The organism is Hymenobacter ginkgonis, from assembly GCF_009755225.1.
Classification (GTDB): Bacteria; Bacteroidota; Bacteroidia; order Cytophagales; family Hymenobacteraceae; genus Hymenobacter; species Hymenobacter ginkgonis.
Genome location: NZ_WQKZ01000007.1, coordinates 1 through 57,671, shown reverse-complemented (window position 1 = coordinate 57,671; position 57,671 = coordinate 1). Strand labels below are relative to the sequence as shown.

At 59.0% G+C, this 57,671-nt stretch carries 36 protein-coding genes (1 of these 36 running past the window's edge); 25 read left to right on the top strand and 11 right to left on the bottom strand.

Annotation, left to right across the window (positions count from 1 at the left end):
- The 3 genes in view from GO988_RS20935 to GO988_RS20925 are tightly spaced (at most 46 nt apart) and all read left to right on the top strand, a layout consistent with a single transcriptional unit that may run on beyond the window.
- A protein-coding gene (locus GO988_RS20935) for a PAS domain-containing protein (RefSeq protein WP_157569288.1) crosses the window boundary here: on the top strand, window positions 1–2,048 show its 3' portion. It extends 556 nt beyond the left edge of the window; the window shows 2,048 of its 2,604 coding nt (coding positions 557–2,604); its start codon lies beyond the left edge, outside the window; the stop codon is at window positions 2,046–2,048.
- 46 nt (window positions 2,049–2,094) lie between these two features.
- Entirely contained in the window at window positions 2,095–2,520 is a 426-nt protein-coding gene (locus GO988_RS20930) for a response regulator (protein ID WP_157569286.1), read from the top strand.
- 13 nt (window positions 2,521–2,533) lie between these two features.
- A complete protein-coding gene (locus tag GO988_RS20925) occupies window positions 2,534–4,240 on the top strand; it encodes a sensor histidine kinase (protein WP_157569284.1) in 1,707 nt (568 codons plus the stop codon).
- 212 nt (window positions 4,241–4,452) lie between these two features.
- On the opposite strand, the gene GO988_RS20920 is transcribed toward GO988_RS20925, so the two are convergent.
- Complete coding sequence (locus GO988_RS20920; protein ID WP_198172972.1) at window positions 4,453–5,502, bottom strand: S41 family peptidase; 1,050 nt, start codon at window positions 5,500–5,502, stop codon at window positions 4,453–4,455.
- A 767-nt stretch (window positions 5,503–6,269) separates the two neighbouring features.
- On the opposite strand from GO988_RS20920, the gene GO988_RS20915 reads away from it, so the two are divergent.
- The 12 genes from GO988_RS20915 (at window position 6,270) to GO988_RS20860 (ending at window position 23,134) form a co-directional block, all read left to right on the top strand.
- Window positions 6,270–7,517 (top strand): PAS domain-containing sensor histidine kinase, encoded by a 1,248-nt coding sequence (locus GO988_RS20915; RefSeq protein ID WP_157569280.1) that lies wholly within the window; start codon window positions 6,270–6,272, stop codon window positions 7,515–7,517.
- Between the two features lie 55 nt (window positions 7,518–7,572).
- On the top strand, window positions 7,573–7,797 hold the full coding sequence (locus GO988_RS20910) for an alpha/beta hydrolase (RefSeq protein ID WP_157569278.1): 225 nt from the start codon (window positions 7,573–7,575) through the stop codon (window positions 7,795–7,797).
- A 537-nt stretch (window positions 7,798–8,334) separates the two neighbouring features.
- Window positions 8,335–9,531 (top strand): MFS transporter, encoded by a 1,197-nt coding sequence (locus GO988_RS20905; protein ID WP_198172970.1) that lies wholly within the window; start codon window positions 8,335–8,337, stop codon window positions 9,529–9,531.
- A gap of 42 nt (window positions 9,532–9,573) precedes the next feature.
- The gene (locus GO988_RS20900) at window positions 9,574–10,311 is read left to right on the top strand and encodes an HAD family hydrolase (protein ID WP_157569276.1); all 738 of its coding nucleotides are present in this window, start codon (window positions 9,574–9,576) and stop codon (window positions 10,309–10,311) included.
- 357 nt (window positions 10,312–10,668) lie between these two features.
- Entirely contained in the window at window positions 10,669–11,712 is a 1,044-nt protein-coding gene (locus GO988_RS20895) for a chemotaxis protein CheB (RefSeq protein ID WP_157569274.1), read from the top strand.
- 23 nt (window positions 11,713–11,735) lie between these two features.
- Window positions 11,736–16,274, top strand: coding sequence for a CheR family methyltransferase (locus GO988_RS20890; RefSeq protein WP_157569272.1), 4,539 nt, complete (start codon window positions 11,736–11,738; stop codon window positions 16,272–16,274).
- 128 nt (window positions 16,275–16,402) lie between these two features.
- Window positions 16,403–17,056 (top strand): response regulator, encoded by a 654-nt coding sequence (locus GO988_RS20885; RefSeq protein ID WP_157569270.1) that lies wholly within the window; start codon window positions 16,403–16,405, stop codon window positions 17,054–17,056.
- A 344-nt stretch (window positions 17,057–17,400) separates the two neighbouring features.
- Window positions 17,401–17,697 (top strand): hypothetical protein, encoded by a 297-nt coding sequence (locus tag GO988_RS20880; protein WP_157569268.1) that lies wholly within the window; start codon window positions 17,401–17,403, stop codon window positions 17,695–17,697.
- Window positions 17,698–17,702: 5 nt separating this feature from the next.
- Window positions 17,703–18,755 carry a fatty acid desaturase family protein gene (locus tag GO988_RS20875; RefSeq protein ID WP_157569266.1) on the top strand — a complete coding sequence of 351 codons (1,053 nt, stop codon included), beginning with the start codon at window positions 17,703–17,705 and terminating at the stop codon, window positions 18,753–18,755.
- Window positions 18,756–18,843: 88 nt separating this feature from the next.
- Window positions 18,844–19,818 (top strand): PAS domain-containing protein, encoded by a 975-nt coding sequence (locus tag GO988_RS20870; protein WP_157569264.1) that lies wholly within the window; start codon window positions 18,844–18,846, stop codon window positions 19,816–19,818.
- Between the two features lie 128 nt (window positions 19,819–19,946).
- Window positions 19,947–20,402, top strand: coding sequence for a hypothetical protein (locus GO988_RS20865; protein ID WP_157569262.1), 456 nt, complete (start codon window positions 19,947–19,949; stop codon window positions 20,400–20,402).
- A gap of 2,339 nt (window positions 20,403–22,741) precedes the next feature.
- Window positions 22,742–23,134 (top strand): VOC family protein, encoded by a 393-nt coding sequence (locus GO988_RS20860; RefSeq protein ID WP_157569260.1) that lies wholly within the window; start codon window positions 22,742–22,744, stop codon window positions 23,132–23,134.
- Window positions 23,135–23,690: 556 nt separating this feature from the next.
- Here GO988_RS20860 and GO988_RS20855 read toward each other — a convergent pair.
- Window positions 23,691–28,001 (bottom strand): beta strand repeat-containing protein, encoded by a 4,311-nt coding sequence (locus GO988_RS20855; RefSeq protein WP_198172968.1) that lies wholly within the window; start codon window positions 27,999–28,001, stop codon window positions 23,691–23,693.
- 1,294 nt (window positions 28,002–29,295) lie between these two features.
- Here GO988_RS20855 and GO988_RS20850 point away from each other — a divergent pair.
- On the top strand, window positions 29,296–30,780 hold the full coding sequence (locus GO988_RS20850; RefSeq protein WP_157569256.1) for a serine hydrolase domain-containing protein: 1,485 nt from the start codon (window positions 29,296–29,298) through the stop codon (window positions 30,778–30,780).
- A gap of 178 nt (window positions 30,781–30,958) precedes the next feature.
- Here GO988_RS20850 and GO988_RS20845 read toward each other — a convergent pair whose 3' ends face one another.
- Window positions 30,959–32,434, bottom strand: a complete 1,476-nt coding sequence (locus tag GO988_RS20845; RefSeq protein WP_157569254.1) for an IS1182 family transposase — start codon at window positions 32,432–32,434, stop codon at window positions 30,959–30,961.
- Window positions 32,435–32,802: 368 nt separating this feature from the next.
- Between GO988_RS20845 and GO988_RS20840 the strand changes: the two genes are divergently transcribed.
- A complete protein-coding gene (locus GO988_RS20840) occupies window positions 32,803–33,189 on the top strand; it encodes an ester cyclase (RefSeq protein ID WP_198172966.1) in 387 nt (128 codons plus the stop codon).
- Between the two features lie 450 nt (window positions 33,190–33,639).
- On the opposite strand, the gene GO988_RS20835 is transcribed toward GO988_RS20840, so the two are convergent.
- The 4 genes from GO988_RS20835 to GO988_RS20820 all read right to left on the bottom strand — a co-directional run bounded on the left by GO988_RS20835 (window position 33,640) and on the right by GO988_RS20820 (window position 39,785).
- Window positions 33,640–34,725, bottom strand: coding sequence for an NHL repeat-containing protein (locus GO988_RS20835; RefSeq protein WP_198172964.1), 1,086 nt, complete (start codon window positions 34,723–34,725; stop codon window positions 33,640–33,642).
- Between the two features lie 407 nt (window positions 34,726–35,132).
- Window positions 35,133–35,600 (bottom strand): hypothetical protein, encoded by a 468-nt coding sequence (locus tag GO988_RS20830; RefSeq protein WP_157569248.1) that lies wholly within the window; start codon window positions 35,598–35,600, stop codon window positions 35,133–35,135.
- Window positions 35,601–35,722: 122 nt separating this feature from the next.
- A complete protein-coding gene (locus GO988_RS20825) occupies window positions 35,723–36,301 on the bottom strand; it encodes a hypothetical protein (protein ID WP_157569246.1) in 579 nt (192 codons plus the stop codon).
- A 346-nt stretch (window positions 36,302–36,647) separates the two neighbouring features.
- Window positions 36,648–39,785 (bottom strand): PAS domain S-box protein, encoded by a 3,138-nt coding sequence (locus GO988_RS20820; RefSeq protein WP_157569244.1) that lies wholly within the window; start codon window positions 39,783–39,785, stop codon window positions 36,648–36,650.
- A gap of 1,368 nt (window positions 39,786–41,153) precedes the next feature.
- Between GO988_RS20820 and GO988_RS20810 the strand changes: the two genes are divergently transcribed.
- A complete protein-coding gene (locus GO988_RS20810; protein ID WP_157569242.1) occupies window positions 41,154–41,303 on the top strand; it encodes a hypothetical protein in 150 nt (49 codons plus the stop codon).
- Window positions 41,260–41,781: a DUF6169 family protein gene (locus GO988_RS20805; protein ID WP_198172962.1), complete on the top strand. Its 522-nt coding sequence runs from the start codon at window positions 41,260–41,262 to the stop codon at window positions 41,779–41,781. Before GO988_RS20810 ends, GO988_RS20805 begins: the two co-directional genes overlap by 44 nt.
- A gap of 121 nt (window positions 41,782–41,902) precedes the next feature.
- Here the strand turns inward: GO988_RS20805 and GO988_RS20800 are convergent, their stop codons facing one another.
- On the bottom strand, window positions 41,903–43,258 hold the full coding sequence (locus GO988_RS20800; protein WP_157569239.1) for a sensor histidine kinase: 1,356 nt from the start codon (window positions 43,256–43,258) through the stop codon (window positions 41,903–41,905).
- The gene (locus GO988_RS20795) at window positions 43,248–44,630 is read right to left on the bottom strand and encodes a sigma-54-dependent transcriptional regulator (protein WP_157569237.1); all 1,383 of its coding nucleotides are present in this window, start codon (window positions 44,628–44,630) and stop codon (window positions 43,248–43,250) included. The genes GO988_RS20800 and GO988_RS20795 overlap by 11 nt, the downstream gene beginning before the upstream one ends.
- A 302-nt stretch (window positions 44,631–44,932) precedes the next feature.
- Between GO988_RS20795 and GO988_RS20790 the strand changes: the two genes are divergently transcribed.
- From GO988_RS20790 to GO988_RS20770, 5 genes are all read left to right on the top strand, one after another.
- Window positions 44,933–46,189, top strand: coding sequence for an efflux RND transporter periplasmic adaptor subunit (locus GO988_RS20790; protein ID WP_157569235.1), 1,257 nt, complete (start codon window positions 44,933–44,935; stop codon window positions 46,187–46,189).
- Window positions 46,190–46,305: 116 nt separating this feature from the next.
- The gene (locus GO988_RS20785) at window positions 46,306–47,001 is read left to right on the top strand and encodes an ABC transporter ATP-binding protein (protein WP_157569233.1); all 696 of its coding nucleotides are present in this window, start codon (window positions 46,306–46,308) and stop codon (window positions 46,999–47,001) included.
- Window positions 47,002–47,022: 21 nt separating this feature from the next.
- Window positions 47,023–49,380, top strand: coding sequence for an ABC transporter permease (locus GO988_RS20780; protein ID WP_157569231.1), 2,358 nt, complete (start codon window positions 47,023–47,025; stop codon window positions 49,378–49,380).
- A 586-nt stretch (window positions 49,381–49,966) separates the two neighbouring features.
- Window positions 49,967–51,775 (top strand): hypothetical protein, encoded by a 1,809-nt coding sequence (locus tag GO988_RS20775; protein ID WP_157569229.1) that lies wholly within the window; start codon window positions 49,967–49,969, stop codon window positions 51,773–51,775.
- An 806-nt stretch (window positions 51,776–52,581) separates the two neighbouring features.
- Window positions 52,582–54,726 (top strand): T9SS type B sorting domain-containing protein, encoded by a 2,145-nt coding sequence (locus tag GO988_RS20770; protein WP_157569227.1) that lies wholly within the window; start codon window positions 52,582–52,584, stop codon window positions 54,724–54,726.
- A 38-nt stretch (window positions 54,727–54,764) separates the two neighbouring features.
- Here GO988_RS20770 and GO988_RS20765 read toward each other — a convergent pair whose 3' ends face one another.
- Both GO988_RS20765 and GO988_RS20760 read right to left on the bottom strand, forming a co-directional pair.
- Entirely contained in the window at window positions 54,765–55,235 is a 471-nt protein-coding gene (locus GO988_RS20765) for a hypothetical protein (RefSeq protein WP_157569225.1), read from the bottom strand.
- Between the two features lie 323 nt (window positions 55,236–55,558).
- Window positions 55,559–55,999 (bottom strand): hypothetical protein, encoded by a 441-nt coding sequence (locus tag GO988_RS20760; RefSeq protein ID WP_157569223.1) that lies wholly within the window; start codon window positions 55,997–55,999, stop codon window positions 55,559–55,561.
- 1,023 nt (window positions 56,000–57,022) lie between these two features.
- On the opposite strand from GO988_RS20760, the gene GO988_RS24675 reads away from it, so the two are divergent.
- The gene (locus GO988_RS24675) at window positions 57,023–57,430 is read left to right on the top strand and encodes a DUF4288 domain-containing protein (protein ID WP_198172959.1); all 408 of its coding nucleotides are present in this window, start codon (window positions 57,023–57,025) and stop codon (window positions 57,428–57,430) included.
- Window positions 57,431–57,671 lie beyond the last annotated feature (241 nt).

Below are 57,671 nucleotides of genomic sequence, written 5' to 3'. Positions count from 1 at the left end.
TCGTGAACCCGCCCTACCAGGCCCTGGTGGGCGACCGGCCCCTGGTGGGCAAGCCTATTGCCGAGGCCATGCCCGAGCTGGCGGGCCAGCCCATTTTCGACCTGCTCGACGGGGTGTACCGCACGGGCGAAACCTTCCGGGCCAACGAGATGCTGGTGCAACTCGACCACAACAACGAGCAGCTAACCGAGCTGGAAAAGCGCTACTATAACTTTATTTACAAGGCCCGCCGTACGGTGGCCGGGGCCATCGACGGCATTTTTGTCTTTGCCTACGACGTGACGACCCAAGTGCTGGCCAGCCAGCAGGTGCAAACTCTCAACGAGGAGCTGGCCGCCAGCAACGAAGAACTGCGGGCCAGCAACGAGGAGTTTTTGACCAGCAACGTGGAGCTGACCCTGGCCCAACAGCAGTTAGGGCAGCTGAACCAGGAGCTGGAAGGCCGGGTAGCCGAGCGCACCCAGGAGGCGGAAACCGCCCGCGCCAGCGCCGAGCGGCAGCGGCGGCGGCTTGAAGACCTGTTTATGCGCGCCCCGTCGGCCATTTGCATCTTCGACGGGCCCGACTGGGTGTATCAGTTCGTGAATCCCGGCTACCAGCAAATGTTCCCCGGCCGCCAGCTCCTAGGCCGGCCGCTGTTCGAAGCCCTGCCCGAAGTGGCGGGCACGCCACTGGTTGACATTCTGCGGGCTGTTTATGACACAGGGGTGCCGTTTGAGGGCAAGGAAGTACTCGTGCCGATAGCTCGTGCGGAGGGGGCTCCCATTGAGGATATTTACTTCGACCTCACTTACCAGGCGCGCTACGACGAGCACGGCCGCATCGACGGCTTCGTCACCTACGCCAACGACGTGACCCAGCAGGTCTTGGCCCGCCGCGAGCGCGCCGCCCAGGACCAGCGCCTGGGGGAGGTGTTTGAGCAGGCCCCGGTGGCCATTGCCGTGTTTCGGGGCCCCGACTACGTGCTCGATGTCGTCAATCCAACAATGGGCCACATGTGGGGGCGGGCGCCTGAAGAGGTAGTCGGCCATCAACTCTTCACGGTGTTGCCCGAGCTGGAAGCCCAAGGCATGCGCAAGTTGCTCGATGAGGTACGGACGCAGGACCGGGCGTACGCGGCTAGCGAGCAAGCCGTCCAGCTGGCCCACCACCAGCCCGGCGAGGTAGGTTATTTCAGCTACGTGTACCAGCCCCTGCGCGCAGCCCCCGGCCAACCGGCGGCCATTGCGTGCGTAGCCATCGAGGTGACGGCGCAGGTGCTGGCCCGCCAGCAGGTGCAAACCCTCAACGAGGAGCTAGCCGCCATCAACGAGGAATTGCTGGCCAGCAACGAGGAGCTTAACGCTTCCAACCACCAGCTCACGCGCACCAACGTGGACCTGGACAACTTCATCTACACCGCCAGCCACGACCTCAAGCAGCCCATCGCCAACATCGAGGGCCTGCTGCTGGCCCTTACCTACCAGCTACCCGCCGAGGCCCAGCAAGACGAGCTGGTGGCCCCCATCCTGGAGCGCATGCAGGGCGCGGTCGACCGCTTTAAGCGCACCATCGCCGACCTCACGGAGGTCAGCAAGCTTCAGCAGGCCCACGCCCAGCCCGTGCAGACCGTGAACCTAGCCCAGCTGGTGGCCGAGGTGCAGCTCGACCTGGCCCCCGTGCTGCTCGAAGCCCAGGGCCAGCTGACGGTGGACGTGGCGGGTTGCCCGGCCGTCACGTTTTCCGAAAAGAACCTGCGCTCCGTCATCTACAACCTGCTCAGCAACGCCCTCAAGTACCGCGCCCCCGAGCGGCCCCTGCGCGTGCAGCTTACCTGTGCGCAGGTGGGCCAGCGGGTGCAGTTGCGGGTGCAAGACAATGGCCTGGGCCTCGATGAGCGCCAGCAAAGCCGGCTTTTTGGCCTGTTTCAGCGCCTACACACCCACGTCGAGGGCACGGGCATCGGCCTCTACATGGTGAAGAAAATGGTGGAGAACGTCGGGGGCAGCATCACGGTGCACAGCCAGCTGGGCGTGGGCTCTACTTTTACGGTTTCCTTACCGATTTAAGCACGTTGCGCGGCGCCTCCAAGCTGGCGGTTTTACGTTTAGTTCTATGTCCAAGCTTGCCAGCGTGCTCCTCGTCGATGACGACTCGACCACCAATTTCCTGAATAAAATTCTGTTCAAGCGCCTGGCTATTACCGAGCACTTGCTAGTAGCCGAGAACGGAGCCGAAGCGCTAGCCACCCTAGCGCAAGTGTGCACGGCGGCCGGGGGCAGTTGCCCGGACTTGATTTTACTGGACGTGAACATGCCGGTGATGAACGGGCTGGAATTTCTCACCGCCTACCAGCACCTACCGCTGGCGCAGCGCCAGGCCACGATTATCGTGCTGCTCACGACTTCCGTTAACCCCCGCGACCTGGACCTAGTGGGGCAGCTGCCCATTGCCGGCACCCTCACCAAGCCCCTGACCGAAGCCAAGCTGCGCGACGTGTTGCACCAGCATTTTCCGGCCCAGTTCCCCGCTAGCCACTAGCGCACAGGCCCTTATGGCACAGGTATTTTTTGAAGGCGGGGGCGAAATGGGCGAGCGCATCCGGCAGCTCGACTGGTCACAGACGTTGCTGGGGCCAGTCGATACCTGGCCGCAGAGCCTGCGCACGGCCGTGGGCATCATGCTCGGCTCGCGCTTCCCCATGATGGTACACTGGGGCCCCGAGCTGGTGCATTTCTACAACGACGGTTACGCCACCATCCTGCAAGGCAAGCACCCCGGCGCGCTGGGCCAGCCCGCCGAGCCGTGGTGGCGCGAGATGTGGCCCTTTCTGCTCGACATCTTCCGGCCCGTGCTGGCCGGCCAGACTACCTACTTCGAAAACAGCTTGGTGCTGCCCAACCGCCAGGGCTTCGTGGAAGAAGCCTACTTCACGTTTTCGCACAGCCCGATTTACGACGAATCCGGCGCGGTGGGCGGCATTTTCGTGACGGCCCTCGAAACGACCACCACCGTCTTGCAGCAGCGGCGCCTGGCGCTGCTCAGCCACCTCACCTCGCAAACGGCCCTGTCGGCCTTGCCGGCCGAAGCGGCCCAGCACCTCATCGCGGCCCTGGCCACCAACCCCGACGACATTCCCTTCGCCCTGCTCTACGCGCATGAGGCCGCCGCGCCCCAGGCGCAGCTGCGGGCCTGGTTTGGGCTGCCGGCCGGCGAGCCCACGGCCCCCGCCACCCTGCCCGCCGACCCGGCTACGCCCCTCCCCCACGGCTGGCCGCTGGCCGACGCCCTGCGCCGCGGCGAGCCGCTACTGGTCGAGCACCTGCCCGACCGCTTTGGGGGCTGGCCGCCCGGCGCGTGGCCCACGCCGCCCACGCGGGCGCTGCTGCTGCCCCTGCTCACGGCCCCGGCCAGCCGCACCGCCTACGTGCTGATAGTGGGCCTGAGCGCCCGCCGGCCCCTGGAGGAGGCGTACCACGCCTTCTTTGCCCTGGTGGCCGACTACGCCGGCCGGGCCCTGGCGCGGGCCTCCACCATCCACGAGGCGCAACGCCTCAACCAAGCCCTGCGCGAGGCCAATACGTCGCTCGATTCCTTCGTGCACATCGTGGCCCACGACCTGAAAGGGCCGGCCAACAACCTGGAGCGCCTACTGGAAGTGTACCAGGAAGAAGTCCCTGGCCCTAGCCGCGACTACCTCGTGTCGCTCGTGGCCAAGGAAGTGCAGCTGCTGACCGGCACCATTCAAGGCCTGCTGCAAGTGCTGCACACCCAGCACGGGGCCGCCGCCACGCCCGCCGAAACGGTGGCCCTGGCCGAGGTCTACGCCACGGTAGCGGCCGAAGTAGCGGTGCTGCTGCGCCAGCAGCAGGGCCAGCTCACGGCCGACTTCAGCGCGGCCCCTACCGCGCACTTCCCGCGGGTATACCTGGAAAGCATCCTGAAGAACCTGGTCAGCAACGCTCTCAAGTACCGGGCCCCGGAGCGGGCGCCTGCCATTCAGGTGCGCAGCCACCACCAGGGGGCGGCCGTGGTACTCACGGTGACCGACAACGGGCGCGGCATCGACCTGGCCCGCGACCGGGACCGGCTGTTCCAGCCCTTCACCCGCCTCACGGCCGACGGCGAGGGGGTAGGCCTGGGCCTGCACCTCATTCAGGCCATTGTACAGCAGCGGGGCGGCGCGCTGGACGTGAGCAGCACGCCCGGTCAGGGCACGACTTTTACTGTCGTGCTCCCTAAGCCCGGGCAGGTCCAGTAAGTTGTAGCGTACCCAGAAGCGACGGGCTGGATGCTGCTGAGAGTCATCCTCGTAAACGGGAAATAGCGCCCGAGAAGTTAGTCCGTCGGGTCGGGTTGCTTGTTTACGCTTTTAGGCTTGATTACTGAAAATGGCTTTTCATATTATTCGCCACAATTAGTGGATTAACAAGATAAAATAATCCAATAAAGGCCCGTTTGGCTAAATGCCTATTACTGTTTTGCGGCATGCAAAGTCCTAGGTGAAGGCCGCTTCTGCAACGCCGCCAATGCCCGCGTCACGACCGGGTCAACCCCACTTACTAAATCCTGCCGGGTATTTTTTACCAGCACGTCGACCGGCGTGCCAGTGCCTTCGTAGCACACCCTTTTCGCATCGTAGTAGCGCTGGTTCGATAAAGAAATCAGCCATTTGTTGGGCAGCGTGAAGCCGTACATATCGGAATAGATGCCCCGCGTGTTCTCGCCGATAAGCTGCGTGCAGGGCAGTTGCCGCATAATCAGGGCAAATACGTCACCGGCACTCACCGTCTTATCGTTGGTCAGCAACACTACTTGACCGGGATAGGGCGTTTTGCCGCGCGGCTCGATAACCCACGTTTCGGGCGCTTCTAACTCGTCGTAGCCGCCACCACGCTTGCGGGTTTGCTTGTACAGGGCCGTTACCTTTTGACTGGTGAAGCGGCCCGCTATCTCAAAGCCGAACTCGTCGTTGCCCCCGATGTTGTCGCGTACGTCAATCAACAGCGCCTGCGACTTAGCAAATTGGGGAAACAGCGTATCTAGCAACTGGCCGAGCGCTACGGCATCGACCTTATTATCGGCATCTTGGTCCACGAAGCAGCGGTTGAAGCGTAAGTAAGCTAACCGGGGCGACACGGCATAGCGAAACAAGGGCTGGCCATGAAAAGCTGGGCCCAGCGCTTGCAGCGGGCCAAAGCCGTTGCGGGCCAGCGTCTGGTCCACCATCGCCCAAAACTGAGCGCGCAGGTTATCGGTGGGAAACTCTTGCGCAAACCGCGAGGGCTTCACTGACTTGAACTGCTTTTCGCCGGGCACAATCACGTTGATGTGGTTGTCCTGAAATGGAGTCAGCATGGCCGAAAATACCGCGTAGAGTGAATCCGGGGTGGTAGTAGATTTTATGCGCGGCCGGTACTGCCGATAGGCTTGGTGCCAGTCAATGTGCCGCAGCTTAAAAAACGCGTAGTTATCCTCGAAGGTGTACCATAATACCTCAAAATTTAATTCCGGAGCGGACACTAACGTGTCTTTAGGATAGGAAACGGGATTTTGGGCCTGCACTGTTAGCAGGCAAAACCATGGTACTACTGCTAAAAATAAGGCTTTATTCATAGGGCTTTAGTGGTCAAGCCGCTTAGCGTTGGTTCACTCAGATTGTAAGCTACTTTTTGCTTAATTGAGAACGCATTTCTACCTAGAGAATAAGGCGGTACTATCGCATACCACTCCGTAGGCAATTCGTTACACTTAGGAAGCAGAAAGCCCGCTGTCCGCGAAAAATGCGCGAATTCTGCCAGGCCGGTATTTTCAAGCTTATTAGTCATCAGGCAGTTGACTGATGTACTCGACGAAGGGAAGCTACTGGCAGGTCCGGCTTGCTGGTCAGCCAAAACTGCGCGTTATCCTGTTACCCTTTAGCCTGGGCTCTCCTCAATTCTACCCGCTAGAAATCTTTCGCTATGCAAGTAGGGAACCGCTCCCTAACCCTACTTCTGACTTCAACTCGTAGCCCTGAACCTCTATGCTGTCCTGGCATACAATGCTTCTACAGTAGTGCTAGTGGAGGATATGGAGGAGCAACTCCTTGCTAGCGTCCCTATTGCCAGCCTGGCTAAGTTGCGGCCGGCAGTAGCATTAACGGATGAACAGGAATGCAGTATTCATTATACCATATTCTTGTTTCAAGAATCAGCCTCGGCTTCGTGGGTTTGTAGCGCTAGGGAGGTCCCTGCAAAAACCCGGCGTCTCACCCGAATTACTGGCTAGCCCGTAAGCACTCCTTGTTTGTGCCCGCCCTGATGCCCGACGCTACCCCCAACTCTCCCGAGCGCCCGGCCACTGCGCCGCAGGACCAAGCCCTACAGCAGGAAAACCGTGAACTGCTAGCCCACCAGGCCACGGCCGATGCGCACCAGCTGCACCAGCAACAGTACGAGCAAAGCCAGGTGCGCTTCCGCACCGTGTTTGAAAATTCGCCGTTGGGCCAGAAAATCATCACGCCCGACCTGATGATTCGCCAGGTGAATGCGGCCGTGGTGGCCATGCTCGGCTACACGAGCCCCGAGGAGCTGATTGGCCGGCGCATCCTAGAGTTTGCCCATCCGCAGTTTCGGGCCGACTGGCATCACTTGCAGGCCCAGCTCTGGGAACATAAGCTGCCGCATTTTAGCCTGGAAACCTGCCTGGTACGCGCCGATGGCTCCTCGTTCTGGTGCCAGGTAACCTCCGTGCTGTTTCCCGATGAAGACGCCGAGCTGGGCTATACCATTCTAGAAGACATATCGGAACGCAAGGGATTGGAGAAGCAGCTTAAGCGCCTCTACGACGCCCAGGAAACCATTCTGCATCTGGCTACCCACGACCTGAAGGGGCCAATTGGCCACATCGAGCTGCTGGCCGACCTGCTGCAACGCGAAGTAGCCGGCCGCGCGGGCACCGGCCCACCCGCGCCGGAAATGTTGCATTACTTAGCCCTGATTCAGAATGCTTGTGCCCACGCCACTACCCTGCTCGAAGACTTGCTCTACGTGGGTGACCTCGATGCCAATGAGCTGCATAAGCTGCCCACTGACCTAGGCACCTACTTGCCGGCCCGGCTGGAACTGCACCAACTCGCTGCCACTAAAAAAGGCGTGACGCTGGCTGTGGACTTGCCTGCTGCGGGGCTCTTTGCGCCGCTGCACCCCGACAAGTTTGGCCGGGTGCTCGACAATCTACTCAGCAATGCCCTCAAGTTTACCCCGGCTGGGGGCACCGTCACCATCGGCGGGCACGAGCACGAGGGCAAGGCCCGGCTCAGCGTGCGCGACACGGGCATTGGCATTCCAGGCAAGCTGCTCGGCAACTTGTTTGACAAGTTCAACCCTACACGTCGGGCGGGCTTGCAGGGCGAAACGACCACCGGGCTGGGCTTGTTCATTGCCAAGCAGATTGTGCAGCTGCACGGCGGCGATATCTGGGTAGAGAGCCGCGAGCGCGAAGGCACCTGCTTCTTTATCGAGCTGCCGGGCGGCCGCAGCCAACCGGCTGATTAGCAAAATATAGCGCCCCTACGAATGGGAGCTAACCGCCTTGTTTTTTACCTGACTTATGCGCACCAAAGGGTATCTTGCCGGCTTGTATTACACCCTATTCGAGCCAACCCAACTCGCCAAGGCGACCCTGTTTCTGCTGCACGGCATGGCGGAACACCACCAGCGGTACGCGGAGTTTGCCCAGTACCTAACGACGCAAGGGTTCGCGGTGCTGGCCTATGACCAGCTGGGCCATGGCCGTACCGCGCAAAACGACGCCGAGCGGGGCTTTTTCACTTGATGGGTACGGCGGCCCCTACGCCGGGGGCGGGCCTCGGGCGAGCGCTCCTAGGTGGGTTAAACAAGCTGGTACTCTGGCATCGCACGAAATTGCTGAATCACTTCTTCGGGTGGCTGTGAGCTAAAAATGAGCAGTTTGGGCACTGGCGGTCCAACTATCAGCTCGCGCTAGCGCAGGATTACTCAGTAGTTTTTTAACAAGGCGAAGGGGTCAGCTCCGGTAAGAGCGGCCTTTTCGCCTTGTTTGGTTTAACAGTAATTTCAGTAGCTAGGGCGGTAACCGGAGTCCCATTGCTCCATGCCTCCTAATGACCGCGCAAGTGGCGGCGGCGACCTAACTACCGTATACAGCTACTAGGCTACACCTCGCGCAATGTGCGGAGGGCGTTTAGCCTGCGCCGGGCCCCGCGTAAGTGCCCGGACTTAATGGGTATTTGCCCTCTTCTAATCCCATTGGGTAGCAACGCCCCCATAGCGGCCGCACCAACCTGGCGAGCATGGTAGGGCGCAGCCCCATTTATAAGCACCCATTTTCATAGTGAATACTAAATTAATCCCGCTCGCTTTGGGCGGCCTGGCCATCGGCACCACCGAGTTTGTGATGATGGGCCTGCTGCCCAGCATTGCCCAAGATTTTCGCGTCACCATTCCCGAGGTCGGCTACGTTATTTCGGCCTACGCGCTGGGGGTCGTCATTGGGGCGCCGCTGCTCACGGTGTTGGGGCGCAGCCTGGAGCCCAAGCGGCTGCTGGCGCTGTTGATGCTCCTTTTCACGGTCTTCAACACGCTCTCGGCTTTTGCGCCCAACAATACGGTGCTGTTTTTCACGCGGCTATTGGCGGGGCTGCCGCACGGCGCATTCTTTGGGGTGGGCTCGGTGGTGGCGAGTCGGCTAGCCGCCAAGGGCAAGCAGGCGCAGGCCATTTCGACCATGTTTGCGGGCCTCACCATTGCCAATCTGCTCACGGTGCCCCTAGGTACCTACCTCGGGCAGCACTATTCGTGGCGCTACGCGCTGGGGGGCGTGGGTGGCGTAGGCCTGCTCACACTGGCCGCTGTTTACTTCCTCTTGCCGGCCCTACCTGCGCAGCCAGCCGGCAACTGGCAGGGCGAGCTGGCTCTGTTTAAGCGGCTCGAAACCTGGCTTATTATCTTGCTGACGGCCATCGGCACGGGCGGCATGTTCTGCTGGGTGAGCTACATCGCCCCGCTGATGACGGAGGTTTCGCACTTTCCGGCTTCCTACGTGCCCTACATTATGATGCTGGTGGGGCTGGGCATGTTTGTGGGCAATGTGGTGGGCGGCCAGCTCGCCGACCGCTTTTCGCCCCTCACCGCCGCTACTACCTTGCTGCTGGCCATGGGCGGCACACTGCTAGCCATCTACTTCGCTTCCGGCAACCAGGTGCTCTCGCTGGGGCTCACCTTTTTGGCGGGCAGCTTCTCGCTGGCCCTGGCCGCGCCCATCCAGATTTTGATGATTCAGTCGTCGAAGGGCGCCGAAATGCTGGGCGCGTCCATCACGCAGGCGGCCTTCAATATGGGCAACGCCCTAGGGGCCTTTTTGGGCGGGGTGCCCATCGCACTAGGATTCGGCTACACCTCGCCCGCGCTGGTGGGGGTAGGGCTGGCGCTGGCCGGGGCCGGCTTTGCCTACGTGCTGGCGCAGGTAGCGGGGCAACCGCCAGTGGCCCCGACCGCGCAGGTAGCTGCTGCCCCCATTACCGCTTTATAAAACCTTCATAACCTGTCGTTTTCACTTTTATATTTTTTCCTTATGGCTGATTTACAAGCCCTCATTTTTGACATGGACGGCGTTATCGTGGACAACACGCCCGTCCAAGCCCGCGCCTTCCAGCTGCTATTTCGCGACCTCGGCCTGAAGGCCGATGCCCAGGACCTACTGCGGCGGTTCAACGGCATGCCCGCCACCGAAATTCTGGAGCAGCTATTCGACGAACCTAAGTCCAAGGAAGACCTGAAGAAATACGCCGACCAGCGCGAATTTCTCTACCGCACCCTGTACTGGGAAGAACGCCAGCCCGCTCCCGGCCTGGTCGAGTTTCTGGAAGCGGCCCGCGCCGCTGGCCTTAAAATTGGACTGGGCAGCGGCTCGGTCAACGACACGCTGAGCTATATTCTCGACCACCTCAACTTGCGCCGCTTCTTCGATGTAGTAGTGGGCGCCGACGATGTAGACGCTGGCAAGCCCCACCCCGAAACCTACGCCGCTGTAGCCGAAAAGCTGGGCCTAGCCGCCAAAAACTGCCTGGTGCTGGAAGATGCTATCCTGGGCGAACACGCGGCCCACAAGGCCGGCATGCATTGCGTAGCCGTGCTGACCACTTTAGTTGAAGCTGACTTTCAGACGCCTGTGCTGGCTATCAAAGATTTCACCGAAGTCACTCCCGAGCACCTGCGCGAACTGTTCAGCCAGCTAGGCGAGGCCCCAAAGGCCGACGACGCAGTAACGAAAGACCAGGACTTGCAACCCGTCGAGGAAGACAAAAAATAACGCGTCGCGCACCTAGTCTTGCCCTAGCTGCCACTAGCTTGGTTACTAGCAGTAGTTGGTGCGGATGAGGACTCGTCCATTTCTAATAAAACTTGATAGAGTACCCTACCTTACTAAAAGTAGCCGGCTTGCCTCCGGCTGCTATCGGGTGATTGGCGTCGTTGCTGGTGCAGATGACTACCTAGCCGTACACGAGGTGTCAGGCTACTCAAGCTGCCTCTAGCTAGTAAACGACGGGCAAAACGCTACAGTTGCCTGGTGCAGCTTTCCTACTCACCGACATATTACTTCGAGTAATCTACTAGCTAAGCAATTATTCTATTAACTCCTGTCAGTTTATCTTACATCCCTGCCCTTTTGGAAAAGCGCAATATCATCGTTATCGGCGCTTCTACTGGAGGGTTTGAAGCGATTAAACAATTGGTGGCGGCCCTGCCGGCCGACCTGGATGCCGCGATTTTTATCGTCTGGCACATGTCTCCCAATATGAGGGGCATTTTGCCGCAAGTATTGAATCAGCAAAATACCCTGCTAGCTACTAATGCTATTGATAAAGAACCTATTAGTGCCAATCATATTTACGTAGCGGCGCCCGACAAGCACCTGGTGCTGGAACAAGGCATGGTGCGAACTACCCGAGGATCCAAGGAAAACCGGTTTCGGCCCGCCGTAGACCCGTTGTTTCGGTCGGCGGCGGCAAGCTATGGGTCGCGGGTTATTGGCATTGTCTTGTCCGGCGCGCTCGATGATGGGACGGCCGGCTTATGGACGATAAAGAGCCGCGGCGGTATCGCCATCGTGCAGGAACCAGCGGAAGCCGCGGTGCCCTCGATGCCCGCAAGTGCCCTGGCGGCAGTAGAGGTAGATTACTGTGTATCAATTGCCGAAATGGCTCCCTTATTGGTGAAGCTCACGGCGGAAACGGTGGCAGAAGCTAATGAAGTAGCGATGGACGAGCAAAATAAGACCAGCCGCGAAGTGCGCTTCGCCGCGCAAGACCCCACCTTTGAACAGCGGCATCCCGCTTTTGGCCAGCTCACGCCCTATGCGTGCCCGGACTGCCATGGGGTACTATCGGCCGTTACCGATGGCGACATCATCCGTTACCGGTGCCACACCGGGCACGCATATTCGGCTGACAGTCTGCTCGCTAGCATTACCGAAAAGATTGAGGACACTTTGTGGAATGCCATTCGGGGGGTCGAGGAAAGTATCTTTTTGCTTAATAACCTGGGCGACCACTACGCCGAAAAAAACCAGCCGAAGCTGGCGGCCATGTATTTTAAAAAAGCGCAGGAAGCCGCCGTCCGAGCCGACATTGTGCGGCAAACTGTCTTCAGCCACGAGCAGCTCACTACGGCTAGCATCAGCAAGCAAGTGGCCGAAGACGAGGCAGCCTAGGGTACGCTTAAAGAAAAACCTGAATGAAAACGATTGAATCTACCGATTTTAGGACCGACCAGCCGCCCGGCTTTCTCATTGTGGGCTTGGGGGCCTCGGCCGGGGGCGTGCAGGCTCTGCGCGAATTCTTTCAGCACGTGCCCGAAGACGCGCCGGTGGCTTACGTCGTCATCCTGCACCTGTCGCCCGACCACGACAGCCAGCTCGCGCAGGTGTTGCAGGCGGTTACCGGCCTGCCCGTGACCAAGGTGACCGAAAAGGTTACCATAGAGCCCAGGCACATCTACGTAGTGTCACCCAACCAGCACCTGACGATGGAGGACGGCTTTATTGTGCCTTCCGTCAATTTGCATGTGGAGGAAAGGCGGGCTCCGGTCGATATTTTCTTCCGCACCCTGGCCGATTGCTACGGCCCGCGGGCCGTGTGCGTGGTGCTGTCCGGCACGGGTGCCAACGGCTCGATGGGGCTCAAGCGAGTGAAAGAGCGCGGCGGCGTGGCGTACGTGCAAAACCCGCGGGAAGCCGAATTCAACGAAATGCCCCGCAACGCCATCGCCACCGACCTAGTGGATGAAGTATTGCCGGTGGCCGAAATACCCGGCCGCATCGCGGCCTATTACCATAGCCTAGGCACGGTGGCTATACCCGTGCAGGGCGAAAACCGGCCGGAACAGCAGCAGCAGGCTCTGCGCGAAGTATTTACCCTGCTGCGCCAGCGCACGGGCCACGATTTCTCTAACTACAAGCAGGCGACACTACTACGGCGGATTGAGCGCCGCATCAACGTCCGCAGCCTGCCCGACCTGCCGAGCTACGCCACCTTTTTGGAGCAAAACGCGGAGGAAAGCCACGCGCTGCTGAAAGACCTGCTGATTTCGGTTACCAATTTCTTTCGCGATAAGAAGCCTTTTCAGGCCCTGGAGCAGGATATTTTGCCGGCCATTTTTCAGGCCAAAAAAGCGGACGACGTGGTCAGAATCTGGGTGGCCGGGTGCGCTACGGGGGAGGAAGCCTACTCGCTCGCCATGCTGGTGGCTGAGCGGACAGCGGGGGTGCTGGATGCGCCTAAGGTGCAGATATTTGCCACCGACATCGACGAAGCGGCCATCGCCACCGCCCGCGAAGGGCTGTACACGCTCAACGATGCCGCCGACGTGTCGCCCGAGCGGCTGCTGCGGTTTTTCACCAAAGAGGGCGACAGCTACCGCGTACAGCGCGAACTGCGCGAGTTGGTGTTGTTTGCCAACCACAATTTTCTGAAAGACCCGCCTTTTTCGCGCCTCGACCTGGTGACCTGCCGCAACGTGCTGATTTACCTCAACGCGACGGCGCAGGAACGGGTGATGGAAACGTTTCGCTTTGCGCTGAAGCCGGCCGGGTTTCTTTTCTTGGGTTCTTCTGAATCGGTGGATGGTGCAAGCGATTTGTTTGCCACTTTCAGCCGCGAAAACCACCTCTACCGCACCCGCGAAGCGGCCCGCTCCTACTACCCAATGCCCGAGTCGGCCCCGGCTGCCCCACCCCGCCAGGCGGCCCTGCTGAAGCTCGCCGAGGCCGAAAGCCAGCCTAGCCGCCTCTCGCTGGGCGAGCTGCACCAGAAGCTGCTGGAGCAGTACGCGCCCCCTTCGCTGGTGGTGAATGAGGAATACGATATCCTGCACATGTCGGAAAAAGTGGGCGGCTTTCTGGAATTTTCGGGAGGCGAGCCGACCAAGAACTTACTCAAGCTAATCAGGCCTGAGCTGCGGCTGGAGCTGCGGGCGGCGCTGCACCAGGCCGTGCAGCTGCAAACCGCCATTGAAGCCCCCAATATTCAGTGGAATAAGAACGGGGAACCCCAATCGCTGACCATCCGGGTGAACCCAGTCACGCAGGAAGGCGATACGGCCAAGGGGTTTTTGCTCGTCATTTTTGACTTGAACGAGCAAGCGCCGGCCGCCGAAAAGGTGGTGCGCACGGCCAACGAGCCCATTGCCCGGCAGCTCGAAGCCGAGCTTATCCAGGTGAAAGCCCGCCTGCGCCACTCGGCCGAGCAGTACGAGTACCAGGCAGCCGAGCTGCGGGCGTCGAACGAGGAGTTTCAGGCTGTGAATGAAGAGCTGCGCTCGGCGGCCGAAGAGCTGGAAACCAGCAAGGAAGAGCTGCAATCCATCAACGAAGAGCTGCGCACGGTAAACCAAGAGTTGAAGGTGAAAATTGAGGAGATGAGCGTGACCAGCAACAATCTTCAAAACCTCATCAACTCGGCGGGGGTAGCGACCATTTTTCTCGACCGCGCCTTTTGCATCCGGCTCTATACGCCGGCGGCCCAGCAGCTTTTCAACCTAATACCGTCGGACTATGGCCGCCCTATTTCGGACATCACCCACCGGCTGGAGTACGGCGAGCTGCTGCGCGACGCCGAAACCGTGCTCGATAAGCTTATGCTCCTGGAGCGGGAAGTAAAAACCACCGACCACCGCACTTTTCTGATGCGGGTGCTGCCCTACCGCACGCTCGAAGACCGGATTAACGGGGTGGTAGTTACGCTGTTTGACATCACCGACCGCAAGCAAGCCGAAGAAATAGTACGGGCCAGCGAGCAGCGCTTGCAGCGCATGGTCAACGTGCCCAGCGTAGGGGTACTCACGTTCGATTATACCGAGCGGCTGCTGCAGGCCAACGACGCTTTTATAGAGATGGTGGGCTACACCCGTCCGGAGTTTGAGGCCCGCCCATTTACGTGGCGCGACTTGACCCCGCCCGAGCATCTGGAAGCCAGCCACCAAATGATGGCCCAACTGCGGCAGACGGGCCGAGGCGGCCCCTATGAGAAAGAGTACTACCGCAAAGATGGCTCGCGGCTCTGGCTGATGTTTGTGGCCGCCGACCTCGGCGATGGCACCATTGCCGAGTATGCGATTGACATGAGCGCCCGCAAGCAAGCCGAAGAAGCCGTAGCTACCGACTTGGCCGGCATGCAGCGGCTGCACGAGCTGCACGCCAAGCTTGCCACCGAAACCAACCTAAAGCTGGCGCTGGAAGAGCTCATAGCCCTGGCCTGCGAAATAACCAACACGGACCGGGGCTGTATTCAACTGCTCAGCGACGATGGCCAGCGGCTGGAAATGTATGCCTGCCAAGGTTACGAGCAAGGCAGCCCCTTCATTCAGCAGTTTCTGCACGCAGACTGGCAAGCCGCCGATGACCCGGCCCGCCCCGACCGCACCCGGCTCCTGATTGAGGACGTTGAAACCTACCCGCCCCTATTGGGCACCACCGAGCGGGAAGTGGCGATGGCCGAAGGCATTCGGGCCATCCAGTCTACGCCGCTTATTACCCGCAGCAGTGGCCTAGTGGGGGTATTAAGCAACCAGTTTTGCCAGCCGCACCGCCCCACCGAGCACCAGTTGAAGCTGCTCGATTTGCTGGCCTGGACGGCCGCTGACTTTGTGGAGCGGCACCGGGCCATTCAGGCGCTCGAGCAATTGTCGGCGGGCTTGGAGCAGCAGGTGCAGGAACGAACCGCGCAGCTGCACGAGAGCACCGAGGCCTTGCAAAAGCACCTGACCCAATTGCAGCAAGCGGAAGAAGTAGCCCAAATGGGCAGTTGGGAATACGACATTGCGAGTGGCAAACTGACCTGGAGCACCGGTATGTACCGGCTGCTGGGGCTGCCGGCCGGCAGCGCGGCAAATTCGGAAACTTACCTAGGCTATGTCATTGCCGCTGATAAGTCTTTTGCGGAGGGATTAATGCAACAGGCCTGGGAAAAGCATGAACCCCTGGACGACATGCTACGCTTGCAGGTGAATGGCCAAGTGCATACGATACACATCAAATCGGTGGTGCTGCGCAACGACCACGGCGAGCCCGTGAAGGTACTCGGCCTCGACCTGGACGTATCGGAAGTAAAACGCCTGGAAGCGGACAACCTGCAAATGCGGCTAAATCAGCAAAAATCCTTGCTGCTGGGGATTCTAAATGCCCAAGAGGAAGAGCGCCGGCGCATTGCCGAGTCGCTGCACAACGGAATAGGCCAGCTGCTGTTTGCCACCAAGCTCAATTTCGACCGCGTGGAGGCATTAGTGCCGAAAGAGGTTTTTCAGGGGGCCAATCAATTGCTAGACGAAGCCATTCAGGAGACCCGCCGAGTATCGCACGAGCTGGTGCCGGCTACGCTGGACGAGGTTGGCTTGGCTAAGTCCATTCAGGGCTTATGTAAGAAATATAGCAAGACGCGCATCCGGATGCATTGTGAGATAGTCGGGCTAGAAACCCGGCTGGAGTCGTACCTAGAAGTGGCCGTGTACCGCATCTGCCAGGAGCTGCTAACGAACGTGACGAAGCACGCGGAGGCTACCAGCGCTGACATCTTACTGATAGAGGAGGACAACGAAATAACTTTGAAAGTGCGCGACAACGGCAAGGGTATCGGCTCGGAACCTGATAAACCAACTGGCATCGGGCTACGCACTATCCAAGACCGGGTGGAATTGTTGAATGGAACTTTTTCCCTGCATATTCCCGATACTGGGGTAGGCACTCAGGTAACTATCCAGATTCCAATTGCCACTGACTAACTAGCACAAGGTTTTTTACCTCGACGGGTAACTAGCAGGCCACTTGCCAGATAGCCGCATTATCTTTAAGGCTAAGCCGGAGCACGACACACATCACTGCCCGCGGCAACTTCTTTCTCTGCCCCTTTATGATTCGTGTTTTCTTGGTCGATGACCACGCCATTGTGCGCGACGGCCTGCGGTCGGTACTAGCGGCCGAGCCGCGGCTGCAAGTGGTAGGCGAAGCCGCCAACGGCCACGACCTACTAGCCCAGCTGGCTACCGTGCCCACCGACGTGGTGCTGATGGATCTGAACATGCCCGTGCTGGATGGCTTGGCCACCACCCGCACGCTGCAAAATCAGTATCCACAGCTGCGCATCTTGATATTGTCGATGATGACTAACGAGCACACCATCAACGAGCTGCTGGCAGCCGGGGCCCACGGTTACGTGCTCAAAAATGCGGACAAGACCGAAATCATCACCGGCATTCAGGCGGTAGCGTCGGGCAAGCGATTCCTGTGCTCCGAAATCGGCCTAACCGTACTCGAAAAGCTCCTAGTCCTTGAAATTGAAGTCTCCTCAACTGTTGCTAAGGATACCTCCCGCCCCACCTCCCGCGAGCGCGAAATACTGCAACTAGTAGCCACCGGCCTCACCAACCAGCAAATCGCCGATAAGCTCTTCACCAGCAAGCGCACCGTCGAATCGCACCGCCAGAGCCTGCTGGAGAAAACCGGGGCCCTCAACACCCCGGCCCTGGTGAAGTACGCAATGGAGCAGGGCTGGCTGCACCAGTAAGCAGTGGTGTAGCGGCTGTTCTGGAAGTTAAGCAGCTTTTTACTTAACGCGCCTAGTTGGCTAGCCAGCCGACTAGGCGCGTATTTATTTTCGGCCCGTACGGAGGCAGTTGGCGAATAAATACGCGCTAAAAATCACGCATTTGCTACGGCTAAAACCCGTATTTTAGCCGTAGCCGGGGGAGTTTGGGGGCCTGTTTCTTTGTGGAGCTGCTCGGAAGAGCCTTTCCAGTAGCGTAGCACTATTCAGCTATTGGTTTTACCCCCTGCTAGATTGCTTGGCTGCCCTACCGGTGCCGGGCTATCAGGTCGATACGTGTCCCGCCATCCTTACTCCCTTATCCTGTGTTAGTTCCCCTCTACCATTCATTGGCCGAGCCCACTTCGGTGTTACTGCCAGTAAATCTGGCCGAAGTAGATGCGGCCCACTTGGTGCGCATCTTGGCGCGGCCGCACGTACAGCTGCTGGTTGACTGCGGCACCCTGCCTTGCCAGCGTACGCTGGGCATCTGCTTTCTGGTATCGCAGCTGCTGGTGCTGCGCCGAGGCGGGGCCAGCGTGCGGCTGCGCAACACGAGCCCCGTGCTGCGGCGCTGCCTGCACAAGCTGGGCCTTAGTTCCTTTTTCCTATTGGCTGAATAAAGGGTATGAAGCTACTGACGGACCTAACGGACCCTACATATCACCAGCCGACCGCGCCCTCGCGCCTGCACTGCTGGCTGAGCCACTACGTGCAGGACGAGCGCGATATGCCCTTCGCCTACCTGCTGCTGCAACTATCTGGCACCATGCTGCCGCTAGCCATCCTACTTTTTGTGCCGGTGCTGCGCGGCCCCGCGTGGTGGGTAGTGGCTAGCCTCTACCTAGGGCTGGGCAATCTGCGCTTCAAAGGGCCGTTTGGGCTGATGCTGCACTGCACCAGCCACCGGGTGTTGTTCCAGAAAAAGCACGGCTGGCTGAACCACTACCTGCCGTGGGTGATTGGGCCGCTGTTCGGGCAAACGCCCGAATCCTACTTCACGCACCACATGGGCATGCACCACCCGGAGAATAATATGCCGGATGACGAAAGCTCGACCATGTTTTACCAGCGCGATTCGTGGGTGGATTTCCTGCACTACCTAGGCGATTTTCTGGTGCTGGGCGTAGCGCGCCTGGTGGGCTACTTCACGCGGCGCCAGAAGACTACCCTGCGCCGCCGCCTGCTGCGCGGCGAGCTGACCTACCTAGGCACGACTCTCGCGCTGGGCTGGGTGAATCTGCCCGCGACGCTAGTGGTGTTCGTAGCACCGCTGGTGCTCTCGCGGGTGGTAATGATGCTTGGCAACTGGGCGCAGCACGCCTTTATCGCCCCCGCCAGCCCCGAGAACTGCTACACCAATAGCGTGACCTGCATCAATACTAGCTACAACCACAAGTGCTGGAACGATGGCTACCATATCAGCCACCACCTCAAGCCCGCCCTGCACTGGACTGACCACCCCGCCCACTTTCGCCAAAACCTGGCCCAGTACGCTCGCCACGAAGCCATTGTGTTTGAGGGCATCCACTTCCTGCACATCTTTTGCTACCTCATGGCCCGGCGCTACGACCTGCTGGCCCGCCATTTTGTGGAGCTGGCGCACCCCCAGCGCACGGAGGGCGAGGTAATTGCCCTGCTGCGCACACGCACCCAACGCCTACCGCGCCTGGCCGCCTAGCCTGCGTCGGCAAGTATAGCCAGCAGGTTAAGGGCTGGCTCCCCCTTAGTCGCCTTGATTCATCTGCCACCCCGCCCTGCCAACGCTTATGCAATCGATTTATTCAGCTTCTCCTTTGCCCGATGCCCAGCCCGGTAGCCTACCCCGTCCTATTGGCTTGACGGGCTCGTACCGGCCCGGCGCGCTAGTGTCAGAAGCAGTGCAGACCGCTGTCTACCAGCACTTGCAGGAATTACTAGCACAGCTGCCGGTGGCTATGTATCTAGTGCGGGGGCCTGCGCATGTACTTGATTTGGTCAACTTAGCCGCCGCCGCTAAATGGGGCTGCTCGCCAAATCAAGTGCGGGGCCAGCCCTTTTTCGAAGCGTTGCCCCACTTGCGTGGCCAGGGCTACGAAGCCGCCTACGCTACCGTTTGGCAAACCTATCAGGCAGTGACGTGGCAGGAAGCACCCATCATCTGTAGGCCACCCGGCGGGCCAGCGGGGCGGGGCTACTTTGACGTGTCTTTTCAGCCTTTCTACGAGGAGCCAGGCTGCCTGGTGGGCATTCTAGTAACGAGCCACGACGTGACCACGCAAGTGCTAGCGCGCCAGCACACGCGCCAGGCTACGGAAGAGCTATCGGCCACCAACGCCGGCCTGGCCGACTACGTGACGGAGCTAACCCGAGCCGCCCACACCGCACAGGTTTACGCCGAAGCTCAGGCTACCCTCTTGGCCCAACTGCTGGAGCAAGCGCCGATGGCCATCGGCCTACTGGTTGGGGCCGACTACGTAGTGCGGGTGTGCAATCCCGGCCTGCTGGCGCTTTGGGGGTGCACTCCGGCGCAGATGCTGCACCAGCCGCTGTTCAAGGTGCTACCCGCGCTTCAAGGCCAGGGCTTGCGAAATTTGCTCAATGAGGTAAGCTGCACGGGTATAGCTGCCGTGGTTCCCCTGTTGCCTAGTACGGGCGAGGCGCGGGCACTGGTCGCCTGCACCTTTTACCCGCTGCGCGATGCGCAGGGACATACTATCGCCATCGCCGTCATTGCAACGGTGGGCGAGCACGAGCCGGCCTGACGGTCGTAGTACCTGCGTAACCTAGTATTTATACGGTACGCAAAGCCGTATTCGCCACATTGTGCTTTCGCAAGGGGAAAAAGAAATTTGCGGACAAGAGCAGGTTTTACCTATTGCCCTAGTTCCAGATGCTTCTTAATTCGTTATCCTTCCGCACCGGCGGTCAATGTACACTCAGCTTAGAGCAGACCGATGGGTGGCTACGCGCCGTCTGGTCGGGCTACATCACCACCGATGACGCCATGCGCGGCGCGCTCAATTATTTGGCGCAGGTTGGGCCCTTCCATACCCTCTACCTGCTTAATGACAACACCAGCCTGCGTGGGCCTTGGTTTGATTCTGTTGAGTGGCTCGACCGGGTGTGGTTGCCGCAGGCTATCCAGCTGGGGCTGCGTTACATCGCCCACGTGGTGCAGGCCGATACGCACAATGACATCTTGACGCTCGCCTGCCCGGCACATATCACCGATGTGCTAGAGCTGCAACTCTTTGATGACGTAGCCAGCGCCCAGGAATGGTTGCGCACCTGTCAGCTACCCTTAAACTCACCAGCGCGGCTAAGCCAAGCCGTGCGCAAACCCTAGTGAAAACGCGCCTCACTAGCCGCCTACCTGGCGCATGCGCGGCGAGCCAATAGCGGCTGGCCCAGGACTAGGCTTTTGCCCGGATGGCCCTCCTGGAGACATGCCAGATACTGTGGCAGCACTTACCTGCGCGTCTGTCGCATAAGTTGATTACTGAGGTCTACGACGCCAGCGAAGAATTGCGGGCCAGCGCTTCATTTGCCAGAGAGTAGAAGGTGATGCAAGCGCAAGTTATCCGGATAGTGCCGGTGGTGCGGTGGACATGCGGCGCGGCCTCGCATGGTAGCTGACCAAAAAGCTGATTGAGCGATTAGGCTATTCCATAGTACAATGACAGCTCACTAATTATTATCACTAAATTGCAATTTAATAGTGGCTTACTGTTAAATAACGAGCTTATCTTATTTTACGCAGCTTCCTTTCATACTAGCTTATGGTTGCCCCTTTCATGGACGAAGTCCGGCGTCACCGCGTACTCTAAAGGCACAGCGTTTGTATTATGGGGCAGGGCAAGCCGCCCATGCTACTCTGCAGCTGTTTCGGGTGCAGCCAGCGCATCTGGCACTACCTCCTCACTACGCTAGCCGCGCATTCGTTGTCCAACACGAAGGCCCTGAGTGGCAACCTGCAAGTTCAGGCCAGGGGTATTGCCTCCGCGCTAGTGCGCTAATCTAAGGTGGTGGAGTAAGTACAGCCAGTGCGCAGTTTTACCTTGCACTGTCCGTGCTCTCAAACGCCGATTCTATTATGACTCGTTTTTAGCTGCCGTTTTTGAAGGGCCAGCGACGCGAGCAGCTTTGGGTTTTTAAGCAGCTTACATGGGTGACGGCGGGGAGGTCTTTCCCGTGACCTAACGCACCATCCTTGATTAGCTCCCTACCGTAGGCTAGCTGCTGCTACACAACCACTTCAAAAACACCTATCCGCGCTTCTCACTTAGCATAGCCTCTTACACTACTGATATCAAATAAGTGGTTGATTACCAAGGAAAAATTAATCCAATAATAACCCGCTTAATCCAGAAAACGGGCCTGAGAGTAGTTAGAATACGAGGGGTTGACAGCTGGTTAGGTTGTTGGCAATTGCCAAAAGCGTTCAACTCGCCGATCCCCCCAAATAAATTATTACGTGTTTTGCACTCAACTAGCTATTATACAATCAATAGCGCTAAAAAATTGCCTGTTTTTTTATTGCGCTATCCTCGCGGCCGTGTGCGCCCTTTAGCTTTTCCCCTACTTTGAGCGAGCTGCCAAAGGGAATATATGAAGATTACTCGCCCGGCTAGAATAGGTTCTAGCGCCTCTCTATTGGCCTTTTGCTTCGCGTGGTGAGTGGCAATTGCCAAATCCTAGCTGGCAATTGCCACTCGACGCCACGGAGGGCGGCACCCCGGTTGGCATCTCGGTTATGTAGCTGCCACGGGCACCCGTTAGACGCAGGGGCACCGAGGCAGCCGGCGGCAACTTTGTGCCCGCTTGGCCGAGCTGACTTATCTGAAAAGCCAATCTCACCCGTATCACCCTTGGCGCGCTGCCAGGGGCGATTATCAGTAAATTCGACCTAACACAGTCTCACGAGTCGAGCCTCGCAGCCCAGCTTGCACTGTCGCCACTTGGTAATTGCCAACAGCTGCCTCTGTCCTATCAGTGGCGCAGAGTACTGGTTGCTAAAAGTTGGGCAGGCTGTTCGCTTATCCCGGGCCGGCGCGCGGCCATGAGCCGAATGCCCGCCACCAAGCCCCGACGAGGCGCGAAAAAGCCAGTCTCACGCTCAAGTGCCCTAGGCATTGGAAACGCTGTTTTTAGCCCTTTTCTAGCTTTTCCGTCTCATTTACTCGCCTAGCACCCCAGCTTGCCCTGTCGGCTACGGGCAATTACCACTGCGTGCCACGGGGATATATAAGCGCGCCTGCTGGAAGATAGTATGTTGGTTACTAGGCCATAATCCCTATCTGCTTGTTCGATGCTGCGCTGGCCTGACCGAGGAAAGTGGCAACTGCCAGGTGGCGCGCCTGCCTGTCCTGCCCCCCAGCCGCGAGCGCCGCTGGCGCGAAAAGGGGATGGCGGTTGAGAAAACCCTTTGTGCTTCTTCCACCAGCAGTCAGAGCCACCCCAACGACTGGCACTCAGCCGTTGAGCGGCTGGGTGCCAGTCGTTGGGGTGCTCGCTAGCGGCTTTCCGGCAGGGCCTGGGCTGCGCCTGGCAACTGCCCTCGCTCTTGGACGGGTATCGCCTCCGGTTGGCGGTTGACGCTCGGCAGTCCACTTCCCCGCCCTGCTTACCTTCCCTGGCTGCCCGAGGTGCACCCTCCTCGTCTCCCCACCCCCTACCCCCCTTATTATGGCCCAGCACCTCGCCCATGTCGCCTTGCTTGTCCGGGATTATGACGAAGCCATCCAGTTCTACTGCCAGACGCTCGGGTTCACGCTCGTGACAGATACGCCGCTGCCCGCCGGCAAGCGGTGGGTGCTCGTGGCCCCGCCCGGTGGAGCGCCGGGCAGCGCGTTGCTCCTGGCCCAGGCACAAGGCGCTGAACAACTCAGCCGCGTGGGTAATCAGACCGGGGGCCGCGTCTTTCTGTTCTTGACCACCGACGATTTCTGGCGGGATTACGAAGCCTGGCAAGCGCGCGGGGTTGTGTTCTGCGAGCTGCCTCGCGAAGAGGCCTATGCCACCATGGTCGTATTGAAGGATCTGTATGGCAATCGCTGGGATCTGCTTCAGCTGCGGTAGCGCGGGGCAACGGCCACCGGCCTGACTGTTAAGGATTCCTAATCCTTCTGGTTCTCGAATGACTTCCCCACCCCCACTAAAGGCCCCGAAAACACTGTTTTTAGAGGCCGTGGGCGGGAGGGTTTTCGAATGGGTTATTACGCCTGGTCTGGCTCAGTAAGACTGGGCCGTAAAGTTGCTGCAACAAAGCTTCCGGAGCCCACTTCTTGACCCGTTAAAGCAAGTATTCTCACTTCATCTACCTTGTGGGGGGCTGACAATAAGGTGTACCTTAATGATACCCCTCAAGCTACTTTTCTCTGGCCTTGCTTGGCTTTATTTTAAAGCTGGCAGGCTTACTTGCCTATTTTACGTAGCAAATCCACTTGCAAATGACACTTGCCCGCAGTTCTAGGCTAGATTAGAATACACACTCCATTGCTGCGACAGGCAAAGAGCTGAAACATTGGCTAATACCTTGCAATGACTGCACCACCACCTAGGCGTAGGCTACTGGCGCTATCGTTGGTATTGATTAGTATAGCCTATTAAAAGGTAATATATTATCTAAGAACACCTATGGTTGAATGACCACTTTCTGCTGTTGTGTGTGCCCATCGGCCGTGCGCAAGGTGAGCTGATAAAGGCCAGCAGCGGAAGCGGACGCTTCTACGGCCAACGTATTTACCCCAGCCTGCACCGTGACGGCTTGCTGCTGCACTACCCGCCCGAGCTGGTCGGTAAGCAAGAGCGTTGCGGCTTGCATTTGGGTGGCCGTGCAGCTCAGCGTAAAGCGTCCGCTGCTGGGGTTCGGGTAGACACTCAGCGCCGAGGTGCTCGTACCCCCTGCCGTCTGGAGCACCGCTACGCGTGCCGCCTCTGGCGGGAGCTGGTTTAACCGCACACTAGCGGTGCCAGCGGCGCCGTTGCCCGTAATCAGGTCTACATCGCCATCGTCATCAAGGTCTCCGAAGGCAATGCTGCCCACCCCTGAGCCGACGCTAACATTTTGCCAATACGAGAAGGTGCCCTTGTTGGTATTGAGGTAGACGTCCACCGTGCCATTATCGACCCCATAGTTGTTTTCACTAGCAACGGCTACATCGAGGTCGCCGTCACCATCTAGGTCGCCTAGCACGGCGCTAATGGCGCCCCGAGCGAATAGCTGCTGGTTTTGGGTGCCAGTGAAGGCGCCGCTGCCCGTGTTCAAACGGACACTAATGGTGCTTTTATTAGCGTAATTTGGCGTGTAGTCGTTGTAATTAGTCGCTAGCAGGTCTAGGTCACCGTCGCCATCTATATCCCCTAGAACGACGCTGTGGGGATTGTAGCCTACACTTACCTCCAGGCTGCCGCCGAAGGTACCGGTCCCGTTGTTCAGGCGCACACTAACGGTAGTGCCACTAAACGATGGCGTGAGTAGGTCCAGGTCGCCGTCGTTGTCCACGTCGCCCACGGCCAGACTTACCGGCTGCTCGCCCACGGCCACTTCCGAGCCTCCACCGAAGCTACCCAGGCCGTCGTTGAGGCGCACGCTCACCGAGTTGCTGCTATAGTTGGCCGTAAGCAGGTCCAGGTCGCCATCGGCATCCACGTCGGCCAGGGCCACGGCAGCCGGGTCGAGGCCCACGCTCACTTGCTGGGTGCCCGTAAAATTACCCTGCCCGTCGTTCAGGCGCACTTGCACGACGCCTACCCCCGTGTTGGCGGCTATCACCACGTCCAGGTCCCCATCCCCATCTACGTCGCCCAGGCTGAGGCTGCGCGGCATGCCGCTGCTGGTGATAGTTGCCCCAGGCACAAAGCCAGCAGCTCCATTGTTGAGCTGCACACCCTTGGCCGATACTAAATCCAGGTCCTGGTCGCCGTCCACATCTCCGGTGACAACACCGGCCACGACTACGCCCGCGTTGGTGGCACCAGCCGCCAGGTCGGTACCGCTGTAAAAGCCGGGGTAATAAATTGCGCCTTGGCCTCGGCTCGTGGCGGTGGTAAACTGGTAGACTTGTCCGGTACCCAGGCTTTGGCCGTTGCTGCCTTGTACGACCGCCGTCACGGTGGCAAAGACCGTTTCGCCCGCCTTGAACGCGGCAGTGGGAGCCAGGCTGAGCGTGTTGCCGCTCACCGTCGTGGCGCCGGCTTTCTGCCCGCCCGCCTGCGCGCCAAATACCTTCAGCGCTGTTTGCGTGCTGGGGCTGGCACTCAGGGCCTGGCTGAAGGTAACGGCGACGGGGCCGGTGCGTGGCGCGGCGGGGCTATTGCGCACCGGAACCAGCGCCGTGATGGCGAGCGGAATGCTGGTGGGCTGGTTTAGCCGTATTCTTACGCTGCCTGCTGTGCCATAACTAGTAAAGAGTAAGTCGGGGGCCCCGTCGCCGTTTACGTCGCCGGTCGTGAGCGCTTGCAGAATGCCGCCAGGTGCTAGTTCTTGCCCGTTACTGAAGGTACCTACCCCATTGTTCAGCCGCACATTCACTCGGCCATTAAAGTCGGTGACGAGAAAATCTAGGTCGCCGTCACCGTCCACGTCGCTGACTGCTAGGTCTTGAGGCCCCGAATTTACAAGTACTTGCTGGCTGCCACTGAAGGCACCGTGCCCGTCATTGAAGCGTACGCTCACCGTATTAGTAAATCCGGCAATGCCTAGCAAGTCGAGGTCGCCATCCTGGTCGATATCTCCCAGCACTCCTTCTCCACTAGAACCCACGCCCACCGACACCGCTTGCCCAGGGCTTAGGCGGCCAGCTCCGTTGTTCAGCTGTACGCTGAGCTCGACGCTACCCGTGCCGCTGGCTCCGAGCAGCGTATATACTACATCGAGGTCCCCATCATTATCGACATCACCCAGCACGAGATTGGAAGCAGGGCTCGTGGCCGTGTTCGGACCGCTGAACATGCCGTCCCCAGCATTAAAATGCACGCCGTCGCTAGCAACCAGGTCAAGGTCGCCGTCGCCGTCCATGTCACCTAGGCTAATTATACTGCCTACCCCATTGACACTGATTTCCTGGCCGCCAGTGAACACGCCACTGCCATTGTTGAAGCGGATGCTGGCCGTGCTGGCATTGCCCGTCACCAAGTCCAAGTCGCCGTCCGCGTCCACATCGCCCAGTCTCACGCTAGAAGCAGCAGTACCCACCGAGGTTTCTTGGCTGCTGCTGAAGCTACCCGTGCCATTGTTCAGGCGCACGCTGACACTGGCCGGGATAGAGCTATTGGCGGTAAGTAAGTCGAGGTCACCGTCGCCATCTACGTCGCCAGTAGTAAGCCCCGCTAAGTTAATGCCCACTCTCAGTTCCGAACCGCCGCCGAACACTCCAGAAGCGGGGCTGGTGGCCGTCGCAAATTCAAATACGTGTGGTGTCGCAAAGGCGCCAGTTGTGCTCTGCGCCTGGGCACTAATGGTAACCTGCACCTGCTCGCCGGGCTTGAAGGGGGTAGCAGGTGTAAATACCAAGGTATTGCCGCTTACCGTGGCGTTGCCGGCCTTTTTCCCATCGGCTTGGGAGCCGAACACCCGGATGGCGCCGAGCGTAGCGGCAGTGGGGCTCAGGGGCTGGTCGAAGGTGGCGGAAACGGCCGTGGTGCGCGGCGCTGCCACTGCATTGCGTGCTGGCAGCACGGCGGTTACCTGCGCAGCGGAGCTAATCGTTAGCAACACTCCATTGCTAGCGCCAGCCGTGGTCACGACGACAACGGGGCCCGTATTAGCGCCCTGGGGCACGATGACCGTTAGCTGCGTCAACGAATTAGGAACCAGACTTGCTGCCGGCACCGAGACACCATTAAACGTTACTTCCTTAACATTCAGGAAACCAGTTCCCGTAATCACCACCCTGCCTCCTATTGCGCTGCTGGCCGTAGATAAGCTACTAATAATGGGGAGGGGTAGCGCTTGGTTCTGGTTCAGGCGTACGCTGGCCGTTCCGCTGCCAATATTGGCCGTTGCCAGGTCTAGATCACCGTCGCCGTCCACATCGCCCAGGGCAATGCTAAAGGGCCTGCTCCCCGTTGCAACCTGCTGATTATTGGCGTAGACGAAGCTCCCACTGCCATCATTCAGACACACGCTCACCGTAGTGCTCCCGGAGTTGGCGACCACCAGGTCCAGGTCACCGTCACCATCTACATCCCCTACTGCCACGCTGTTAGGCGCGCTGCCAACGCCAACTTCCTGGCGGGCGCTGAAAGCACCGGTACCGCTATTCAGACGCACGCTTACCGTATTGTCATTCCCGTTAGCGGCCACAAAGTCCAGGTCACCGTCGCCATCCAGGTCGCCCACAGCCACACTGCGCGGGTCGCGCCCCACGCCTACGTTCTGGCCGCCGCCGAATTTTCCGTTCGTGTTCAGGCGCACGCTCACCGTTCGGCTGCCGTTACTATAGGTGGCCACGAGCAAGTCTAAAGCACCATCCTTATCTACATCGCCTAGCGTTACCTCCTGGTTGCCGTAAGCCGTTGTGGTATTATAGGGCCCGTTAAAAACAGCCTGGCCATTATTCAGCCAGACACTTACGCTGCTCGTCTCCGTGCCACCGACGACTAGGTCGAGGTCACCATCGCTGTCTACGTCACCCACCGCCACGCTATTTAAGTTTAGGTTCGTCACGCCGCTAGGACTGGTGGTGAAGGTATTATCTCCGTTATTAAGTTTCAGCGTGAATCCTAATCCTGGAGCATTGATGTTATTAGCAACAGCGAGGTCGAGGTCACCATCCCCATCTAAGTCACCGAGTGCGAGACCTTGGGCACTGTTCCCAACCGGCACCTCAAAACCGGTGCTGAAGTTGGAGCTTGTGCCAGTGTTTAGACGCACGCTCACGAGACCACCATTCAGAGTAAGTAGGTCGAGGTCGCTGTCCTTGTCGATATCGTCCAGCACCACGCGTTGTGGATTGGTACCAACACTCGGATCAAAGCCGCCACTGAAAAAGCCGCTACCCGGCGTTGTGGCTGGCGTCTGCGTGAGGGCGGGCTCACTTGCTAGCAGTAAGCCAACAATTCCGAGAACCAGAGCAGTTGGTATACCCCTTTTTGCCTCCAATGAGCTAGTAGAAGCTAGAGTAGAACTACGCATACTGGAAAGTAGTAGGTGGAACTGCCGAGCCACTCGTTGGCTGCGGTACGCTACGCACAAGAGTTGGCCACGCGGAAGCTAGCCAGTGCTTACGCCAAATTCAGGGGTAAGGTTCATGGTTTCAACATCTTGCATATAAATTAGTATTGCGAAATTTGTACCGAAGAGGTATCCCAGTTCCCTGCGCATAGAATAATTCAGCGATGGTACGAGCAAGCAAGTGAAGTGAATACTTCACTTGTACTTCGCCGCCTAGTATGTGGACGAAAGGAAAGTTAATCGTAGCCTATATGTCAAGGCATTTTCTGCAGAGCGCATTTCAATGATTGAGTTACTTCATTGTCCTAAAAACGCTATTTATCAGCACGCTTGTAACACGAAAGTATAGTTACTTCCAGAGCGCCACCTTCCGCTATCATCTAGTATAGGTTTCGTAAGGTATGCTGTGTACTAAGCAATTATTTAAGATTCTATCACCAGGGGGCGCGAGCGCAACATGTCAGAGCACGGTGTCAAGACTCTGGTAATAGGTGGTCCTTCGCAATGACCTTCCCGCACGTAGGGCGGCGTTTGCTGCTGTTCAGCACGACATGGCCACACCGTGAAGCAGCGGTTTTTGTGCCGATTGTGGGTGGCTACTAAGTTAGGATTTTCTTAGTAACAAGGTTGATGTCAACTCGCTCAGAAGGCCTCATTAGTCTCAAGTCTCAGGCAAAAGGGGTCTAATGCGTAACCAACTTACCAGCGGTCGTTAAGAATAGGATGGGGAAGCGGATTAAAGTTCAGTATAGCGTTGGGTGTGAAGTAGCCTAGCTCATTAAGGTGTGCCTTCCCAGCGGCAGTTGCTTCACTTCCTTAGCGGTAGCTAATCATGGCTTACGGCTAGCCCACCCCGCTTATCTCGGCAACAGGGGACAGTTATTAGGGCATAAGTAAGTGGTAATATTAGGGTTAATAGAAAAAGAAGGGAGTAGTCGGGTATTAAGCCGAGGAAATTATCATAAAGTAACTTGTTTTGCATAGTACCTTGTTATAAATTTGGCGCTATGATTGGCTTAACCACTATTCCCTATGCCCTCTCTTTCTTCCCCCCTTGCACCTTATGCATGCTTCTAACTTCCTATCGCGAGCCCGCCTGGCCTGGCTAAGTTTGTTGCTGGCCCTCAGGTGCTGGTCACCGGCGCTAGCCAGTAGTCCAGCCGACAGCCTGGACCTGCTGATCGCGGCCAAAATGCGGCAGTTGCGCATCCCCGGGGTACAACTGGCCGTGGTGCGCCACGGGCGCCTAGTGAAGCTCGGCAACTACGGCGTGGCCAACGTGCAGGACTCGGTGCCGGTCACCACGCAGACCCGCTTTTTCCTCAACTCCATCACCAAGGCCTTCGTGGGCGTGGCCGCGATGCAACTAGTAGAAGCGGGCCAGCTTGACCTGGCTGCGCCAGTGGGCCGCTACCTGCCCGAGTTGCCCGCCACTTGGCACCCGGTCACCATCCGGCAACTGCTCACGCATACCTCCGGCTTACCCGACATCGAGCCCGAAGACGTGCTGGTGACCGAAAACGACGAGCAAGCGGCGTGGGCCCAGGTGCAAACCCAGCCGCTGGACTTCCCCGCTGGCCAGCAATTCGCCTACAACCAAACCAACTACCTGCTGTTAGGCCGCCTGATCGATAAGCTCAGTGGCCAGCCCTTCGCCCAGTTTATCCGGCAGCGCCAGTTGGACGTGGTGGGCATGCCCCGCACCAGCATCGGCGACGCCCACGACGTGCTGCCGCACGGGGCCCGCGGCTATACCTACACCCAGTACATCGACGGGCGGCCGCGCCGCAGCGCACAGCTGCAAAACCTGTTCGAGGTGTTTCCGCCTTCGCTCCGCCCGGCGGCGGGCATGAGCTCCACCGCGGAGGAACTGGCCCGCTGGCTCATGGCCCTGCAACAAGGCCAGCTGCTCCAGCCGGCTAGTCTGCCTACGCTCTGGACGCCGGGCCGCCTGAGCGATGGCTCGCAGCGCAGCTTCGGCGGCAAACTCACGGGCTACGCCCTGGGCTGGCCCACCGTGGACCGGCCCGAGCACCGTGCTCTGGCCCCCGTGGGCGGGGGCCGCTCGGCAGTATTTCTCTACCCCGACGACGACCTGGCCCTGGTGGTACTGACTAACCTACAAGGCGCTAACCCTGAGCGGTTCGCCGACGCGCTGGCGGCCTACTACCTGCCCGATATGCGGGTAGCCGACGGCTTCGGCCTGCCGCCGACCCTGCGCGCCCTACACCGCACCCTGCGTAAGCGCGGCTTCACGCACTTGGCGGAAGAAGTTCAGCAGGCGCGCCGCCGCGACCCCGCTTATGCCCTGCCGGAAGCGGCCGTCAACGCCTGGGGCTACTTGCTGGTCGAGCAGGGCCAACTCCCCGACGCCTTAGAAGTGTTCAAGCTCAATGTGCACCTCTATCCGGCCAGCGCGAACACCTACGACAGCTTGGCCGAAACCTACGCCGCCCTGGGTAACCAGAAGCTGGCCACCCAGTACTACGCCCGCACGCTGCAGCTCAACCCGCAGAGCCGCACGGCGGCGGCGTATCTGAAGCAGTAAGTTGCCCTACTTTCGCGAGCTAGTTTGCTTGCGAAAAAGGGGGTAAAAATGGCTGCCAAAACCTGCGTTTTAGGGGCCATTTGGGCAGGTAGCTCAGTTCTCCAAAATACGCTCGTGTCTGTTGCAGAACTCGGCGTGGTGTTGGGTCTACCTCCTTGCGGCGGTTGTATGGCGCCAGTTAGCGGGCAACTAGCCCGAAAAAGGCCCCTTTTGCCTGCTGATACGGGCCTGGCTGGCAGGCTAGCGCTACGCTTACCACGTGCTTGGGCCGGTGCTTGAGGAGCTTTTTGAGATTATATGCCACCGCACTGAGCACCATGGCTTTCTGGGCCGCGGCTTGCCCTTTCGTGTTGACTCGCCGCAGGCCATAATGGTGGAGTAGGTTGCCAAAGACGGGTTCCACCGTGCCTTGGCGCACGCGGCGCTGGCGCTGCCCCGCCCGACTCTGCTGGCGCCGCCAGGCGCGCAAGTAGGCCGCATCATAGGGCGAGCGTACGAGCTTCTTTTGCGTAGCTGAGGGCACGCAGGTGGGCTTGCGCGGGCAGGCCTGGCAGTCGCGGTACTCCGCCCGGTAGTTCTTGAGCCAGCCGCCATCCTGGCTCGTGCAGTAGTTCCGAAAGGGCAGCAGCTTGCCCGCCGGGCAGCGGTAGGCGTTCACAGCTGGCTCATACGTAAAGCCCTCTACGACGGGCTTGTACTTGCCGAAAACGGGAATCCAGGGCGTGATACCGCGTTGTTCGAGAAAGGCGTAGTTGAAGCCGTTCGAGTAGCCCGTATCGGCCAGCACTTCGCGCAGCGGCACCTGCTGCTTCGTCAAGCGCGTCTGCAGCTGCGCGACTAGGCGGGGCAGGTGGACGCTGTCGCGGCTATCGGCCAAGTCCGCCTGCACGTGACTAATCAGGCCCGTGGCCGTGTCCACGGCTAGACTGCAGAGGTAGTTCAGGGCCCGCGCTTTGCCCGGTTTGACCGAGATACGCGCCTCGGGGTCACTCAGACTAGTATGGGTCTTATTGCTGAGCAACTGGGCTTTGGTATGGTGGGCGCCTAAGCCGCCCCCGCCCCGTTGCTGCTTGGCTTGGCGCGTGGCCACTCGGCGCAACTCGTGCGCGGGCGTGGTCGCCGCCGCGGGTACCGGCGCCTGGGTGTCATCCACGACCTGCAGTGCGGGCAATTGCTGCTTCGGGCGCAAGCTGTCGAGCGAAGCATTGGCTTTGACGGGCGCCGAATCGAGCGCGTGTGTTTCGCCCACCACGAGTCCGGCGGCGAGGCACTGGGCAAAGACCTGGTCAAAGAGGTGCTCGAAGACGGCGGCTGGATAGAGCTGGCGGGTGCGGCTAATGGTCGAGTGCCAGGGCAAGTCCTCGTCTACTTCATAGCCTAAGAAGTAGAGCATATCCAGCCGTAAGGCGCAGTGCTCAATCAAGCGTCGGTCGCTCACTAGGTTTTCCAGGCGGCCCACGAGCACGAGCTTAAAGAAGACGACCGGGTCGAGTGAGGGCTGGCCCGTGTGGCTATACAGGTCCCGCGTCTGCTCGTAGAGAAACGACCAGTCGAGGAGCTCGGCCAGCCGGCGGTAGAGATTGTGGCGGGGTACGCGCTCGGACAAGCGAAAGCGCAGCACGACACGGTCGGGGAACTGCTTGTGGCCTTGCATAGACCCAAGATACCGCTGGCCCGTCACCTACTTCTGCAACAGACACGAGCGTTTTTTGGAGAGGTCAGGCAAGCTGGATCTGGTTACACGAGGCTTACACGCCTACAAAGCCTTATCGCGCGTAACCCCTACCTCTGGAGAAGCCGTCTAGCCCGAAAGGGATTGGGCAAAACGGCGGCTACCCGCCCCCGTCTCGCTGACTGACCATTTACAGTGTTTTTAGTGTTGCCAGCGCACCCTGCCGCTATCTTCACGGCGGCGTGCGGCGGCCCGCGCCAGTTGGGGCATATCATCCCCCACGCGCGCGCCTCGACGCCCCCTCACTTCCTTCTCTCTACGCGATGACCACGGCCGAGACCAAACGCTTCATGACGCACTTCATTGACGAAGTCATCAATCGAAAAAACATCGCCGCCACCGACCAGCTCGTGGCCACCGACTTTCTCGAGCAGGTGCCCTTTCCGGGGCAGGGTCCCGGCCGGGAGGGCTTGAAGGATGCGCTCCAGGCCCTGTTTACCGGCTTTCCCGATATGCACTGGACGGTGCAGGAGCAGATTGCCGAAGGCGAAAAGGTGGTGACACGCTTTAGCTGGACGGGCACCCACGCCGGGGCCTTTATGGGCATCCCCCCGACCCAGAAGCAGGTCGAGGTGTGGGGCGTCGTGCTGGATGTGGTGCGCAACGGATTATTTGTGGAAAGCCGACTGCTGATGGATACGGTCAGCTTACTGCAACAAGTCGGCGTGATGCCCTAACGTATAGCCGCCGCGGTAGCGCGGCGGCGCTCGCCCCCAGTGGGCAGGCCCCCTCGGGCCGGAAATGGTCCGTGGGCGCTGTGGTCTGCTTACTGCTTATCGCAGCGGGGGGCTAAAATGCCGCCCAGCCCAGCTTCTACGTGGCGACAAGCCCGTGAATACACGTAAGGTAAAAGGGCGTGACTCCGGAAATTGGGCCCCGAAAGCTCCGAGCCAAAAACTTTCAGAACCCACTGCTTGACCTGCCAAAACGCAGGGCTTTAGGCTGTCCGATGGGGTAGTAGGAGGGGCATCCGAAAGGTGTTCCTTTCTAGCCCGCAAAGGCTGAGCTTTCTTTACAAGCTGTAATCCGTCGTTTACAACACGTAAAAGGGCTAGGGGAACGGGTAAGTCTCCTGCATTGAATTGACTTAGCTACCCCAAGCCAGGCGCAGGACGGTAGTCCGGCCCCTACTGCCGGGTGAGTTGCCGGATGCGCCGGTTGTTGGAGTCGGCCACGTAGAGGACCGCGCCCGAGGGCAGCACGGCGAGGCCCACACTGCGACTGAAGAGGGCGGTCGCGGCGGGCCCATCGGCGTAGCCCAGCGTACGGGGATTGCCCGCCAGCAGGCTCACCTGGCCGCTGGACGCGATGCGGCGCAGACACCCGTTGCCCCAATCCGCTACGTAAAGCACGCCACTGGCATCTACGGCTAGGCTGGTGGGCAGGTAGAACTGGGCCTGGCTGCCGACCCCCTCGGCGTAGCCCCCAGTACTGCCGGCCACGGTGCTCACCGTGCCCGCCACGATTTTGCGCACGCGGTGGTTGTTGTAGTCGGCCACGTATACCGTGCCGCGCGCGTCTACTGCCACGCCGGAGGGGTAGTAGAAAAGGGCCGTCGCCGCGGGGCCGTCGGCGAAGTTGTCGGGCACGAATTGGACGTCCGCAGGGCCGCTACCGGCCAGCGTGCTGACCACGCCCTGGGCCGTAATTTGGCGGATACGCTCGTTGCGCGCGTCGGCCACGTAGAGCGTGCCCTGCTGGTCGCAGGCCAGGCCCGTCGGCTCCCAAAACCGGGCCGTCAGGGCGGGGCCATTCAGCAAGCCGGGGGCGGTGGTGCCGGCCCAGGTGCTCACCAGCCCGGCGGGGCTAATGGCGCGAATGCAGTGGTTGCGGGAGTCGGCCACGTACACCGTGCCCTGCCCGTCTACGGCCACTCCGGTGGGGGCGTTGAAGGCGGCGGTGGCGGCGGGCCCGTCCAGGTAGCCGGCGGTGCCGCGGCCGGCCAGCGTGCTGACTACTCCGGCGGGTGTCACTTTACGGAGGCAGTGGTTGTCGGTGTCGGCCACATAGAGATTACCCTGCGCGTCAAGGGCGGCCTGACTCGGCCCAGCGAACGTGGCCGTGCTGCCCGGCCCGTCGACGTGGCCAGTAGTGCCAGTGCCCGCCAGCGTACTGACCAGATAGGTGGGCGCCGCGACAAGCGGGTCGTCCTTTTTTTGGCAGCTCAACAGGGTGGCCGTCAGCAGCAGGGCAGTGGAAAGAGGGTAGCGCACGGAACGGGAGGGGAAGGAAGGGGAACTGAATAGGTGAGGGGCAGCGCCGGCCACTTTTGGGCTAGCCCGGCGACGCACCGGGGCCGTGGGAGAGAGAAAGGTAGGCGCGAAAGGCGGCTTTCCATAACCCGCTCGTAGCGGCCTACTACTTGGTGGCCAGCCGCCCATGGCGGCACGGGATTAGTCTACCAAACCTAGCCACAATTCCTCGTTTGCCAAACCGCTCGCAGGGATGCGGTTCATCAAACGCTTAGTTGGAAGCTTAGTCCCCAGCAAAATACCACTTCAGACGTAGCGGCCGGCCAGGCTGAAACCCGTATTTATTCCAAGACTCGGGATATAAGAAGTGTTATGTTATGTAAATAATTTTAGATAAAACAATGGCTATTCTTCCTAGCTTATCTTCTCTAAAATCCTGTTTGTTGGCCGAGGTATACTTTCATTAACCTAGCGTCGGCTTCCGTTTCGAAGTCCGAGTAAAAGCCAAATAGAATCCCTTCAGCTGTCCGCAGATTAGGCGTTTGAAAGGCGGGACCTCGTTCTATTTTGTATGCTATTCCCTGGGCCTGTAAGGCGGCTTGCACTTGGCTATTCGTGAGCCCTGGACGTAGCCAGCCATAGTCAAAATACGCTGAATTAGCCTCTTCCGGTAGGGCCCATACCTGAATGCAGATTTCGCAGAGATCTTCAAAAGGGTCTGTCGTGAAGTAGAACTCGACGTCATCTAGCACGATATAGGGACAGCCAAAGGCCCGTAAGTGGTCTATTTCGGCTTGAGCAGTGGGCCAAAAATCGACGAAATCGTGTGCGGTAGCTCCCCAGCGCAAAGGCAAAATGTGCCCAGTGCGGAGCCATTCCGCTAGTTGAATGGGCATGGGTCGGGCAGTAGGGGTGCAACAGGCACCCCAATGGGCTGCTGTGAGTGCGTAGAAATCAACGACAGTTGTTGAACGAGCATTTATCTGGTGTGACAAGCCGGTAAAGCGGTGGGGCAAGCTTACAACCGAAACGCTTCTATCGTCGGCTCTTTCAATAAGGCATGCGCTAGCGGCGCCGCGCAGCCCAGCACGAGCCAGTCTACTTCTCCTTGGTAGAGACACCACGCGTGGTCCGGCGCAAAGCAGTAGGTCGGGAGCTGGCCCTGCTGCTGAAACACGGTTACTAAGTCCAGTACTTGCCCCTGCGCGAACCAATCCTGGCGAAAGCCCTCCGCGTCCCAGACGCCATTGCTCTCGTCCGCCGACCCATACAGATACGCGGGCTGCTGGGGGCCGAGCAGGTGGACGAGTTGCCGCACAAAGGCTTCCGTTAACTCAGCACTGCTGCCTAAGTGCGGGGGCCACTCACCATAATAGTGCTGAATCGCCGCACTATCCAAGGTCTCCCCATACGCTAGGCCAAGTTGAGCGCTTACCTCCCGGTACGTAATCGGCCGTAAACGCGCAGGCTCCGGCTGGCCTTGCTGGATATGATAGCTGTCCCAAAAAGCGGCCCGGGCATTTAAGTCAGCCAGGGTACGTTTGGCAAACGAGTACGAAGCAATCGGCACACTCGGGTCGATCCCGAGGGGAGACAAAAGCTTGAGGTAGGCGTCGTAGCCACTGGGTAAACGAGCGCACGCCGCGGCTGCTTGCTGCGGGTGGGAAGGCAGCCAGCTAAGTTGGTTGGTAAGGGGAAGCGCTTGCAGCGTCATATACGTACTCGACCTAGCTCTAGCAGAGCCCGCTCGGTTGAAAAGGACTAGTTACGAACGTGAAGCTACTCGAGATAGCTCGGCCTTGACAAGCTCACCTTTAGGGGGCTCAGAAAGTCCACAGCGAGTGCGTTTCCAGCGCGTGGCGGGGGTTAGGTGAATCGAAAAAAGCTGCGTCCGTAAGGTGCGCCTTGCTGGCCAAAAACCGCTATCCTAGTTTCTGGCCAGCTTAGCTAAACGCAAGTGTCAATAGCTTCTCTGCCAATTCTTGGGCGGCCCGGGTGCAGGCACTTTCTATCTTCGAAAACAAGATTATAAGTTCCGTCAGAGCTTCCTGGCTGGCCCCATCGCCGACAGCAATCAAGCTGATTGCCTTGCCCTGAATAGCTTTGGCAATTTCCTCATATTCCGCGCTCATACCCATCGTGGCAAACGTGGGGATGAGCGAATGCGTGGCGCGTTTCAGCACCAGCCAATCTTTTTCGGCAATAGCTTGCTTCATCGTCTGCACCAACTGCGGAATCTCCTGTATATAGAGGCCAATCATTTCGGCCATGCGTGCTTCGCTTTTGGTTATCCGTTGCAGGTAGTCAAAGTTGACGCAGCTCAGGGCTTGGGGCTGGAAGTCTACCGCGGTCGGCGCAACAGTTTTATCGAAGTCGACCTGCTTCAGGTACTTGATAATTTTGCTGTAAAGCAGCTTGTCGTCAATGGGCTTGGAAATGTAATCATTCATGCCCACAGCCTTACACTTCTCTACGTCTACCGTCGTCACGTCGGCCGTTAGAGCAATGATGGGGAGCTTCAGATGTAACTCATTGCGGATGTATTCAGTAGCCTCAAACCCATTCATGACCGGCATTTGCAAGTCCATGAGCACGATGTCGTAGCGCGTAGTGCGCAGCTTTTCGAGCGCTATTTTCCCATTGCCGGCCACGTCCATCTCGAAGCCAAAGTCCTCCAGCAGCGTCTTCATCAGCAGCTGGTTCAGGGCAATGTCTTCCACCACCAGAATCTTGACATCCTTGAACCCGGTCTCTAACTCAATGGTCAGGCCCGTTTCGGCATCGGCTTTTTCGGTCGTTTTGCCAAAACTCAGGATGAAGCTAAACGTGGAGCCTACCCCCACCTTACTTTTTACATGGATGGTGCCGCCTTGGGGCTCCACCAAATTTTTCACAATGGCCAAGCCCAGGCCCGTGCCACCGTACAGGCGGCTGGTGCCGCTGGTGGCCTGCTGGAAGTCGTCGAAGACGGTGCCCAGCTTGGCTTCCTCAATGCCGATGCCCGTGTCAGTCACGGCAAACTCCAGGATGACTTTTTCCGGGTCTTGCACCAGCATCCGCACGCCGACAGTGATAGTACCCTCGCTCGTGAACTTGACGGCGTTGCTCACCAGGTTGAGAATGACTTGGTGCAGGCGCACGGGGTCCCCCAGCAGCACCTCCGGAATTTTGGCGTCGTACTCCATCACCAGCGCTAGGTTTTTTTCCTGAATCTTGGTTTCGAACAGGTGCACCATGGCTGACACCGAGGCGGCGAGCTTGAACGGGATTTGCTCAAACGTCATCTTGCCCGCGTCTACCTTGGCCAAGTCCAGAATGTCGTTGATGAGCACAATCAGCGTGTCGCCGCTGAGTTTGATGGCCGTTAGGTATTCCCGCTGCTTTTCGGTTAGCTCCGTCTTCAGTACCACCTTTGTAAAGCCGATGATGGCATTCATGGGCGTCCGAATTTCGTGGCTCATGTTGCTTAGGAACTGCTGCTTGGCTTTCACCGCGTTTTCGGCAATGCCGGTCGCGCTTTCCGCTTTGGCCTGAGCTTCTTCAGCTAGTACGGTGGCGCGCTCGGCCGCAAATTTGGCTTCAATCAGCTCCGTCGCGATGCGCTTCTGGTCGGTCACGTCGCGGGCCACAATTACTACCCCCAGCACCTTGCCTTCGTCGTTCTTATACACCGACCCGTTAAATAGCACATCCGTCAGCTTGCCGTCTTTGTGGCGCAGGGTGAGGGGCGAATCGGCCACGGTGCCCTTAGCAAATACTTCTTGGTACACCTCGCGCGCCATCTGCGGGTCGGTGAAGTAGACGAAGAAGTCCGACCCAATCAATTGCGCGCGGTCCATGCCCGTGATATTCACGGTGGCCTGGTTCATGTCCGTTATTTTCCCCTCCGGGCTGATGGTCACCAGCGGGTCGCGGCTGGCCTCAATCAGGCCCCGGGCATAGTTGGCGACGCGCAACTCAGCCGCCCGCTTCACTTTCTCGTCGTTTTGAAAGGCCAATTCCTTGTTGGCAAGGACCAACTCCGCGGCCCGTTTCTCCTTTTCGTCGTTCTGAAAGGCTAGCTCCGCATTCGCGATGATGAGTTCCTGCGCGCGTTTCTCCTTTTCGTCATTTTGAAACGCCAATTCCTTGTTGGCGATGCTCAGCTCGGCCGCTCGCTTTTCCTTCTCATCGTTTTGGAAAGCCAGTTCCTCATTAGCAATGCTCAGCTCGGCGGCCCGTTTTTCCTTTTCGTTATTCTGAAATGCCAACTCCGTGTTGGCCACACTTAATTCCTGGGCTCTTTTTTCTTTCTCGTCATTTTGAAAAGCTAACTCCGTGTTGGCCACACTAAGCTCCTGGGCGCGCTTTTCCTTCTCGTCATTTTGGAACGCTAATTCTTTGTTGGCAATGCTCAGTTCGGCCGCCCGTTTTTCCTTTTCGTCGTTTTGGAACGCTAGCTCTTGGTTGGCAATTCCGAGTTCTGCCGCTCTCTTTTCTTTCTCGTTGTTTTGAAAGGCTAATTCTTCGTTGGCGATGCTCAACTCCGCGGCGCGCTTCTCTTTCTCATCGTTCTGAAAGGCTAGCTCTTCATTCGCGACGCTTAATTCCTGGGCCCTTTTTTCTTTCTCATCGTTCTGAAACGCCAACTCCTCATTGGCAATGCTGAGCTCGTCGGCCCGCTTTTCCTTTTCGTTGTGCTGAAAAGCGAGTTCCTTGTTGGCGATACCCAGCTCGGTAGCCCAGTTCTTCTCGGCCACTTCCCGCGCCATGATCACGGCGCCTAGCACGACACCCTGATCGTCCTTGTTTACAGAGCCGTCGAACAACACCTCGATCAGGGTCCCATTAGTTTGGCGCAGCGTGAACAGCCGGTTGTTGACCGTGCCAGTGGCCACCACCTCCCGGTAAGCTTCCCAGACCTCTTCCGGCTGGGTAAAAAAGGCGAAAAAATCAGCTCCCATCAAAGCGTCACGTTCCCTACCTGTCAGGGTTACCGCTGCCTCATTGGTATCGGTGATGTTGCCTTGTAGGTTAATCGTAATTAACAAATCCTGGCTGGCTTCAATTAAACGCCGGTACTTCTTCTCACTTTCCTTCATAGGGTATAGATTCACCGGCCTAGCGGGCAAGCGATAACTGGTTTATAGCGCGCGTGCGGTTGCCTACTGACAAGCGCACAAGGCAACTCGATTGAATAAAGACTAGTTGCTATTGATTTAATCTTAAAATCAGTCTAAAATAATATTTACTATAGTTTGAATATCATGTAAGATAGGCATTTATGTCTTAGGAAAATTTATATTATGCCCAGCACAATTAACACGCTGCCTAATAGATAGGCTAATTAACTAACGGTTAGACACGGAAGCTTTCTACAATTCGCCCGCTCCGAAAGGTGCGCTATACTGATGCCTCCTCTCCTACCCCAGCTGAACAAGCTACTAGCCGCTTTTCAGTGGGTCAAGAAGTAGGGCCAGGAGGTGCTGATGCTGAGCTATACTTTCTGAGCCCCCTACTGACCCAAGTAGATTGCCAGCTTACCGCGGTCGTTCCACCTAGTAAGTCCAGTGAAACGACTGTAGCTGTTGCAGAACTCCAGTTAAGGCATTGCTGGGTGCCAAATCAGCCTAGAAAACGGGTGATCAGTCTGCTTCTCGCTCGCTTTTGCGTTAAATACTCGCCTTATTAGGCAAATTGGCGAGTTCTGCAACAGCCACGCTACTTTTTGGACAAGTTTTGGAATCAGCGCGATTTTTAACCTCCTAGCAGGCTATCGCCAAAGTGGTACTTTGGGCAGGATGAGGTTCCTAGTGGGGCTTTTACAAAGTTCGGCTCTTGCGCGCCGTTCGTACCCGAGTCTCTTCCACTCGTCGGGCCCTACCGCGGCCGACTCCCACCCGCTAGTGGGCAGCTGCCAGCAGTTCACGGACAGCAGAATTTAAAACTCGTTTCACAGGAACCCCTAAGTAGGGCAAAGTAGGTCCAACCAGGTCAAAATAGCCCCTTAGTGAGCATACGCTAGTTAGATGCCTAGCCCGATTGGCGCTCGCCGGTCCTTCGACGGCCCTGCTTGGCGCGTCTGGCCTGTGGCAGGGAACCTCCTTACCGGATCCGCAGGACCTACTTAGGGGGGCTACTTTGACCTGGTCGGGGCTGGTAGGTCAAACCAGCTACTACCAGCTGGTCGGAGCTACGACTTCGGGGTGGGACGAGCGGAACTCACTCCGCGACCGTAGGCCTAGCCCCACACGGTCCCACCGTTGCGGCTACCGCGGCGTGCGGCGCGCGGGAAACCCCCTCCACTTTTCATAAAAGCAATTATCGGACAATAAAGGAGGCAAACATAGCAAACCATTTTTTATAGTCCGCCGTTATCTTTGCCAAGCACAGTAAGCCGTTTAACAGCTTCCTTTTGCTCTTTTAACACTAATTCACGCCGGGTCCTGTCCCGCAAAGCATCTTTGTCCATGGCTACTTCCGCGCAGAAAGTTGACTGGAGCCGCGTCGTGCAGCAGATGGCGGCGGATAAAAAGCGCTTGGAAGCCGCTATTCGGGGCGACAAGAAAGCCTTGCATGAGTCGACCTTCCTCCACCCCCACGCCGTACCTACTCACTGAAACAGCGCAAGGCTACGCCTTCACAACGGACGTCGGCGACGCGTATTTGCTCTACTACTCCCCAGCAGTAGACTATTTTCCAGGCTTAGCAGTGGGCGAGTACGCAGCCATGTTTGGCTTTATGCGCTTGGTAGCCGAAGAGCTAGATACGGACGACACTACCTCAGAATACGACCCGCGCATTAAGGCAACTATTCTGCAGGAGTTGGCTCATTTTTTCCAGGATGAGCGGCGGGTTCTCACCTTCGTGTGTCAAGATGGTAAGCGGCAACGAGCAGCCTATCGGCATCGGCTATTTAGCCGCTGGTTCCGCGAGGTGAATGATGCACACTTGCTTCGGCATGTGGTGAGCGAAGCAAATGGGCTCTATGCGACCCTTATCTACCGTGACACTAATCCGTTCGCAGCTGAATTGCAACACCAGCTGCCGACGTTGGAAGATAAATTGAATCACATCATGGGCCAGAACCCTGAGTAGCATATCGACGGTAACGTTAGTGGGTAGAGAAGGGAGCAAGAACGCTCCCAAAACGCATGTTTAGGGGCGTTCTTGCAATATTTGGATTAGTCCACAAATCGTCTGGTTATCAACGCAACCCTTAGTAGATAATCGAGGTAGGAAACCACAGTTGAAACGCACTGCCCTCCCCAGCTATGGAGTGGACCTCAATGCTGCCCTGGTGCAACTGCATGATTTGCTTAGCCAAGCTCAATCCAATGCCGGAGCCGTTGGGGTGGGTAGTGAAAAAAGGAATAAAGATGCTGTCCAGCACGTCGGCAGGAATACCACTGCCATTGTCCTTCACCTCGATAATCACCCGCTCCTGTTCATCGGGCCAGGCCTGCAAGCTAATGTGGGGGTCGGGGATTTGCGCGAGTGCCTGTGCCGCATTGAGCACCAGATTGATGAGCACTTGCTCCAGCAGATGACCGTCGGCGTGCAGGGTGAGGTGGGCGGGCAGAACGCTAAGGGTGACCGCAATGCCTTGCGCGGCCAGTTGTTCCGCCAGCAGTTGCCGGATGGCCTGGAGCAATTCCTGCACGTAAAGCGTCGTGCGCTGCGGCGAGGCCAGGGTGCTAAAGTCCCGATACACCTGGGCGAAGCGCAGTAGCCCTTCGCTACGCTGCTGGATGATGCGAATGCCGGTGCCCACGTCGTCGAGCAGCTCGGTGGAAGCCTCTTGCTGCCGGGCATGCTGCACGTGGCGGCCCAGCGAATCCGCTAGCGAGGCAATGGGAGCAACCGAGTTCATGATTTCGTGCGTCATAACCCGTAGCAGTTGCTGCCAGGCGGCCGTTTCGGTGTCGGCCAGGGCTTGGCTCACGTTCTTGCAGGCCAAGAGGGTAAATGCTTCGCCGCGTAGCTTAAACTGGGTGGCCGACACGAGCAGCTGCACCGTTTGGGAACCCACTGTCAGCTTCACTACCACGGGCTGGCCGGGCACCGCCCGGCAGATAGCGTCGTAGAAAACCGGCTGGCGGGATTGCAGCGCCCGGATGTTTTTCAGGTACGGCAGGTGCAGCGTCTGCTTAAACGCCTCGTTCACCCAGGCCACGGTGCCCGCCGCGTCGTAGGACACGATGCCCGTATCGAGCAGCGCCAGAATAGTTTGCAGGTACTGAAACTGCCCTTCCTGCTCGGCGCGCAGCTCCCGAAACGTGGCGTTGACTTGGTTGAAGGCCTCGTGCAAGGGCCGCAGCGACTCCGGGCCGGACTGCGCCGGGTACTGCCGCGAAAAGTCGCGATACTGGAGGGCCAGGGTAAAGTCGGCCAGGGCCTGCTGGCCGCGCGTCAGGTAGCGGGCCAAGTCCAGGACCAACACTATCAGCAGCCCCAGCGCCCCCAGGGCTAGCCCGTAGGCGTGGTGCTGCGTGGCGTAGCCGCCCGCGGCCAGCGCGGTTACCAGCAGTACTAATCGTCCCAGCAGGCGAACATCCAGGCTGTTAAATATCATGCTTGTCGAGCCGACGGTAGAGGGCGGTGCGGGTGAGGCCCAGTTCCTTTGCCGCTTTGGTGAGGTTGCCCTGGTGGCGCTCAATGGCCTGCTGGATGGTATTCTTTTCTACTTCCAGCAACGGCAGCGGCTGCTCATCCACGGTCGCAGCTGGTGCTGCCGCCGCGGAAGCCACCGCAGATTCAGGGTTCCGAAACGAGAAATCGGCCGGAAGCAGCACGGGGCCAGCCCCTAGGATAACGGCCCGCTCCACGGCGTGTTGCAGTTCCCGCACGTTGCCGGGCCAGGGGTGCTCCCGAAGCTTGCGCAGGGCAGCGGCACTGAATTCCGGCACGGGTTGCCGGTTGCGGGCCGCGTACACCTGCGCGAAGTGCTGGGCCAGCAGCTGCACATCGTCGTCCCGTTCGCGCAGGGGCGGCAGCATGATTTCGACCGTGTTGAGGCGGTACATCAAGTCCTGGCGGAAAGCACCGCGGGCTACCAGGGCGTGCAACGGAGCGTTGGTGGCCGACAACAGCCGGATATCCACCGGTACGGGGGTATTGCTTCCCACGGGTACCACCTGGCGGTTTTGCAGGGCCGTGAGCAGCTTGGCTTGCTGCGGCAGGGCGATGTTGCCAATCTCATCCAGAAATAAGGTTCCGCCGGTGGCCGCCTCAAACCGGCCCACGCGGCTGGCCTGGGCATCCGTGAACGCGCCCTTTATGTGCCCAAACAGCTCACTTTCAAACAACCCTTCGCTGAGCGCGGCTACGTCGGCGGCCACAAAGGGCCGGGCGGCGCGGCGCGACTGCTCATGCAGGGACTTGGCGACCAGTTCCTTACCCGTGCCGTTCTCGCCGAGCAGCAGCACGTTGGCTTCGGTCGGGGCTACCTTTTCAATTATGGTGCGCACTTCCTGCATGGCGGCCGACTCCCCTAGCAGGGCAGTAGTGGCGGCCGGCTCTGCTGGCTTTTTCGGGCTACCCCCGCTTTTGCTGCCGGGTTTAGGTTGGAGGGCGGCGGCCAGCGTTTGCAGCAACTGGTCGTTGTGCCAGGGCTTAAGCAGGAAGTCGGTAGCGCCGGCTTTGAGGGCGCGCACCGCCGTGCGCACATCGCCATAGGCCGTTATTAGGATAACGGCCGTGGTAGGGTTGTACTCCAGGATACGGCCCAGCCAGTAGAAGCCCTCGTTGCCCGTCGCCTGGCCACTGCGGTAGTTCATGTCGAGCAGCACGGCATCGAAGGGCTGCTGGCGGAGTAGGGAGAGCAGTAGTTCCGGGTTGCGCTCCGTCACAACTTCCCGCACCTCGCTTTTGAGCAGCAGCTTGAGCGCGAATAGTACATCGGGCTCGTCGTCTACCACTAGAATGCGGGCGTGCTTAGGAATCATGAAAAAGGATGGGTAAAACGTAAAAGTCGGGGTTATCTGGCACCCGTACCAACCCATGCCACATAAACCGTGCAGACCTCTGAAAACACTGGATTTCAGCTGGCCAGGTCGTTTTCTGTCCGTCAATAGATTCAGACTGTATCAGAACCGAACGGTCAACTGTATCATAACCGGACGCTCGGCAACCGCTGGCTACCAAGTTTCCAAATCAGATTATTGAATAGCAATGCTTTGTGAGTAAGGCACTGTTCTTGGCACCTCCGGCTACTAGCTTTTTGCGGCTAGTGCCTGCGCCGAACCAAATGGATGTCCTGATACCGAAGAGAAAGTGGTCGTTTGTTACCCGCTGGTGGTGGCTGGGGGCGCTGCTGCTGGCGGGCACGGGAGTGGCCGGCTTCTACTGGCCTAAGCCAGGCCAGCGGCTGCACGTGGCGACCAACCGGCTGACCATTAGCCCCGTCACGCGGGGCAACTTTCAGGAATTCACGGCCATTGACGGGGTCGTGCAGCCCCTGCACACCGTGTACCTGGACGCGGCCGAGGCCGGCACCGTGCAGCAGGTACTAGTGGAGGAAGGCACGACTCTAACAGCGGGCCAGCCGTTGCTGCGGCTAGCCAATCCCGACTTGCAGTTGGAAATGGTGAACCGTGAAACGGCCGTGTACGACCTGATGAACAACCTGCGCAACACCCGCAACCAGCTGCTGCAAAACCGCATCTTACGCCAAAACCAGCTAGCCGACATCGACTTCCAGCTGGCCGAGGCCCGGCGGGTGTTTGACACCAACCAGGTGCTCTACGACCAGAAGGTGATTGCGCGGCAGGACTACTTGCAGAGCCAGAACGCCTACCGCTACCAACTGCGTCGGCGACAGCTGACGCAGCAGACCCTACGCCAAGACTCAATAGCCATGCAGCAGCAGTTAGGTACCATGCAGGAATCGGTGCAGCGTATGACCAGCAACCTGGCCCTGATGCGGCGCAAGATGGACGACCTGCTGCTGCGGGCCCCGGTGGGTGGGCGACTCAGCTCGCTGGCCGCGGAAGTGGGCGAGGCCAAAACGCGGGGTCAGCGCATAGGGCAGATTGACGCGCTGGCGGGCGTGAAACTACACGCCGCGGTAGACGAGTTTTATATTGCCCGCATCGCGGCCGGTCAAGTAGGCGAAGTGGTGGTGGAGGGCCGGGCGTATGCCTTGCGCGTGACCAAAATTTTCGCTCAAGTGGCCAAAGGTCTGCAAATCGACCTGGCCTTTACCGGTACCCCACCACCGGGCCTGCGGCGGGGCCAGACCTTGCCCATCCGGCTGGCGCTGAGTGCGAAGGCCCCGGCGGTGCTGCTGCCCAAAGGCGGCTTCTACCAGCAAACCGTAGGCAACTGGGCCTTCAAGCTGGGGGCCGACGGCACCCGGGCCCAGCGGGTGGCTATCCGGCTAGGGCGGCAGAACCCCGATTATTATGAAGTGCTGGCCGGCCTGCGGCCCGGCGACCAGGTCGTGACCTCCAGCTACGAAGGCTATGCCGACCAGCAGGAACTGGTGCTGGATAATTCTCTTTAGGTTGTCATGCAGAGCGCAGCGAAGCATCTCGCGTGCCATCGTTGCATTCGTCAGCACGCGAGATGCTTCGCTGCGCTCTGCATGACAATCGTTTTTGCTTACTGCTTATCCATTTTATGTCCCTGCACGTGATTAAGACCGAAAACCTGGAGAAGGTGTACCGCACCGAAGAGGTGCAAACCAAGGCGCTGAACCACGTCTCGCTGAGCGTGGAGAAAGGAGAGTTTGTAGCCATCATGGGCCCCTCGGGCTGCGGTAAATCAACGCTGCTTAACCTGCTGGGCCTGCTCGACGAGCCCGACGGCGGCAGCCTGCAACTGCTGGGCACCGAGACCAGCCGCTACTCCGAGCGCCAGCGGGCCGAGCTGCGCAAGCGCAGCCTGGGCTTCGTGTTCCAGAGTTTCAACCTGATTGACGAGCTGACGGTGTTTGAAAACGTGGAGCTGCCCCTGCGCTACCTAGGCGTGGGGGCCAGCGAGCGGCGGCAGCGGGTGGAACAGGTGCTGGAGAAAATGCAGCTGCTACACCGGCGCAACCACTTTCCGCTGCAACTCTCGGGCGGCCAGCAGCAGCGCGTGGCTGTGGCCCGCGCCGTGGTGAACGCCCCGCCGCTGCTGCTGGCCGACGAGCCCACCGGCAACCTCGACTCGGCCAGCGGCCACGACGTGCTGGGGCTGCTGACCGAACTAAACGAGGCGGGCACCACCGTGCTCATGGTCACGCACTCCGAGCACGACGCCCGGTACGCCCGGCGCGTCGTCCGCCTGCTCGATGGGCAGGTGGTGCTGGAACACAGCCGCAGCCAATTCTAACCGACTCCTCCTCCTTCGGCCATGCTTCCCTACCCCCTGCTGCTACTCTATCGCATCTTTAAGCGGTTCAAAAGCACGTTCTTCATCAACCTGATTGGCCTCTCGACCGGCCTGGCCTGCGCGCTGCTCATCTACTTGTGGATAAGCGACGAGCGCAGCTTCGACCGCTACCATGCCCTGGACGGCCGGCTTTACCAAGTGATGGAAAACCGCCGCACGGCCGCCGGCATTGAAACCCAAGGCGGCACCATGCCGCTGCTGGCCGAGGCCTTACGGCAGGAAATGCCGGAGATTGAATTGGTGGCCACCACCACGCCGGTACCCTTCTTCCCCGGGTTCACGCTGGTGGCGGGCGGCCAGCACCTCACCGCCGTCCCCAAGTACGCGGACCCAGCCTTCTTCCAGCTGTTTTCCTACCCCCTGCTGGTGGGCACCCCCGCCACGGTACTGCGGGATAAAAACGGGATTGTGCTCTCTGAGGCCTTGGCAACCAAGCTCTTTCAGTCGCCGCAGAACAGCCTGGGCAAAGCCGTGGAATGGCAAATGGCCGACCTAAAGCAGACCTGCCTGGTAGCCGGGGTGTTTGCCGGGGTGCCCCGCAACTCGTCTGAGCAATTTGACTGCGTGCTGCCGTTTGCCTCGTTCAAGGACCTGATGCACATGAACGAGACCATCAAGTGGGATGACGAAGGCCCCTTCAACACCTACTTAGCCTTGAAGGAGGGAGCCGACCCGGCGCAGTTTCAGGCCAAGCTGGCGGGCTTGCTGAAAACCAAAAGCGCGCAGGCCCAGGCCCAGGGGCGCACGCTGTTTGTGCGGCCGTTCTCGGCGGCGTATTTGCACGGCACCTACGAAAACGGCGTTGCCACCGGGGGGCGCATTACCTACGTGCGGCTGTTCGCCCTGATTGCCGGGCTCATTCTGGTGATTGCCAGCATCAATTTCATGAATCTATTCACCGCCAAGGCTTCGAGGCGGGTCAAGGAAGTGGGCATTCGCAAGGCCCTGGGGGCGAGCCGCGCCGCGCTGGTGGGGCAGTACCTGACGGAATCCGTAGTGATGGCCTTGTTGGCCCTGGTCGTGGCCGTGGGCCTGGTGCAGCTCGTGCTCCCGCAGTTCAGCGCGCTGACGGGCAAGCCGCTGGCCTTGCGCTGGGAGTGGCCGCTGGTAGCAGCCAGCCTGGCCCTGGCGCTGGGTACGGGGCTGCTGGCGGGCAGCTATCCCGCGTTCTACCTATCGGGGTTCCAGCCGGCGGCCGTGCTGAAAGGCAAGTTGCCGACCAAGGCCGGCGACGTGTGGACGCGGCAGGGCTTAGTCGTGCTGCAATTCACGCTCTCGGTGCTATTCATCGTGGCCGTGGTGGTCGTCAACGCGCAGCTGGCGTTTGTGCAGCGCCAACCGCTGGGCTACGACAAAGCCCACGTGCTCCGCTTCGATACGGGCGGCAAGGCGGCGCGCCAGCAGGCGGCGTTTCTGAGCGAGGTGAGGAAGTTGCCCGGCGTCGTGCAGGCGTCTAGCGTCTTGGGCGGCTTCCTGGGGGGGCGTCACGTGGAGGAGATGAGCTGGCGGGGAAAGCGTCTGCCAGTAGGGACGATGCTGGTCAACTATGACCTGGTGGAAACGATGGGCCTGGACCTGGTAGCCGGCCGCAGCTTTGCGCCGCAGTTCCGGGCCGACAGCGCCGCCATCCTCGTCAACCAAACCCTGGTGGCCGGCCTGGGCATGCCGGACCCCGTGGGCCAACAGCTCGACGGGCGCCGCATCGTGGGCGTGGTCCGCGACTTCCACTATGAGTCGCTGCACGAAAAAATCAAGCCCCTGCTCCTCCAGCTCGACCCCTCGATAAATACGGTGCTCGTGAAGCTCCAACCGGGCGCGGAGCAGGCCACAATTGCGCAGCTTCGGCAGCTGTACGCCGCTTACAACCCCGGCTTTACGCTTGACTACGCGTTTCTGGATGCCGACTACCAGGCCCAGTACGTAGCCGAGCGGCGGGTGGCGGTGCTCGCCCGCTACTTTGCCGGGCTGGCCATCCTCATTTCTGCCCTGGGCCTGCTGGGGCTAGCGGCCTTTACCGCCGAGCGGCGGCGCAAGGAAATCGGCATCCGCAAGGCCCTGGGCGCAAGCGAGCTGGGCATTGTGTGGCAGTTGACCAGCAGCCTGACCTGGCTGGTTGTCGTGGCCATCGTCCTGGCGCTGCCCCTGAGCTACCTGCTGATGCAGCGGTGGTTGGAAGGCTTTGCCTACCGTGTGGCGTGGCAGTGGTGGTACTTCGCGGCGGCCGGCATGGGGGCCCTGCTCATTGCCTGGCTCACCGTAAGCGTGCAGGCCTGGCGGGCCGCCCGCCGCAACCCGGTGCTGAGCCTGCGGGCCGAGTGATAGGAGGATAGGTTGTCTGCTCTGAATTGTTCAAAGCAATGAGTTACCCTTATGAATTGGTAAATGTCGTTCAACAAATTCGCCTACCAGTATTTTCTGTTCCTACTCTTTGCTACCCTAAAAAAGTGCTATCCCATGTTTAGCAGTTAGGGAACCTCAAACCGGCACTTTTCCCTGCCTCGGCTCAGAAGCCAGATTATGTGAAGTGACTTTTGTAAGGAAAGACACAGCGCATAGATCACCCAAGGCTTCGTCCGTGACCGAGGCTAAGCATGCGCACTGGCCTCTGCCATCTCCGGTAGCGTCAACTTACGCGGAGCCGGCTGAGAAGGCGCGGCGCGCACGGCCGACGAAGCCGCTTGGCCAGCAGATGACAGGCCCCGGGCGCGGGCGCGCAATAAAAATTAAGTAGCTGATAGATAAGTCGCTACTGGCATTGCCTGCTCTTTGTCTAGGCCCCTTTTGTAGGAAAGCCACCTTTTTAGGGCGACTATTGACCTTCGAAATAAGTCCACCTCATCCGGCGCCGGGCGCGGGGGCTACGCCACAACCCAGGCCGAGTAACGCCCTTCCCTCCTCCTAGCTGATGCGCTATCGTTACTTCTTTGCCCCGCTGGGCATCCTCGCGCTGCTGGCCTTCCTGGTCCTGACTCCGCGCGCTGCCCGCGCTCAAACGGCCCTTCCCGTCTCGAGCTACACGCTGCTGGCTATCGGCGGCACATATACCGAGCTGGCCACGACGCCCGTCACCCGCTCGCTGGGCTCGGCTGACGACGGGGCTTACAATGGCCTGCCGCTAAATTTCACCTTCGTATTTCGAGGCCAGAGCTACACCTCGGTCTCGGCCAGCACCAACGGCTGGCTCACCTTTGGGCAGGACATTGCCAACCCGGGCTTCGCTAACAACCTCGCTACCGGCGGCAACGGCCTGCGCCCGCTGGTGGCCCCGCTCTGGGCCGACCTGAGCCTGGCCCTGGGCAACTTTTACTACGCCACCACCGGCACGCCCCCTTATCGCGTCTTCACCGCCGAGTGGCGCCAGGTCAAGTGGAGCTTTAACGCGCCGACGCCCGTCATCTCGTTTCAGGTGCAGCTGTTTGAAACCACTAACCGGGTGCAGCTGGTGTACCGGCAGGAAACCGGGGCGGTCAACACTGTAGCGGGGGCGGGAGCATCCATCGGCTTGGCGGGGCCCGACGGCGACTTCCTCTCGCTGAACAGCACCGGCCCGGCCCCTGCGGCCAGCTACAGCACCTCCACCAACGACCTTGTCGCCAAGCCGGCCACTGGGCAAACCTACGCGTTCAACCCGCCTGCGCGCTCGAACCTCGCCTTTGCGGCCCGCCTGCAGGAGTCGGACGCGGGCACCTACCAGGAGGTGGCGGGCGCGCCCGCCACCCGCTCGGCGGGTTTTGCCGACGACGGCCTCTACAACGGCCTGCCACTGGGCTTTCCCTTCGTACTGCGGGGGCAGGCCTACACCACGGTGTCGGCCAGCACCAACGGCTGGCTCACCTTCGGCCAGAACATCGCCAGCACCGGCACTGGCATCACAGACAACCTGTCCTCGACCATTGGCGCCCCGCGCCCGCTGCTGGCCCCACTCTGGGATGACCTAGATCTGACCGGCGGCGGCTTCTACTACGCCACCACGGGCACGGCCCCCAACCGCGTCTTCACCGCCGAGTGGCGCAACGCCCGGTGGGAATACAACGCGGCGGCGGCGGCCATCTCCTTCCAGGTCCGGCTGTTTGAGAGCTCCGGCCGCATCTGGTTTGTGTACCGCCCCGAGGCCGGCAGCGTGCGCAATGGCAGCGCCAGCATCGGCCTGAGCGACACCGATGGCTACTTCCTCTCCCTCAACGGCACCGGCCCGGCCCCCACAGCTAGCAGCACTACCGCCACCGACAACCTGAACACCAAGCCCGCCCTCAACCAAATCTACGCCTTTGCCCCCGAGGGCACCCCTAGCGGCCCGCTACCGGTGGAGCTAACGGCCTTCACGGCCACCGTAGCCGGCCCAGCCGCCGTGCGCCTGGCCTGGAGCACTGCTTCGGAAAAGGATAGCCACGCATTTGGCGTGGAGCGCAGCCTAGACGGGCGCACGTTTGCCGTCCTTAGCATGGTAGCGGCGGCCGGCAGCAGTAACACTACCCGCCGCTACCAGTGGGTAGATGCCCAGCTGCCGGCCAGTGCAGCCCTGCTCTACTACCGCCTGCAACAGGTAGATACGGACGGCACGGTTAGCTACTCGCCCGTGCGCGCCGTGGCCCGGAGCAGCCCGTCCGCGCTGGTCTTGTTCCCGAACCCCACCCGCTGGATGGCCACGCTCACCGGCGCCCCCCCCCCCGGTCGGCAGTACACGTCTATGATACCCTGGGCCACCAGGTGCTAGCCGTCACGACCGACGCGGCGGGCACGGCCACGCTGGGGCTGCCCGCGGGCTACGTCCCCGGGTTGTACCTGGTGCGGGTAGGCACCCAGGCCCTGCGGCTTACGGTCGAGTAAAGCGCGCGCCTAGCAGCTACCGCTAGTTTCAGTCCGGTGCGCCGCGCGGGTTTGGGCCACGGCCACTTGTTCTGAGCCGGACCCCTTCCGCTAGCCAGCCTTCCCTGCCTGTCGCGACCTGCTGCCGGCCGGAGGGAGGCTGGACGAGCCGGACAGAACGCCAGGTTATTCTTACTGGGTCTTTTTAGTAGACTGAGGTGGCAAGGGCCTCGACACTTACCGTCCAGCGCTGGTCGCCAGCTGGACAGTACGCCAGCAACGACCAGTCGTCGCCCTAGACTGTAGTAGCTGCTTGTTGCTCGGTAGCTAGCCTGTTTGAAACGCGTGCAGCCATACGCTCGAAATAGCCCAGGCGGCCCCAAAAGGCGCCTAATCCCTGGCGCAACAGAATGGTCTACCAAGTTGCCCATGGTAACTTCCAAAGTTCCCAAGTCCTGGCGGGTCCGAAAGGCGCACCTTTCGGGGCCTACCGCTATCAATTAGGGACTAAGCGTGCAGTTGCTAAGCCTGGGAGCAACACGATGCATACACTGTTGCCCCTTGAGAATAGCTAACTGAAGTAATTCGACGATCTACATAGTAAGGCTGCTATCACTTACCGGCAGAAGAAAGGAATTAACTGCCTCTTTTATTCTTTCCTTTGCTTATACAAAACCTTGATTTACCGCTAACTAATTGTTTAGCCTTTTGTACATGGGTACTTCCGTAAAGTGGCTCGCTTTGCTATGGTTAGTCGTCTGTGCACTGGGAAGTCTGCCCGCCTACGGCCAAGCAGAATTTACTACGTGGTATTTTGGGCAACAAGCCGGCCTAGCCTTCTCCGCAACTAGCGTGCACGCGTTAACGGATGGGGCCCTGGTTTCAGGGGAGGGATGTGCCAGCATCTCGGATGCGCAGGGCCAACTGCTTTTCTACACTAATGGCCTCACCGTTTGGAATCGTTTGCACCAGGTAATGACCAACGGCCAAGGGCTTGGCGGCTTTGAGGACCCAACCCGCTCCGAAACGCTGCCCAACTCGGCCACTCAAGGGGTAACAATCGTGCCCAAGCCGGGGCCCGGCCAGCAGTACTATATTTTCACGGTAGATGCAGTCGAAAACGGGTTGCAACGCGGCCTGCAGTATTCCGTGGTTGATATGGCCCAGCAAGGGGGCCTAGGGGAAGTGGTGACGAAAGCTATCCGGGTACCCGTGCCGCTGGGCGATGGCCGCCTGACCGAAAAACTGGTGGCCGTGCGCCACGCTAACCAGCAAGACTTCTGGCTTCTAGTGCACGGCTGGAATAGTAATGTCTTTCTTGCTTACTTGCTGACGGCCGGCGGGCTCCGCCTCGCGCCCGTGCAGTCGGCAGCAGGAACCCCGCACCAAGGGGGGGGCAATGTGCGGCACGATTACAACGCGGTGGGGTACATGAAGGTCGCGCCAACGGGCCAAAAGCTGGCGGTTGCCCAGTTCAATGGGCCGCTCGAAGTATTTGATTTCAACTATGGCACCGGCGTGGTGTCGGGCCCGCGTCGACTTCCTGATGTAAGCCGCGCGCTCGCCCAGCAGTATTACGGGGTAGAATTTTCGCCCAATAGCCAGTTCTTATACGTGAGTTCCGACCCGGTCCTCTACCAGTATAACCTACTCACCGCAGAAGTCGTCACCATCGCTACTAGTTCCCTCGCCACCTTCGGCGCGCTTCAATTAGGCCCAGACCAAAAAATATACGGCGCGCTGTATGCCCAAGGCACTAATTCGTACGGAGTCTGTGTAATTGGCTCGCCGAATACGCTCGGGCCAGGGTGCCAATTCCAATTCAACGCCGTGGCGGGCTTTACGCCCGACCACCACAGTCTGCTAGGGCTACCTAATGGGCTCGTGCGCCCGCCCGTACCCAGCCAGGTACTCGTTAACTTCGGACTCTTGCGTTCAGCGCTCTGCCTGGGAGAAGCTGCTGTATTCACCGCCTCTCTTTACCCAACCCTACCCGGGGCCACAGTTACGTGGGACTTTGGCGAACCAGCGGCGGGTACCGCCAACTCGGCCAGCGGCCCAATGGTTACCCATCAGTACGCGGCGGTCGGCACCTATCCCGTGACGATGACCGTACGGGAAGCGAGCGGCGCCACGTATACCTACAGCCAACACGTTGCGATTCAGCCGGCTACCCAGGCCCACGTAGTCATGGAGCCGGCACCACCCTGTAGCGAAGGTCCCGTCGTGCTGCGGGTAACGCCAATCCAACCGATTGGCACGACCTTTCGCTGGCAAGACGGCTCAACCGCTGCACAGTATGTAGCCACCCACAATGGGCGCTACGCGGTGGAAGTAACCGCCCCCGAGCGCTGCCCTTCGCGCGACTCCGTCACCGTAACTTCGCTGGCTCCCCAGATTTTGCTTGAACCCAACCAAACGATTTGTACGGGCCAACAAGTGCGCTTGACCCCCACGGCTCAACCCCCTGGCACCACCTACCAGTGGCAGGATGGCAGTACTAGCCCCACCTTTACGGCTACCGCGCCCGGTACGTACACCGTGACGGTAACCTCCGGGACGGGCTGCGCGAGCCAGGCGCAAGTGCAAGTGCACTTTGGCGAGGATTGTCCCTTTCTACTCCCTAATGTGATTACCCCCAACGGGGATGCGCAGAATGAAACGTTCCAATTAGTCGGTCTGGAACCTAAGGTGTGGGATTTACAGGTATTCAACCGGTGGGGGCGGCTCGTGTACGAGCAGCGGCAGTATGACGGGCAATGGGCGGCCTCCGGCCTTGCCCAGGGCCAGTACTACTACCTATTAGTCCAGCCCACGTCGGGGCGGCGCCTGAAGGGCTGGGTAGAAGTAATTCGTTAACCGTAGGCAGTGAGGTGTAATCTCCAAGACTGATTGTCTTAGGGTACATTGCTAAACACCCCCTTTATTGTGGTCTTGAGGTTGCCAAACTGGTCCATAGTAGTACCGGCAAACGAGCCGTTCCATGTGGCGCTCGACCGGGCTAAGGTGCCCTGCAGATTGAGCCCCCACGTAAGGTTGTTGGCCGAGTCGATGAAGCGGATGGCCACGATGCCATACTCAACTTCCGGCCGGCCGGCTCCCTTAATAAAGGCCACTTGCACATATTCTTTAGCTGAGGCTCGCGCCGAATCGCCCGCCTCGATAGTGAGCAAGTCAAAGGAGCGAGTTGGCAACGAGGCAGGCTGGTAGCTTACTCTAGCCTCTTGGGTGAGCGCTTGACCATTAACCTGATACTGAATAGTGTTCTTCGTAGTGGTGAGTACGGGCACGGGAGCATTCTCTTTCTCCTTACTACAGCCGATAACCAGCACGCAAGTGCCTAGTAAAAGTGATAGCAGTTTGTTCATAGCAAGGACACTACGCAAAATAGCGGTCGTATAAGTGGGGAAACAGAAAAGCTCCCTAGGCCGCGTCTAATAATGGCCTCGCTTAAAAGGGGGTACAGCGAGCAAGCGAGTAGTTGCTAAATATAGTAACTACCAGTCAAGTGCACTAGCCCTCTTTACTGACTGAGCAAGCATATCACAGAAGTTAACCGCTCAGTTGACAACTGAGTATAGCCGACTGTGACGTTTTATAATTGTTGGCTTAAGAAACGTTATAAGCTCCACTATAATATTTAGCAGCTTTTTTGACTAGTAACTACCTTTTTGGTAGTGAAGTAGACTGATTAATACGCTACCCAGATGGGGTGACGACGTGGTAGTTTGGCGCCACAGGTTGGGCAAGGAGACAATGGAAAAGTCATTGCTTTCTGAATCAACGGTAACACCAAGTCCCAGGGGAGCCCTATGTAGTTATCTTCTACTAAAGGGTCCGCTGTCCAACCTGACCAATTACAAACTATACACTGAAGTTCTTCTAAAAATACGCGCTGCTTGTAATCAGCAACGCCTAAAAAAACCTTGGTGAAAAAGTGGCAACCATCTAAATCAAGGATAGTTAGACTAAGCTCGGCATACTGCGCCACTACCGGCAGGCAACGTTGCACTGACCACAGAAAAGTGGCGGATGTTTGCCGGCCATTCAACTCGCCACCTCGAAGAATTTCGGCCCATTCAGCATCGCTCGGGATAAGGAGTTGTTGGCCATTGACGAGCACTTGAATCATAACAGTTTGACTAAGTGCGTTTTACGCGAAAATATATCCTGGCTAAGCCTAGTGGCACTTTAACAGTGATTACTCCTCCAGTTACGTCAATACATGTTATAAGCTCATCACGTAGCTTTCAGAAATTTTCCGTAGCCTGTACCGTGTATCCCATTGGACAACTTGCCTTTACAGCGTAGAAAATGGGTCCCCCATTGTAAGGCAGACCTAAGAGGTCAAGGGTGATGCTCAAAGAAGCTGGACCTACTGCGGAACTCCACCATTCCCACTGCCTAGCACACATCGTAGCGACCCAGGACTCATACTCCCACTGGCCAGGGGTGGCCATAATCTGCGTCAAGGAGAATTGCTTCATGCTCGTTACGAACCAAGTAGGCAAGTAGAGCTCCCACTGCACGGCCGCATCTTCGTCCCATAACTCGTCCGGTAGTGATAGCACGCCTTGCATAATCGTAACCAGCTTGGCTAAACAGGCCGCTGGGTCTGACACGTGTTGAATCTCAATGAATACGGCTGAAGAGGGAGCTGCTTCTCCCTGAATGTAGGCTACTAAGCGCTGTTGTTCTGTCATAAATAGAATTTTAGGTAAGGTAGCGGTCAACTCCTTCCCGCTTTGGTTCCTTGGAAAAGCCACTTAATGTAATGTGGCATCCCGGACACACCTTGGAATCGTGACGGTTTTGGCCTTCCTCTGGGACGCGGCCGGCGTAGTACTTTGCCGGACTATTAAGGCAGAAAATGTCGGCTACACTTGATTTAGAACCTTGGGGTCTGTCCCAAACAGACCTCCATTCGCTTTCCCAACTCGCGTCTGTTCGGGTTCACTTAGCCTATCCCGGTTATCAATCCGTTGTCCAACTTGCGCCACGCGAGCGGATTAGGCAAATAGATGCTCAGTACCGACAAGCCTATCAGCGCTTAGTGGCGCTGTTACCAGGAGGGACTTCTTTCACCCGTCTGGGCTCTCGCAATCGGCCGGCTGGTTTAGCCGCCAGCCTCCCACTAGCTCAGCTTCCACTCCTTGTGCAACAGCCTTTCGTGAGGGGGGTAACTATTGAGGCCATTGAAGGACTGACCTGCCAAGAAACAGCACCAGAACCCTCTTTTTGGTGCATTCAAGCCCGCTTCGCTATCCAGATTGAGAACAAGACGAACGGGATGCAGAAGTATGAGGATAGGCTTTTAGTGATTAGGGCGCCGACCGAAGAAGAGGCAAAACAGAAACTGTTGCCCAGCTTTGAAGCGTATGCGGAACCCTATTTGAATTCAGCTGGCTTACTCGTACGGTGGCAATTCGAGGTCTTTACAGATAGCTACTACCTTGATATTCAAGAAGTAGATGCTTTTTTAGGTGGGCAAGGAGTGGAAGTATTCTCAACCCTGAACAATCGACGCTTACGTACAGGAATGAATTGGCAACCAAATAGTTGAGCTTTTTTACATACTGCAAACGACGGCTTATAACTGGTAAAAAAAACAGGCGGCTAGCTCCACCAGGCCTGCCTTTCGGCGGTAGCCTGCCCGCCGTTATGGGGCCAGCCAGGGGCGCGCTTTTACGGGTTGCCGCGATGGCGGGGAACAGCGCGCCTCGGATTCGCGCAGCGAATCCGAGTGGGTCGCCAAGTTGGTACCAACTTGGGCGAGTGGGTCGCCAAGTTGGTACCAACTTGGG

What these genes read in the sequence shown, in the direction of transcription:
- GO988_RS20930 (WP_157569286.1), top strand. Translation starts at nt 2,095, where the DNA reads ATGTCCAAGCTTGCCAGCGTGCTCCTCGTCGATGACGACTCGACCACC.
- GO988_RS20925 (WP_157569284.1), top strand. Translation starts at nt 2,534, where the DNA reads ATGGCACAGGTATTTTTTGAAGGCGGGGGCGAAATGGGCGAGCGCATC.
- GO988_RS20910 (WP_157569278.1), top strand. Translation starts at nt 7,573, where the DNA reads ATGCGCACCAAAGGGTATCTTGCCGGCTTGTATTACACCCTATTCGAG.
- GO988_RS20900 (WP_157569276.1), top strand. Translation starts at nt 9,574, where the DNA reads ATGGCTGATTTACAAGCCCTCATTTTTGACATGGACGGCGTTATCGTG.
- GO988_RS20890 (WP_157569272.1), top strand. Translation starts at nt 11,736, where the DNA reads ATGAAAACGATTGAATCTACCGATTTTAGGACCGACCAGCCGCCCGGC.
- GO988_RS20885 (WP_157569270.1), top strand. Translation starts at nt 16,403, where the DNA reads ATGATTCGTGTTTTCTTGGTCGATGACCACGCCATTGTGCGCGACGGC.
- GO988_RS20875 (WP_157569266.1), top strand. Translation starts at nt 17,703, where the DNA reads ATGAAGCTACTGACGGACCTAACGGACCCTACATATCACCAGCCGACC.
- GO988_RS20870 (WP_157569264.1), top strand. Translation starts at nt 18,844, where the DNA reads ATGCAATCGATTTATTCAGCTTCTCCTTTGCCCGATGCCCAGCCCGGT.
- GO988_RS20865 (WP_157569262.1), top strand. Translation starts at nt 19,947, where the DNA reads ATGCTTCTTAATTCGTTATCCTTCCGCACCGGCGGTCAATGTACACTC.
- GO988_RS20860 (WP_157569260.1), top strand. Translation starts at nt 22,742, where the DNA reads ATGGCCCAGCACCTCGCCCATGTCGCCTTGCTTGTCCGGGATTATGAC.
- GO988_RS20850 (WP_157569256.1), top strand. Translation starts at nt 29,296, where the DNA reads ATGCATGCTTCTAACTTCCTATCGCGAGCCCGCCTGGCCTGGCTAAGT.
- GO988_RS20845 (WP_157569254.1), bottom strand. Translation starts at nt 32,434, where the DNA reads ATGCAAGGCCACAAGCAGTTCCCCGACCGTGTCGTGCTGCGCTTTCGC.
- GO988_RS20840 (WP_198172966.1), top strand. Translation starts at nt 32,803, where the DNA reads ATGACGCACTTCATTGACGAAGTCATCAATCGAAAAAACATCGCCGCC.
- GO988_RS20830 (WP_157569248.1), bottom strand. Translation starts at nt 35,600, where the DNA reads ATGCCCATTCAACTAGCGGAATGGCTCCGCACTGGGCACATTTTGCCT.
- GO988_RS20820 (WP_157569244.1), bottom strand. Translation starts at nt 39,785, where the DNA reads ATGAAGGAAAGTGAGAAGAAGTACCGGCGTTTAATTGAAGCCAGCCAG.
- GO988_RS20810 (WP_157569242.1), top strand. Translation starts at nt 41,154, where the DNA reads ATGGCTACTTCCGCGCAGAAAGTTGACTGGAGCCGCGTCGTGCAGCAG.
- GO988_RS20805 (WP_198172962.1), top strand. Translation starts at nt 41,260, where the DNA reads ATGAGTCGACCTTCCTCCACCCCCACGCCGTACCTACTCACTGAAACA.
- GO988_RS20800 (WP_157569239.1), bottom strand. Translation starts at nt 43,258, where the DNA reads ATGATATTTAACAGCCTGGATGTTCGCCTGCTGGGACGATTAGTACTG.
- GO988_RS20795 (WP_157569237.1), bottom strand. Translation starts at nt 44,630, where the DNA reads ATGATTCCTAAGCACGCCCGCATTCTAGTGGTAGACGACGAGCCCGAT.
- GO988_RS20790 (WP_157569235.1), top strand. Translation starts at nt 44,933, where the DNA reads ATGGATGTCCTGATACCGAAGAGAAAGTGGTCGTTTGTTACCCGCTGG.
- GO988_RS20785 (WP_157569233.1), top strand. Translation starts at nt 46,306, where the DNA reads ATGTCCCTGCACGTGATTAAGACCGAAAACCTGGAGAAGGTGTACCGC.
- GO988_RS20780 (WP_157569231.1), top strand. Translation starts at nt 47,023, where the DNA reads ATGCTTCCCTACCCCCTGCTGCTACTCTATCGCATCTTTAAGCGGTTC.
- GO988_RS20775 (WP_157569229.1), top strand. Translation starts at nt 49,967, where the DNA reads ATGCGCTATCGTTACTTCTTTGCCCCGCTGGGCATCCTCGCGCTGCTG.
- GO988_RS20770 (WP_157569227.1), top strand. Translation starts at nt 52,582, where the DNA reads ATGGGTACTTCCGTAAAGTGGCTCGCTTTGCTATGGTTAGTCGTCTGT.
- GO988_RS20765 (WP_157569225.1), bottom strand. Translation starts at nt 55,235, where the DNA reads ATGAACAAACTGCTATCACTTTTACTAGGCACTTGCGTGCTGGTTATC.
- GO988_RS20760 (WP_157569223.1), bottom strand. Translation starts at nt 55,999, where the DNA reads ATGATTCAAGTGCTCGTCAATGGCCAACAACTCCTTATCCCGAGCGAT.